Raw genomic sequence first — 57,671 nt, 5'->3', positions numbered from 1 at the left:
CCAGACGCGGGTTATTCACCAGCGCACGAGCGATGGCCACACGCTGGCGTTCGCCGCCAGACAGTTCAGACGGGCGATGACTGGCACGATGATCCAGTCCTACGGCTTTCAGCATATCCCGTGCGCGCTCGGTTATTTCAGCCGGTTTTTTCTTGCCGATCAGCAGCGGCATCGCTACGTTTTCCAGCGCGGTAAAGTCCGGCAGTAAATGGTGGAACTGGTAAATAAAGCCCAGCTTCTGATTACGCAGTTCCGCTTTCGCCGCCGACGAGAGCTTGCTCATTGGCTGACCGCTAAAAATGACGTCGCCGGAAGTCGGGGTATCCAACCCGCCTAACAGATGCAGCAGCGTACTCTTGCCGGAGCCAGAGCTGCCGACAATCGCCATCATCTCACCTTCGCCGACGCTAAAACTGACATCGTGCAGGACATCGGTCTGCACAGTGCCTTCCTGATAGCGTTTGCACAGGTTGTCGCATTGCAACAGGATCTTATTCATAACGTAAAGCCTCAGCGGGTTGAGTGGCGGCAGCGCGCCAGGAAGGATAAAGCGTAGACAGCAACGCGATGGCCATCGCCACCAGCGCAATGACGATAACCTGCAGCGGCTCGATAGCGACCGGCAGCGCCGCGCCATCCAGCAGCACACCAATAATTGGCATCAAATTGTTCAGTTGGCTGGCGAGCAATGCGCCCAGCACCGCGCCAAGCAGCGCGCCGATAATCCCGGCACTGGCCCCCTGAACCATAAACACCATCATTATCTGCCGCGGCGTTAGCCCCTGCGTTTGTAGAATCGCCACTTCTCCTTGCTTCTCCATTACCATCAGACCCAGCGAGGTAATAATATTAAAAGCCGCCACAGCCACGATCAGGCTAAGCAGTAGCCCCATCATGTTCTTCTCCATGCGCACGGCCTGGAACAGTTCCCCTTTGCGCTCGCGCCAGTCCTGCCATTTGGTGCCCTGCGGCAGCGTTTGCTGGCTCAGCGTATCAACTTTTAACGGTTCGTTCAGCCACAGACGCCAGCCGGTAATATTGCCCACCGGATAGCGCATCAGGCGGGAAGCATCCTGAATGTTGGTCAGCATCTGGTAGCCGTCTACTTCGCTGTTGGCGGCGAAGGTGCCAATCACCGTAAACAGACGCTGGCTCGGCAAACGCCCCATTGGCGTAAACTGGCTGGCCGAAGGCACCATCACGCGAATTTGATCGCCACGGTTCACGCCCAACTGCCCGGCAAGCTGCTCGCCGAGGATGACATTATACTTACCCGGTTGCAGATCTGTTTGCTTCACATTGACCAGATACGGCGTTAACGGATCTTTTTGCGCCGGATCGATACCGAGCATCACGCCGACCGCCACGCTACGCGCGCTTTGCAGCACCACATCTCCCGTAGTTATGGGTGCAACTCGGTTGACGCCGTTCAACACCACCGCTTTTTCCGGCAGTTGTTGCGGGTTGAGGGAACCCTGTTCAGACGAGAGAACGGCCTGAGGCATCAGGCCAAGAATATTGTTTTGCAGCTCGCGCTCAAAACCGTTCATCACCGACAACACCGTGACCAGCGCCATCACCCCGAGGGTAATGCCAATGGTGGAGAGCCAGGAAACGAAGCGACCGAAGCGATCTGCTGCACGCCCACGCATATAACGCAGGCCGATGAATAGAGCGACAGGTTGGTACATGAAATCCGTCTGGTTGCTGTTAGCAAAGTCACGAGTATATAAGCGAAAGCGGAATGGGTAAATGACTGAACCGTAAGTGTTCGTCAGCACTATTCCTAAAAGTATAAATAAATCAATTCGCTAAAGTTGTCCGTCTTCCCTTCCATCCTGGTCCCTGATCTTTATCTTAAAAAATCAAAATGCAGACAGTTACGCATTACAGCGCACAGCGGGTTGCGCAGGATGGCAGGCTATAACCAACAATATGGATACGCCGTCTCGATGAATAAAAAAGAACTATGGATTAATCAAATCAAAGGGTTATGTATTTGTCTGGTGGTGATTTACCACTCGGTAATCACATTTTACCCGCACCTCACTACTTTTCAGCATCCGCTTTCAGAGCTGCTGAGCAAATGCTGGATTTACCTCAATTTGTACCTGGCGCCGTTTCGCATGCCGGTCTTTTTCTTTATTTCGGGATATCTGATCCGTCGCTACATTGATAGCGTCCCGTGGACCACCTGCGTGGATAAACGGATCTGGAGTATTGCCTGGGTGCTGATTCTCTGGGGTGTGGTGCAATGGCTGGCGTTAGTGGCGCTCAATAACTGGCTGGCCCCACAGCGCGATCTGAGCCATGCTGCCAACGCCGCTTATGCTGGTTCGATCGCAGGTTTTACCCACGGGATGCTGACCGCCAGTACCAGCTTGTGGTATCTGTACGCGCTGATTGTCTATTTTGTTCTGTGTAAAATTTTCAGCCGTTGGGCAGTGCCGCTGTTGGCGTTATTTGTGGCGCTGAGCGTGACGATCAACTTTGTCCCGACGCCGTGGTGGGGAATGAACAGCGTGATTCGCAATCTGCCCTGGTACAGCCTCGGTGCATGGTTTGGCGCAACGCTGATGGTATGGATTAAGGAGGTGCCCCTGCGCCGCCATGCGCTCATTGTTCTGGTTAGCGCAATCGCCGCCATCGTCGCGTGGCTGGCAAATGTCTCACTATTACTTTCTCTTCTTTCCATTGTGCTGATCATGAAGCTGTTTTATCAATTTGAGCTGCGCTTTGGTATGCGTGAGTCCGGCCCGTTAAGCGTAATTGGTGCCAATACCATCGCCATCTACACCACCCACCGTATTCTGGTTGAGCTGTTCAGCTTAACGCTAATCCCAAACATTAATCATGCCGCCTGGCCTGCATATGCGGAGCTGGCCCTGCTGCTGGTGTATCCATTCGCCTGCCTGCTGCTGTGCACCTTGTTTGGCCTGTTGGTGCGTAAAATTTCACAAAAAACAGTGGCCGACCTGCTCTTTTCCCCGCCTTCATTATCGGTCGTTTCGCGCTAACCCCAACGCGCTTTTTGCCCCCATCAGGGGGCGAATCAATTTGCTTATGAGAAACGATCACGGATAATAAAGAACATTGCTTATCAGATGTATACCTAAACGAGAACCTGACAACCGAATGCCTGAACAACATCGTTACACGCTCCCAGCGAAAGCTGGCGATCAGCGCCAGTTGGGTGAGCTTACCGGTGCCGCCTGCGCAACGCTGGTCGCCGAAATCGCCGAACATCACGCCGGTCCAGTGGTGCTGATCGCGCCGGACATGCAAAATGCTTTGCGCCTGCATGATGAAATTCGTCAGTTTACCGACCAGATGGTGATGAACCTGGCCGACTGGGAAACGCTGCCCTATGACAGTTTTTCTCCCCATCAGGAGATTATCTCTTCGCGTCTCTCTACGCTGTATCAACTGCCTGCCATGCAGCGAGGCGTGCTGATCGTTCCGGTAAATACTCTGATGCAGCGTGTCTGTCCGCACAGCTATCTGCACGGGCATGCGCTGGTCATGAAAAAAGGTCAGCGGCTTTCGCGCGACGCCCTGCGCGAACAGCTGGATAGCGCTGGCTATCGCCATGTTGATCAGGTCATGGAACACGGCGAATACGCCACGCGCGGCGCGTTGTTGGATCTGTTCCCGATGGGCAGCGAGTTGCCTTATCGTCTGGATTTCTTTGATGACGAAATCGACAGCCTGCGTCTGTTTGATACCGACACCCAGCGCACGCTGGAAGAAGTCGATGCCATTAATTTGCTTCCCGCGCACGAATTCCCGACTGACAAAACGGCCATCGAGCTATTCCGTAGTCAGTGGCGCGATACCTTTGAGGTTAAACGCGACGCCGAACATATTTATCAGCAGGTCAGCAAAGGCACGTTACCTGCGGGTATTGAATACTGGCAACCGCTGTTTTTCAGCGAGCCGCTGCCGCCGCTGTTCAGCTACTTCCCTGCCAATACGTTATTGGTCAATACCGGTGATATCGAGACCAGCGCAGAACGCTTCCAGGCCGATACCCTGTCACGCTTTGAAAATCGCGGTGTTGATCCAATGCGCCCGCTTCTGCCGCCGGAATCGCTGTGGCTGCGGGTTGATGAGCTGTTTTCTGAACTTAAACGCTGGCCGCGCGTTCAACTGAAAACCGAGAGTCTGGCGAACAAAGCTGCGAATACCAACCTCGGGTTCCAGAAGCTGCCGGACATCGCCGTGCAGGCACAGCAAAAATCACCGTTAGATGCGTTACGTAAATTCCTTGAGGGCTTTACCGGCCCGGTGATTTTCTCGGTCGAAAGTGAAGGCCGACGTGAAGCGCTTGGCGAGTTGCTCGCTCGTATCAAAGTGGCACCGAAGCGGATATTGCGACTCGATGAAGCCGTAGATAACGGTCGTTATCTGATGATTGGCGCAGCTGAGCACGGCTTCATCGATAGCAAACGCAATCTGGCACTGATTTGTGAAAGCGATCTGCTTGGGGAACGCGTGGCGCGTCGCCGCCAGGATTCGCGTCGCACCATCAACCCGGATACATTAATTCGTAACCTTGCAGAGCTGCATCCCGGTCAGCCGGTAGTGCATCTGGAACACGGCGTGGGTCGCTATGCCGGGATGACCACGCTGGAAGCGGGCGGTATCACCGGTGAATATCTGATGCTCACCTATGCCAACGATGCCAAACTGTACGTGCCGGTGTCGTCACTGCATCTGATCAGCCGCTATGCAGGCGGTGCAGAAGAGAATGCACCGCTGCATAAACTGGGCGGCGATGCCTGGTCACGCGCCCGACAGAAAGCCGCTGAGAAGGTGCGCGATGTCGCGGCAGAGCTGCTGGATATTTATGCCCAGCGCGCGGCGAAAGAAGGCTTTGCCTTTAAGCATGACCGTGAACAGTATCAGCTGTTTTGCGACAGCTTCCCGTTTGAAACCACGCCTGACCAGGCGCAGGCGATCAACGCTGTACTCAGCGATATGTGTCAACCGCTGGCCATGGACCGCCTGGTGTGCGGCGACGTCGGTTTTGGTAAAACCGAAGTCGCGATGCGCGCCGCTTTCCTTGCCGTAGAGAACCACAAACAGGTTGCCGTGCTGGTTCCGACTACCCTGCTCGCACAACAGCACTTCGACAACTTCCGCGATCGTTTTGCCAACTGGCCGGTACGCATTGAGATGTTGTCCCGTTTCCGTAGCGCCAAAGAGCAAGCGCAGATTCTGGAGCAGGTTGCCGAGGGGAAAATTGATATTCTCATCGGCACGCACAAACTGCTGCAAGCGGATGTGAAGCTAAAAGATCTGGGTCTGCTGATTGTCGATGAAGAGCACCGTTTCGGCGTTCGCCACAAAGAACGCATCAAGGCGATGCGCGCGGATGTCGATATTCTGACCCTGACGGCAACGCCTATTCCGCGTACGCTCAATATGGCGATGAGCGGCATGCGCGATCTGTCGATCATCGCCACGCCGCCCGCTCGTCGTCTGGCGGTCAAAACCTTCGTGCGCGAATACGACAGCCTGGTGGTACGCGAGGCGATCCTGCGTGAAGTTCTGCGCGGGGGACAAGTTTATTATCTGTTTAACGACGTCGAAAATATCCAGAAAACCGCTGACAGATTAGCGGAACTGGTGCCGGAAGCGCGTATTGGCATCGGCCACGGGCAAATGCGCGAGCGCGAGCTGGAACGCGTGATGAACGATTTCCACCATCAGCGTTTTAACGTGCTGGTGTGTACCACCATTATCGAAACCGGGATCGACATTCCGACCGCCAACACCATTATCATCGAACGTGCCGATCACTTTGGTTTAGCGCAATTGCACCAGCTACGCGGTCGTGTGGGACGCTCACACCATCAGGCGTACGCCTGGCTGCTGACGCCGCATCCAAAAGCAATGACCACCGACGCGCAAAAGCGTCTGGAAGCCATCGCCTCGCTGGAAGATTTAGGTGCAGGATTTGCGCTGGCGACCCACGACCTTGAAATTCGCGGCGCCGGGGAACTGCTGGGTGAAGATCAAAGTGGCTCCATGGAAAGCATCGGCTTCTCGCTGTATATGGAGTTGCTGGAAAATGCGGTCGATGCGCTCAAAGAAGGGCGTGAGCCGTCACTGGAAGATCTCACCAGCCAGCAAACCGAAGTTGAATTGCGTATGCCTTCTCTGCTGCCGGATGACTATATACCGGATGTTAACACCCGACTATCGTTCTACAAGCGCATTGCCAGCGCGAAAGGCGAAAACGAACTGGAAGAGATTAAGGTCGAGCTGATAGATCGTTTTGGCCTGCTGCCCGACCCGGCCCGTACGTTGCTGGATATCGCTCGTTTACGCCAGCAGGCGCAGAAACTGGGGATCAGAAAGCTCGAAGGTCATGACAAAGGCGGTACCATTGAATTTGCCGAGAAAAACCACGTCAACCCGGTCTGGCTGATTGGTTTACTGCAAAAACAACCGCAACACTTCCGTCTGGACGGCCCAACCCGACTGAAATTTATGCAAGATCTAGGCGAGCGTAAAACGCGGATCGACTGGGTCCGCCAGTTTATGCGCCAGCTTGAAGAAAACGCCGTAGCATAGTGAACAGGCCGGGTGAGCACACCACTCACCCGGCCTGATGAATTTACAAACTCTTTGCACTTCCCTGCACTTCCAGACACAGCAAACCGCCATAATTCTCGTTTACTTTTACATAATAAAAACCACGTAAAAACAATGGATTTATGGTGATGTTAAACAATAAACGACTCTCTCGCTGGCTCGCGTTTTTTACGCTGGCAGCGACCTTCGCGTTAGCACTTCCGGCTCAGGCAAACACCTGGCCGCTGCCACCGCCGGGAAGCCGTCTGGTGGGCCAGAATACCGTTCACGTTGTTGAAGACAATGGCGGTTCTCTGGAGGCGATTGCGAAAAAATATAATGTCGGCTTTTTAGCGCTGCTGCAGGCCAACCCCGGCGTTGACCCTTACGTACCACGTCCAGGCAGCGTGCTGACTATTCCATTACAAACTCTGCTACCTGACGCCCCGCGCGAAGGTATTGTTATCAACCTCGCCGAACTGCGTCTTTATTATTACCAGCCGGGGACCAATTCGGTGACCGTTTATCCTATTGGTATTGGCCAGTTAGGTGGTGACACGCTGACGCCTACGATGGTAACCACCATTTCTGATAAACGCGCCAACCCCACCTGGACGCCGACGGCAAATATCCGCGCGCGATACAAAGCAAACGGAATTGACCTGCCTGCCGTTGTACCTGCCGGTCCGGATAACCCGATGGGCCATCATGCAATTCGCTTAGCGGCATACGGCGGCGTCTATCTGCTGCACGGCACCAATGCTGACTTTGGCATCGGCATGCGCGTCAGTTCCGGCTGTATTCGTCTGCGCGACGGTGATATCGAAACCCTATTCCGTCAGGTAACGCCCGGAACTAAGGTCAATATTATCAATACGCCGATCAAAGCATCCGTTGAGCCTAACGGCGTACGGCTGGTAGAAGTGCATCAGCCGCTGTCCGAAAAAATCAATGACGACCCGCAACTGTTGCCAATCGTGCTGAACGCGTCCATGCAGACATTTAAAAATGCGGCGCAAACAGATGCCGCCGTCATGGATCATGCGATGGAGATTCGCTCAGGCATGCCGGTCGATGTGACCCGTCATCACGACGTTGCTCAACAGCCGATGTAAACTCCGCACATAAAAAAACCCCCGCTGGATTTTATTCCGCGGGGGTTTTTTATTTAACTCGCAGTGGCATTGCGATGGGTTAAATCTTATTTGTAGATAACAGCAGTCCCATGAAGGGTGTTAGGGCCGGTAACGGAAGTAATACGGAAAGACTTCGCACCCATCTCATCGGCTTTCTGCGCCAGTTGATCTTCCAGTGAACCTAAGTTAGTCCCCGCATTCGCAGAAATAGTACCGACTTTCTCTTGACCCGCAGGTGTGGACTGAACTTCAACAGCGGCGAAGCTTGCAAATGACAGTGAGCTAAGAACAGCAGCAACAAACAGGGTTTTTACGTTTTTCATGATAGTGACCTTTAGCAGATGAATGGGTGTCGGAAAGATTAACTTAACGATCGATAGGTAAATCATAGATGTGATCCAGGTCACACGTCAATACTTTTTTATAATGATCGTTACATAAAATATAAAGGTCTTATTTTTCATGACAATAGATATAATTTATTTTTATCGTGAATCCGCTGGAGTGTGCAGTCGAATATTTTTATAATGGTTATTCAATAAACCCAACAAAGGTACATCGGCGCCATGACAACTGAAACGACAGGTTGTGCAAAAAAAAGCCGTGGCCGACCAAAAGTGTTCGACAGGGAAGCCGCGCTTGATAAGGCCATGACACTCTTCTGGCAGCACGGATATGAAGCGACCTCGCTCGCCGATCTCGTAGAAGCTACCGGCGCAAAAGCGCCCACGCTGTATGCGGAGTTCACCAATAAAGAAGGGTTGTTCCGTGCCGTGCTGGACCGCTACATCACCCGCTTTGCGGCGAAACACGAAGCTCAGCTGTTTTGTGAAGAAAAAAGCCTTGAGTCCGCACTGGAAGACTATTTCACCGCCGTAGCGACCTGCTTTACCAGCAAGGACACCCCGGCGGGATGTTTCATGATTAACACTTCTGCGACGCTGGCAGCCTCTTCCCGCGATATTGCGCACACGGTGAAATCCCGCCATGCAATGCAGGAACAGACGCTTACTCAGTTTCTTCATCAGCGTCAGCAACGAGGTGAAATCCCCGCCTACTGTGACGTGCAAAAACTGGCTGAATACCTGAACTGTATTTTACAAGGTATGTCGATCAGCGCCCGTGAAGGTGCAACGTTTGAAAAACTGATGCAGATCGCACGTACCACCCTGCGACTGTGGCCCGAACTCGTCAAAGCTTAACCCTTTCCCGCAATTCCCCCGCTGTACTAACACCCCCGGGAGCTGATAAAGCCCCCGGTTAGATTCCCGTTCCATTGTCCCTACATTTCTCATTGTTTTCATCGTGTTATCCGATCATTTTTTGTAAAAGGTATTGATAACGACAATTGTTATCAGCAATATTCGCATTTGTTTTAATGCCTGTTTCACAATGTAACCATCGGTTTCTCTACCGCCATAACAAAAACAGATCGACTCTTTTTAAAAGGAATACAAATGAATAAGCGTCTCTGGGTGCTCAATCCTCTCCTGTTGTCTTTAACCCTCCCGGCCATTGCGGCTGAGGAAGAGAACCTCATCGTCAGCGCCAACCGTAGCCAACGCACCGTGGCAGAAATGGCGCAAACGACCTGGGTTATTGAAGGAAGCGAGATTGAACAACAGGTTCAGGGGGGGAAAGAGTTCAAGGATGTTCTTGCTCAGTTAATCCCAGGAATCGATGTCAGTAGCCAGGGGCGTACAAACTACGGCATGAACATGCGTGGTCGCGCCATTGTCGTGCTCATTGACGGTGTCCGTCTGAACTCCTCGCGAACCGACAGCCGTCAGCTTGACTCCATTGACCCGTTTAACATTGCGCACATTGAAGTCATTTCAGGCGCAACCTCACTTTATGGCGGTGGCAGTACCGGCGGATTAATCAACATCGTCACCAAAAAAGGCCAGCCGGAGCGTGAAGTAGAACTCGAACTGGGGAGCAAAAGCGGCTTCAACAACAGTAACGATCATGATGAACGCGTTGCCGCGGCGGTGAGTGGAGGAACAGATCGCGCTTCCGGGCGTATGTCCGTCGCGTATCAACGATTTGGCGGCTGGTATGACGGTAATCACGATGCCCTGCTGCTGGATAACACCCAAACCGGGCTACAGCACTCCGATCGTCTGGACGTGATGGGCACCGGGACGATTGAACTTGACGACAACCGTCAGTTGCAACTGGTTACACAGTATTACAAGAGCCAGGGGGATGATGATTACGGGCTGGATCTCGGCGAGAACATGTCCGCCGTAACCGGAAACGGTAAAGCTTATACCAGCAGCGGACTGAATTCCGATCGTATTCCCGGAACCGAACGTCATCTGATCAGCCTGCAATATTCAGATGCGGATTTTTTCGGCCAGAACCTGGTCAGCGAAATCTATTACCGCGACGAATCGCTGAAATTCTATCCTTTCCCGACGCTCAGCAAAGGTAAGGTCACCAGTTTCTCCGCATCTCAGCAGGACACAGACCAGTTTGGCGCCAAAATTACCCTCAACAGCCAGTTGATGGATAACTGGGAGCTGACGTGGGGTATCGATGCCGATCACGAGACCTTCGATTCCAATCAGAAATTCTTCGATCTGGCCTGGTCCCTGCCCTCCGGCGGCATGGATAACCGCACCGCTTATACCACCGGGCGTTACCCCGGTTACAGCATCACCAACTTTGCGCCTTTCCTGCAAAACAGCTATGACATTAACGACATCTTTACCCTCAGCGGTGGCGTGCGCTATCAATGGACCGAAAACAGGGTTGATGATTTCGTTGGCTATGCTCAACAGCAGGGAATCGCGACCGGGCTTGCGAACTCTGCCGATACCATTCCGGGCGGCAAAACCGATTACGATAATTTCCTGTTCAACGCCGGTATCCTCGCCCATCTGACTGACCGTCAGCAAACGTGGTTTAATTTCTCTCAGGGCGTGGAGCTTCCGGATCCAGGGAAATATTACGGTAACGGCACCTATTCGCTGGTTGGCGATCATTACCAGCTCCAGCGCAGCGTCAACGTGGCGGATTCACGTCTGGAAGGGATTAAAGTTAACTCGTACGAACTGGGATGGCGCTACACCGGCGATAGTCTGCGCACGCAACTGGCCGCTTACTACTCGACTTCGGATAAATCGATCGTTATCAACCGCAGCGATATGACCATTAACGTTCAACCCGACGATCGCCGCATTTATGGCATTGAAGGCGCGGTGGATTATTTCATTGCAGATACGGACTGGAGCCTGGGCGGCAACTTCAATGTCATTAAATCGGAAGTGAAACAGAACGGTAAATGGCAAAAATGGGATGTGACTCTGGCCTCACCGTCGAAAGCAACCGCATGGGTCGGCTGGGCACCAGAACCGTGGACCTTGCGCGTACAGAGCCAGCAAACATTTGATCTGACCGACGCCAGCGGCAATAAGCTGGATGGCTATAACACCATGGACTTTATCGGCAGCTATCAGCTCCCGTTGGGTAAGCTGACCTTTAGCGTGGAAAACCTGCTGAATGAAGAGTACACCACGCTGTGGGGACAACGTGCGCCACTGCTGTACAGCCCAACCTACGGCAGTCCGTCACTGTATGAATACAAGGGCCGGGGCCGCACCTTTGGTCTGAACTATGCCTTAACCTTCTGATAAAAAAAGCCCCCCAGCCTGAGCGAATGGGGGGCTAATGTTCAGGATAATGCTATTTTACGCTTTGTTATTCAGTACCAACTGTCCGTTGTTATCCAACGGAATTTGCGCGCCGGGGTCCTTATCCATACGGATTTTCCCCTGCTGATCGCCAATTTTGTACGTCACGTCGTAGCCCAGCATCTTTTCAGATTTGTCATACACCGTTTTACAACGCTGCTGCGTGGTGGTGTAAGTATCGTTTTCCTGCATCGACCCCTGAATCTGATTACCTGCATAGCCGCCGCCTAAAGCCCCGGCCACGGTGGCAATATCTTTACCACGTCCGCCGCCAAACTGGTGGCCAATAACGCCACCCGCAACCGCACCCAATACGGAACCCGCAATACGGTTTTCATCTTGTACCGGCTTACGATGCGTGACAGTTACGTTCCGGCACTCCTGACGCGGTGTTTTTACCGACTCTTTAATCGGTGTTGCAGAGACAACTTGCGCATACTGTGGGCCACGCTCGAAAACGTTCAGACTGGCCACTGCTGCAACACCCAGCGCAGCAGCTACGCCAATCCCTATACCCGCCAACATTGATTTATTCACGGGACTTCCTCCTTTTTTGCTATTAGCAACAACTTTGCAACAGAAGGTAAGGAATGCCAATCAGATTACGGATGAAAATAGCAGGATGAGGCATGAACGCAGGATGATTCGGAGAACTCTGAAGGAAGGCGCCGGATGCGTAAAATCATCCGGCGCCACAAGTCGATATTAATGCAGTTTCAGACGCGGGCGAATCACCCGGTTGATACTGCCGACCAGCATCATCAGGCCGGTTTTGAAGTAGCCGTGTAAAGCAATCTGGTGCATGCGGTACAGTGAGATGTATACAAAGCGCGCAATACGCCCTTCCACCATCATCGAACCACGAGTCAGGTTGCCCATCAGGCTACCCACGGTAGAAAAGTTAGAGAGCGAGACCAGAGAGCCGTGATCTTTGTACTGATACGCTTTCAGTGGCTTGCCGTTCATCTGTGCCAGAATATTGTTCATCGCACAGGTCGCCATCTGGTGTGCTGCCTGAGCGCGTGGAGGCACAAAACCCCCTTCCGGGCGAGCGCAGGAAGCGCAGTCGCCAATCGCGTACACGTCAGGATCGCGCGTGGTCTGCAAAGTTGGCTCAACCACCAGTTGGTTAATACGGTTCGTTTCCAGACCGCCAATGTCTTTCATAAAGTCTGGCGCTTTGATACCCGCCGCCCACACCATCAGGTCGGCTTTAATGTATTCGCCATCTTTGGTGTGCAGTCCGCCTTCGTCAGCGCTGGTGACCATAGTCTGGGTCAGTACGCGTACGCCCAGTTTGGTTAACTCATTATGCGCAGCACCGGAAATACGCGGCGGCAACGCAGGCAGAATGCGCTCGCCAGCTTCCACCAGCGTAACGTTCAGCGCGTCGTTGGTCAGCCCTTTGTAACCATAGCTGTGCAGCTGTTTTACCGCATTGTGCAGCTCAGCGGAGAGCTCAACCCCCGTCGCACCACCGCCCACAATGGCGATATTCACTTTTCCGTTAGCGCCCAGATTCGCGGAATACTTCAGGAACAGATTCAGCATCTCCTGGTGGAAACGACGCGCCTGATGCGGGTTATCGAGGAAAATGCAGTTTTCTTTCACGCCAGGAGTGTTGAAATCGTTGGAGGTACTGCCCAACGCCATCACCAGCGTGTCATACGGCACTTTACGCTCAGGAACCAGCAGATCCCCCTTCTCATCGCGCAGCTCAGCGAGAGTAATGGTCTTCGCTTCACGATCGATATCTATCACCGAACCTAACTGAAACTGGAAGCCATGGTTACGGGCATGTGCCAGATAGCTCAGCGCATCCACGCCTTCATCCAGTGAACCCGTCGCCACTTCATGCAGTAACGGTTTCCACAAATGACTGTGGTTTCTGTCTACCAGTGTGATTTTGGCCTTTTTCTTACGCCCGAGTTTTTTACCCAACTGCGTCGCCATTTCCAGTCCGCCAGCACCGCCGCCGACAATCACGATCCTTTTCAATGGTGTAGTCAACGTGACCCCCTCAAATTTATTAACCAATTGTTAATTAAAAGTTATTAATATAGCTCTTAATTAACAACAAGTTACAGTAATGAAAATGTTCTTCGAGAGTGAGAATAACACGAACGGTGCATTGGTCATACCAAAATTGATGTGTATCAAGTTTTGATGCTGAAAAGATAGACAACCGGAACTTTAAGAACAAAAAAACCAGCCCGATGGCTGGTTTTTTACGCATTCAATAAGGATTAACCTAACGTCTTGAACGCTTTGATGCGCTGCAAATGCGGAGAGATATTCTTAAACTTATGCGTCTGCTCTTCGTCCCAGACTATCTCGTAAAAGTGATGCAGCTCTTCCGACGAACGCTGGCTATTGAGCGCTTCATCATGACGCGACAGGATAACCAGACAGCGATCGCGATTCTTTTCGCGGAAATTGGTCACGCATTTTGTTGCGATGTCTGCATACTCCTCAGGTCTGTCAATTTTGCCTTCCATGTTCTCATACGGAAACAGGTTAGGATTAAACACTACCTGACGAATATCACACAGAAAACCAATCCGTTCAGCCCAATATCCCCCGAGCCCCACACCACAAATCAGCGGACGGTCATCCACATTTAGCTGTAGCATTTTGTCCACTTCTTTTAGCAGATGCTGCATATCATGTTTGGGATGCCGCGTACTGTAGCTAATCAGCCTGACATCCGGGTCGATGAATTGCAGCTGCAACACCTTCTCATGGTTGCCCGGGCTGTTAGAGTCAAAACCGTGTAAATAGATAATCATCGCATCCTCGCCAAACTTGCGTTAATGACCTGCTTTCTCTTCCTGCCAGCGCTCATGAAGCTGGTTTAGCTGAGCGCTTACCGTCTTCCAGCGTGCCGAATCCATCAGTTCCTGACGTGAAAATGAACCTTTATGATACAAACGTGTAACACGTTCTGCATTGATCGGCGACAGATTATCTAACACACTGACCGCTCCCTTACGATTATTGCAGACCAGGATCATATCGCAACCTGCATCCAGCGATGCCTGTCCACGCTGGGCATAGCTTCCCATAATCGCCGCCCCTTCCATCGACAAATCGTCGGAGAAAATGACACCATCGAAGCCAAGCTCCTGGCGCAGCACCGTTTTCAGCCAGTGAGATGAGCCACTCGCCGGACGCGGATCTACATCACTGTAGATGACGTGCGCAGGCATAATGGCATCCAGTTTGTTCTCAGTAATCAACGTCTGGAACACGGACATATCTTTCGCACGAATCTCGGCTTCTGAGCGAGGATCGGTTGGGGTTTCTTTGTGTGAATCCGCCGTCACGGCCCCATGACCAGGGAAATGTTTACCGGTCGTTTTCATACCTGCAGCATGCATACCATCAATGAAGCGGGTCGCCATCGCCAATGCTTTTAGCGGATCGGCGTGGTAAGAACGCTCGCCGATTGCGGCGCTGATATGGCCCACATCCAGTACCGGTGCAAAGCTGATATCAATGTCCATCGCGATCATTTCGCTGGCCATCAACCATCCGGCGTCCTGAGCCAGTTTGCCGCCCTCTTCCAGACCGTGCAGCGCAGCAAACGATTGAGCCGCAGGCAGGCGAGTAAAGCCTTCTCTAAAGCGCTGTACGCGTCCGCCTTCCTGATCTACCGCCACCACCAAATGGTTACGTGACGCAGTCCGGATCTGTCGCACTAATTCACGCAGCTGTTCCGGGTCATGATAATTTCGGGTAAAGAGGATCAACCCACCTACCAGCGGATGCGCCAGAATCTCACGCTCTTCTGCGTCCAGCTCATACCCTTCGACATCCAACATTACTGGGCCCACACTGCTCTCCTTATCCTTTCATTGTTAGCTGCCGCCAGGTTTCATCGGCCAGCCTGATAAATTGTCTATCGCCGGTTTGCCGCCAGCGATACTCAAACCACCCCGCCTTCAGCATCATTATCCAGGGTTGCCATTGTCTGACTTGTCGCCACAAAACGTCTGGCTCAATGTGCGCTCGTTGAGCGTAGGTGCTAACCAGCTGTTGGTGCTGGGATTCATCGCTGACCCATACCGCCGCCAGCTCCAGGGCAATATCACCGTCTCCGGCGTATTCCCAGTCAATCAGCCGCAGCCCTGAGGCTGTGCGTACGATGTTGTCACCGTGAACATCCATATGCAGCGGCCCCAGACGCAAAGGTCGAGGCTCACCTCGTTTCCTTAGCCGCTTCAGCGCGCGCAGCCAGCATGGTGTACGACGCGCCGGATCGCCACACTGCCAGTACTGTTCAAGTAGCGGCAGCAAGCTGATTCGCCAGCCCAATCTGGGTTGCTGGTGCAGATGATACAGTAAGCCTGCGAGTTCGTCGGCGTCCGGTAATCTGGATTCTACCTTACCGTGAAAAAACTCGACGGCCATCCACCCACGCGTATAAAAATGAGGACGTGGCGCAAGGTTTTCTGGCAGGTGTTTTAACGCATGATATTGGCGTAAGAAATGCGATTCCGGCGCATCAGGGTCGTGATGACAACGCAGTACCAGCCGGTGAGAATGATGCTCAATGATGCAGCTCCCGCCGCTCAGGCCAGTTTGGCTGGCTGCGACGGGATGATACTGCGGGAAATAGCGCGACAACACTTCGCCGCGCGTGAGTCTGTTATTGTTGCTGAACGGCACCTTTACCTGACCAGATTATCTCGCCAGTTTGTACCAGCATTAATTGCATTTGCAGCGCAGGCGAATTGACGTTGCCGGATGCACTGGAATAAAGCACATACTGCGCGCCAACGTTACGGGCGATACCAATCGCTTTACTGCGCGTTCCCAGGCTATCGTTCGGCGACAGACCTAACTGCTGCTTGGCGACTGCCAGTTGCTGAGCGGAAACCAGAGTAAACTTACCGTTATTCGCCAGAGCATTACGTAAGGTTTCGGTGGCTTCACCCGCGTTCAGCGAGCCGTTGGTGCGGTTATTCACGCTATCAACCAGCAGAACACCGCCCGCTTTTACGCCGTCAGCCTGCAGCATTTTTCCGACCATCGGCTGCATAGCCCCGTTCCAGTCATAATGACGTTGACGTGGCGTCGGCTGCGCCGTTTGGTCCTCGTGCTCAATCGGACCCGGCTGCTGCGGTATGGTTGGCACCGTTGGCACTACCGGCACCGGCTGTTGCGGCTGCACAGGCTGTTCCGGCACCGGCTTGACTTCCTCTACCGGTGCGGGCTCTCGTTGCACCACACAGCCAGAGAGAAACATCGCCAGCGCGGCAATCAGTGCGTAGCGATTCATTTTGATCATCAAGATTCACCCCTTACAAATAAAGATAAAGTCTAACCTTGTGCGCCCCCAGAAAATTGGCGCTGCCGTACAGCGTCACCGACGAATGAGCCGGGATAGTCACGCTGCGCGGCGCTTCCAGAGGATGCATTTCCAATCCTCTGGCGTCATACCAGTAAAACCGATAATGAACGGTGACGGGTTCTTGTCTTTCGTTATAGAGTCGCGAGGATGCCGAGGCCTGAATATCAGACGTGGTTAACGTGGGCTGTTCTGCTGTTATACCTGCCGCCAGAATCGTTGACTCCATCACCAGCGACTGTTCATCACTTACCGGAATTTCTGGGTGTGTTCGACAACCCGCCAGTAGCAGCAAGCCCAGTGAAAGTGCAATGCATCCTCTGATCATGCCTACAGACCTTTATGCGCGAGCATTGGGCCAAGCGCACGGCCACCCAGCAGATGCATATGAATGTGATACACCTCCTGACCCCCGTGGCGGTTGGTGTTCATGATTAAGCGGTACCCATCTGCAGCAATGCCTTCCTGCTCAGCAATTTTCGCTGCAACGGTGATCATGCGGCCCAATGCCTGTTCATGTTCAGCCGTCACATCGTTGACGGTTGGGATCAGGATGTTAGGAATGATCAGAATATGCGTAGGTGCCTGAGGGGAAATATCACGAAACGCAGTGACCAGTTCATCCTGGTATACGATATCCGACGGAATTTCACGACGGATAATTTTGCTGAATATAGTTTCTTCTGCCACGACGTTTTCCTTTTTCATTAACAGCCCAAGCGTTTTGCCATGCTACGCCGGGTAACTCTGCGAGTATAGAGTATGAGCGAGTTACTCACGCTCTTTCAACTTTAACCCTCGATTTTTTAAGCGAAAACCCCAGTCAGTGCTGCTCTTATAACCATTTCCCTGCGCTATTGCTTAAGCATAGTACTGAAATCCTATTTCATTTATGCCCAAAGCGGTTTACACGTCAGGCATCAATGCGTGGCCGTTACCTTCTCGTCAGGGCGTATAACGGCTACATGACGATATCGGCCTCCCCGGCCATCACCAGGCGCAAGAAATCGTCCCGCCGATGGTTTTTAATTTTGGGGTTCCATGCCACACCAATGTTCCAGCGAATTTGTTTTTCAGCGAGCATCAATAGTCTCGCTTCGGCAGGCAAAAAATGCCGGACACTTGTGGGTAAAAAGGCGACTCCGTTCCCCCCGGCAACCAATGCCAATAGCGTAGTCATGTCATTTGTTACAGAGACCGGTTCAGCGCTAAGTTGGATGCTTTGTAGAAAGAGTGAGGTTTGTTCCGCAAGACATGGGCTGGTTGATGGATCCAACTGGAGTAAGGGATATGCCGATAGCGCACTCTGAATAGTCATGCTTTCCATATAACCCTCCATCGGAACAGCAAGAGCCAGCGTTTCCTCATAAAAAATATATGAAGCCAGGCCTTTACTGACCGGCATCCGGACAAAACCGATATGCAAGCGTCCTTCCAACAACATTTTCATCTGAGCGCTGGAGGGAAGATGATTAATAACCACTTCACACTCGGAAAATTGCTGATGGAATTGATTTATCCACTTAGGTACTTGCTGAAAAGAGGAAAGACCAAATCCCATAAATAACTTTTCACGATTTCTGGTATTTATTTCTTTCGCATAGTTTAGAAATTCAATATGGGATTGTAAAAGTTCATTGGCTTTTGAAAAAATCTGTTGACCAAATACTGTCAAACTCGCGCCATGGCGTCCGCGCAAAAAAAGCTCACCACCGGTCAAATGCTCCAGCGTTTGTATCTGCTTTGACAGTGCTGGCTGAGTCAGGAAAAGTTCCTTTGCAGCATTGCTATAACTTCCTTTTATCGCCAACGTAACAAAGGCACGCAGCAATTTCATATCTATTCCTTTCATTTATCGAACCTTGAAAAAAATGGAATTATACAAATACCTATAATAAGCACATGATAGCAAAGCATGGCAATAAATAAACATAACTCTCCATAGAGAAATCGCAAAAAAAATTACGCCCATTATTTTAATGATAAAAGAATATAAATATGCCAAATGTAGCTGTGTTAACAAATGATCTGCAATATGAATTTACATATAAAATAACCCATTCGACTCAGGAATTAGAACAAAAATTGACTGCATTTAATCAGTTTCTTGACGGCATCAGAAATCAAAACCAGGCAGTCATCCATTTGCAGTTAATAAATGATCCTGCCGATCCCGCAGTACAACGGCGCTATAAAAATCGCGATGCAGGTATTCCCGCCCTCGCAGGACGACCTGAAAACCGAATAATCGACAGTATTTGCGCCCCCTCCGATCTCATCGTAGTAAAAGGCAGAGATAGCGGTTTCTTTAATAATAATCTTGATGAAACACTGCAAAAACTGGGTGTAAAAACGGTCATCGTGACCGGCTTACAAACGCATGTTTGCGTACAAACCACGGCCGCAGATGCATTTTTCCGCGGATACAATGTTTGGGTGCCGGAAGATTGCGTATTTGCCCCTTCTGCCGATGATACCACTCGCGCCTTAGAGTGGCTTGCCAGCTATTGCGCAACCGTTGCCCCCTCGGCTGAGATTTTATCGCTGCTAGCAAAACATGACGATCTTCCTGAGCGCAACGAAAGGAAAACCGCATGAAAAGTCCATTAACACAAGCAATGAAACCAACAGATACCGTCGTTCTGGACCATGGCACGGGCGCTCGCCTGAGCAGGGAACTGGTCGAATTAATTGCGGAAATTTTGGGCGATACTTATCTGGGAACCATGGAAGACAGCGCGTTACTGGAGTTACCGTCCCGACAAATTGCATTTACTACAGATTCTTTTGTTGTCACTCCGCTGATCTTTGGCAATGGGGATATCGGTAAAATTGCCGTATGCGGTACCGTTAACGATCTTGCGGTAAGTGGCGCACGTCCGCTGTATCTGACGCTGAGTCTCATTATTGAAGACGGTATGCCCATATCTGAACTGAGCGCCATTATTGAGTCAGTTCGCGATACAGCCATTGCTGCAGACGTCAAAATTGTTGCCGGAGACACGAAAGTTGTCGGCAAGGGTGAGGCAGATCGCTTGTTCATCAATACAGCAGGCGTCGGCGTTATTGAGCGCGCCCCCGTCTCAATCAAAAACGTGCGCCCAGGACAAAAAATCATCCTCAGTGGTTTTATTGGGAATCACTCCATTCATTTGTTATCTCTGCGTGAAGGTCTGGGGTTTGAACGAAATATTCTCAGCGACTGCGCCCCTCTCAACGCGATGATTCACCAGCTTATCGATGCCGTTCCTGCCGGGAAAATTGCCTCGATGAGAGATGTCACTCGCGGTGGACTTTCCGCGGTACTCCATGAACATGCCCGTGCAGCAAAGCATGAAATGCGCTGCGAACGGCAATCTTTACCCATCCAGCCTGAAACGGCGATGGCGGCAAATATGCTGGGCGTCGATGTCATCAATCTTGCAAACGAGGGATGCCTTTGCCTGTTTGTCGAACCAGACAGCGCAGAAGACGTGCTCAGACTATTAAAGACGCACCCACTTGGCCAAAAAGCCGCCATTATTGGCGAGGTATTAGCAACGCCAGAAGTGAGAGTCAGCATGCTTGAGCAGGATGGAACCGTATCGACAATAGAGGAGCTCTATGGTGCAGAATTGCCACGACTCTGCTGAGCAAGGCGGCGCTCTGGAAACCCGACGTTACCGCATTTGCGGAATTGTCCAGGGAGTCGGGTTTCGTCCTTTTGTCCATCGACTGGCTCGCACCTTTGCCGCGACCGGCTGGGTTCTCAATGATTCCGAAGGCGTGTTACTGGAACTACAGGCTACATCAGACAATATCGCGCAGCTTATTGATGAGCTGGCATCTAACCCGCCGCCAATGGCCCGCATAAATGGTATTGTGGAGGTACCGCGAGAAAATTCGGATCAACGTTACGCAGAGTTTAGTATCCGTAAAAGCCGTCAGCTTGCGAAGATGGATACCATTATCCCGCCAGACTCAAACGTCTGTCAGGATTGTCTGAACGAAATGTTTGATCCGCAGAACCCGCGCTATCGGTACGCTTTTATTAATTGCACAAACTGCGGGCCGCGATATTCAATTATCCAGGTAATGCCCTATGACCGTTCACAAACAACAATGCAAGCCTTTGCAATGTGCCCGGCCTGTCAGCATGAGTATGACGATCTCGATAATCGTCGTTATCACGCGCAACCCAATGCCTGCCCCGCATGCGGACCAAAACTGGATCTGAGGTCGCGTAATGGCGAGACCGTAATAACAGATGATATCGTCAAATTTGCCATAGCAAGGCTACACGAAGGGGCGATTATTGCGATTAAAAGCCTTGGCGGTTTTCATCTGGTTGTTGATGCGAGTAATGAAGATGCGGTTTCGCAACTGAGGCAACGCAAACGTAGAGATGCAAAACCTTTTGCCATTATGGTAAGGGACGCGGACAACGCGGCACAAATAGTCCACGTCAACGCTCAGGAAAGAAAACACCTGGAAAGTGTAGAGCGCCCCATCGTACTGCTGCGTAAACGCCGCAGTACGATGCCGGAAATCATCGCACCGCATAATCCGAATATTGGCGTCATGCTGCCATCAACGCCGCTTCAGTATTTAATGCTAGAAGATGCCACAATGCCAGCGCTGGTGATGACCAGCGGCAATCTTTCAGGCCACCCTATCGTATTTGATAATGTGAGTGCAATTGCGCAGTTGGGCGAAATCGCGGACTATTTTATTCTTAACGATCGTGATATTCACACGCGTATCGATGATTCAGTGGTCCGCGTTATGGCTCATCGTAACCACCTTTCATTCCTGCGACGTTCACGAGGTTATGCCCCCTATCCTGTCCACCTTCCTTTCAACGTTGATCCGATCATCGCTCTCGGGGCGGAACTGAAAACCACCGTTAGCATTGCTAAAGGTAATAAGGTGTTTATGAGTCAACACATTGGCGATCTCAAAAATGACCTTACGTTTAAATCACACCTTGCGTGCGTCAATCACCTGCAAAAGCTCCTCGATATTGAGCCAACGATTGTGGCCTGTGACCTTCATCCGGCATTTCGCTCAACGCGCAATGCGCTGGAGCAATCGCAGCTGCGGGTTATTCAGGTACAGCATCATCATGCGCATATGGCTGCGTGTATGGCCGAGAACGGACTCAGAGGAAAAACAATTGGCGTAGTATTCGACGGTACGGGTTACGGCACTGATGGCACAATCTGGGGTGGCGAATTTCTTGTGGGGGATACCAGAAGCGTTGAACGTGCAGCACATCTGCGCCACATCGCTTTACCAGGCGGTGACAGCGCGGTTAAAGAACCCATCCGGATCGCTATTTCGCTATTAACAGAAATTTTCGGCGAGCATATTCCTGAATCCTCAATTCCAGGTCTAAGCACGTTGCCAGCTCAACAGCGTGACGTCTTCGCCAAAATGGCTATGCGCAGGATCAACACGCCTGTAACCAGCAGCATCGGTCGACTTTTCGATGGCATCTCCGCATTAATGGGTATTTGTACGCATATTGAATACGAAGCGCAGGCCGCCATTGAATTAGAAGCGTTGTTGCAATGCGATCTTCATATGGCGCAACCTTTTGCCTTCTCGATTGTGGAATCAGAAGGCCATCTCGAAGTGGATTATCGCCCGTTGGTCCACGAACTGATTTCAGCACTGACAACACGGCCTCTCGATTTACCTGAGTTAAGCCGACGCTTTCATTCGACCATCGTAGAGATTATTACCGCGGTCTGCATCCGTTTGTCTGTGCACGCAAAAACACGGCAAGTGGTATTAAGCGGCGGGGTTTTTTGTAATGAGTTTCTTCTCATCAATGCTCTTGACCGATTACACGCGGCAGGATTTGAAGCTTACTGCCATCAACTTGTACCCACTAATGATGGAGGGATCTCTTTAGGACAAATTGCCGTCGCGTCCAGACTAAGTCAAACGAGTCAAACTAATAATAAGGAAACCGAGTATGCATAATATCACCAACAGAGCTGCCGCCGTGTTATTTGACATGGACGGTGTGCTTATTGATTCAAATGAGGTTATAGAAAGAGCCTGGCGCGAAGCAGCAGATATGTATGGTAAGACAATATCTGAAGACGAGATTATCAAACATATCCACGGGCAACCTGGTCCACATACTATTAGGGCACTGTTCAGTGACCTACCGCTCGTGGATCAGCAAAAAGTTCAGGCTCATATTATTCATGTCGAAAACACGGCTTCCTACAACCCTATTCCCGGTGTCTCTGAGCTTATCACTGCGCTGGATGCAGCAGGCGTCCGGGTTGGTATTGTAACCAGTGGCTGGCGTGAGAAAATCGACCGTGTGACGGCGATGCTTCAGGTTCAGTCTTGCATTTCCGTTATTGTTGAACGCGATGACGTCTCCCGGGGAAAACCCTTCCCTGACCCGTATCTTCTCGCAGCCGAACGTCTTGATCTTCCTGCGGAGAAAACAATCGTCTTTGAAGATTCTAAAAGTGGCGTAACGTCCGCAGTTGCCGCTGGCGCGTTTTGCGTTGGCATCGGTGGCGTTGAATTGATTCCGTGTGGTGCCAGACTTGCTATTCCAGACTTTACCGGTGTTGAGGTCATATCACGACTGGACGGAAACACCGCGATTTCATTTTGTCCGGACCACATTTTGATCATCGATAAAAAAGATATGTCTCAGGCATCAGAGTAGAATTAAAAGGATCACTAATGGAAGTCGCGCAAAAAGGGCGCTGGGCTGTTACAACATTATTTTCAGTGAATGGGTTTGTAACCGGTGCCTGGGCAGTACAAATTGCCCAACTGGTTTCACGCTTTCACATTACTGATAAAGTAATTGGCCACCTGATATTGATTTTCGGGCTTGGCGCATTATTTATGATGCCGATGTCCGGCATGGCCATGGAAAAATACGGCTCACAGCGTGTCGTGCGCATTTTTTCCATTGCGGCATCCGTCGCCCTTATTCCTGTTGGATTCGCACCTGATATCTACTGGTTAGCACCAGTGCTATTTTTGCTGGGTGCTATGATTGGAGCAATGAACGTCGCAATGAACTCGAATGCCGTGGCAGTCGAAAAAGCACTGTCACGCACGGTGTTATCTTCATGCCACTGTTTCTGGAGCATTGGGCTTTTCATTTCAGGTCTTATTGGGGGGTATCTGGTTAAGCAATTCGGCTTTCTCATGCACCTGTTTTTAATTAGTGCTATTTCCTTAGCGATCACGCTGTCGGTATATCCACATATCATCAAAGATAAATCGATAAAAATAAAACGGTTAATCAAAGGAAAGCAGCCACATCGCTCATGCACGATCTACTTTATAGGCGTTATTGCCCTGCTCGCCATGATCCCGGAATGTGCTGTTGTGGACTGGTCGTCACGTTATTTATTGAAAAATCTCAATGCGACTACAGAAACGGCAAGCCTTTCCTTTGCCTGCTTTGCGGGAACAATGGCAATCTTTCGCTTCATGGGAGACTTCATTCGTAACCGCTTTAATGCCATTCTCGTGATGCGCTCATCCAGTCTGTTAGCTGGGATTGGGCTGCTGGCAGCCGCAATGGCTAGTCATCCCTGGCAAGCCACCGTTGCCTTCGCTATTGCCGGTATTGGCATAGCCAATCTGGTACCGATTGCTTTTTCCGCTGCGGGAAACCAGCCTGATATCTCGACCAACACGGGAATGAGCATCGTCACCACGATCGGTTATCTGGGTACGCTACTGGCCCCTGCACCTATAGGCCTGGTGGCTGAAATCACAGGTTTTCCTGCTGTATATACCGGGATGGCCGCCATGTTGGGCATGATTATGCTGCTTGCTCCCCTGATTAGGGTAAAGGCCAGCGTCAAATTTGATGCCAATTTGATGCGTTGAAAACAAAAAGCCTGCTTAGTTTCCTAAGCAGGCTTTTTAAATATGGCTCCTCTGACTGGACTCGAACCAGTGACATACGGATTAACAGTCCGCCGTTCTACCGACTGAACTACAGAGGAATCGTTGTGGAGGCTTATCTTAGCGGCGAAAAAATTTTTGTCAAACCTCATTTCTTCGAATGCGAATCAATTGATGCTTCTCTCGACAGTTTGTTGCATTTACAGACATTTTAAATAGAAAAAACTTTGCAGCTTTTTTGATTCTCCCTCATCATTTGAAATGAGGTTTCAACTTTCTTCGTTAAGGTCCACTTTGAACGTCTCCGCTGCCTTACGCCAGGTCGCTTCCCGCACGCCCTGGTATGCCAAACGCAAGAGTTATAAGGTTCTCTTTTGGCGCGAAATCACTCCGCTGGCTGTCCCCATTTTCCTGGAAAACACCTGTGTGCTATTGATGGGTGTTCTGAGTACCTTCCTGGTAAGTTGGTTGGGAAAAGAAGCAATGGCCGGTGTCGGACTCGCCGACAGTTTTAATATGGTCATCATGGCATTTTTCGCCGCCATCGATCTGGGTACCACCGTAGTTGTAGCATTTAGCCTCGGGAAACGAGATCGTCGACGGGCCAGAGCCGCAGCCAGACAATCGCTGGTGATCATGACAATTTTTGCTACCGTGCTGGCAGCGGTCATTCACTATTTTGGTCAACAGATTATTGACGTTGTTGCAGGTGAAGCAACGCCAGACGTTAAAGCTTTGGCACTTACCTATCTGGAGCTGACGGTGCTCAGCTACCCGGCGGCAGCCATTGCGCTGATCGGCAGTGGCGCACTACGTGGAGCCGGAAATACTAAAATACCGTTGTTGATAAACGGCGGTATGAACATCCTGAATATCATCATCAGTAGCATCCTGATTTACGGGATCTTTTCCTGGCAAGGTCTGGGATTTGTGGGAGCAGGCCTGGGACTGACCATTTCGCGCTACATCGGGGCGATTGCCATCATCTGGGTACTGATGATTGGTTTTAACCCCGCGCTGCGAATTCCCTTCAAAAGCTATTTTAAGCCACTCAATCTCGCCATTATATGGGAAGTGATGGGGATCGGCATTCCGGCAAGTATCGAGTCGGTGCTGTTCAACGGCGGTAAACTTTTGACGCAGATGTTTGTTTCAGGCATGGGAACCAGCGTTATCGCCGGGAACTTTATTGCATTTTCTATCGCCGCGCTTATCAATTTACCGGGGAATGCTTTAGGTTCCGCGTCGACAATCATTACCGGCAGGCGTCTGGGAAATGGCCAGATTGCCCAGGCTGAAATCCAGCTACGGCATGTGTTCTGGCTGTCGACGATTGGGCTAACGGCAATTGCCTGGCTAACCGCACCTTTCGCCGGGGTGATGGCCTCATTTTATACCCACGATCAGGATGTAAAAGAGGTCATAGTCATCCTGATTTGGCTCAACGCAGCATTTATGCCGATATGGGCAGCCTCCTGGGTGTTACCAGCGGGCTTTAAAGGTGCGCGAGATGCACGTTTTGCTATGTGGGTATCGATGCTGGGCATGTGGGGCTGCCGCGTAGTCGCGGGCTACACTCTGGGTATCGTATTAGGATGGGGAGTTGTCGGCGTTTGGTTAGGTATGTTCTTCGACTGGGCCGTGCGCGCCGCGTTATTTTACTGGCGTATGGTCACAGGCCGCTGGTTGTGGAAATACCCACGCCCCGAACGCGAAAAGTGCATAAAACAACCGGTTGCGTCTGAATAATCGGCGAAATGGGGAATATTTCAGCAAACGATCGCATTTATCCATTCAGGCTTTGACAACGCTGAGCGGCATCGCTAATATTCGCCTCGTTCAAACGATTCCTCTGTAGTTCAGTCGGTAGAACGGCGGACTGTTAATCCGTATGTCACTGGTTCGAGTCCAGTCAGAGGAGCCAAATTCCTGTTTTCAGGTGTGCTTAGAAGTCCCTATATGGTTAGGTTTCAATAAGTCAGCATGAAAATCTTTCCCGATGCGTATCTGGTTTTCCCTCCGCATCCGGCGAAATTGGTGGTCTGATTTGGGGTCATTTCAGTTCGATAATGGAGTGACCACCATATGTCCCTGTCCGACGCGAAAATCCGCAGTATCAAGCCTCTTGATAAACCCTTTAAATTGACTGATTCACACGGCCCGTATCTGCTTGTCAATCCGGGCGGTTCACGCCTCTGGTACCTCAAATATCGCTTCAACCGAAAAGAATCCCGTATCGCATTAGGTGCCTATCCGCAGGTCTCGCTTTCCGACGCCCGCCAGCAGCGCGACGGTATCCGTAAACTACTGGCGCAGAATATCAATCCTGCGCTACAGTGGGAAATGTGTTCCTGCCAGGTATGTTGCTCAAAAACCTGAAAAACTGCCCCTTCTTCCCGTACAAAAATACCTTAATAGTAATTATGTTGACCAGAAACTGGTTGCAGCAGACTCAGTGAGTTCGCAAGTCGTTTCTGAGCTTCAGTATATTCGCAACCTGTCAGATGAGTGTCAATAATATTGATATGTCGGAGATATTAATACGCCATCGGTTTTAACACGACGGAAGTCCTCATAGCGGATACAACAATCATTTAAATAACAGAGCCTGTAACTGATATTATTGCTAATCTTTTCCAGATAAATCTCATTCTGATTACTGCCATTCATACAAATTTTTTGCAGTTTTACAGGGGACTGGAAATAGACAGACAGTTTCAGATGGCCATAGAGGGCATAACGCCAGACCTCACTGACCATAATATTCGCTCCCGTTCGTCGGTTAATAACACCAACGGCTTCGTCAATGGTAAGCCAGACCGGCATGGAAGAATTATTGCTATAGCTGGGGAAAGCATTCATAACTTCTCCTTTCTTATTTTTCCAGAGATTGTATTTCATCTTAAAGTGCAACCGCCATTCAGCACAAAATTAAAAAGAGAGTCTCAAGGTTATTTTTTAGCGAGAAAATAGAAAACAAGCATGTTTAAGGTAACAAATATTGAAGAGATGAATGTTTATTTAAGTATATACAATACTGGTATAAGGATATAATAACCAGGTGTTTCTTTCTGTCAAAAACAAGTTATTACACGATAAAGGAATATAAAAATGAATATCAGGTTAGTGATATTTTCATGTGCATTAGCATTACTGTTAACGGGATGTTCCCGCTCTCCCATTGATGCAAAAAAAAGCGGAAAATCGGTGCCAGTAAACAGCGTCAATAAAGATACAACACCACTCACCGATAAAGACATTTTCGGCAATGAGACCACACTGTCCATTTCAGAAGAAGATATTCAGGCCGCACTTGATGGTGAGGATTTTCGTATTCCGTTAAATTCAGCCATAATTCTGGTCCAGTCAGGAAATCGTGCGCCCGAAATGTTAATGCAGCAGGAAATGGCGAAATATTACCGGATATCGACCTTCTCCGGCATTCCGGATAAAAAAAAGGCAACTTCCTGCAATAAGCCGGTTAAAAATGAAGAACAGGATGCCAACGTCAGTGAAAACAGGAATTATATGCAGGCATTGCGTTATATTGCTGCAAAAGGCGATCAGAAAGCGGTCATTGTTTACTGGGACACGTTACAGACCGGGACATATGATACAGCCACAAAAAGCACCCGCTGGTCAGATTACCGTAATGAAAAACTGAACGACACCACGTCATTACGCTATCTGGTCCGCTTCGCACTTATCGATGTGGCAACAGGAGAATGGGCCACCTGGTCCCCGGTTAACTATGAATACAGCATTCTGCCTGCCATGACAGGAAAAACGACAGTAACAGATCAGCAAATTACCCAGCTCAGACAAAAAACCTATGCAGCGGTGGTTAAAGATCTGGTTAACCGCTATCAGTAAACCGCCTCATGACGTCTGCCGCCAATAATCTGTGGTGGCAGCCAGTGATATGAAAATTTTCGTACCTCTGGTTCGTCTCTTTTACCGGACCAGAAACCATGCCAGTGTCCGCGTCGTAAATGTACGCGAACCTGCCGCCCGGTTGCAGCACGACATCCGTTTCAGCGAATGCTGTCGCCAGCATTTCCCCCATATTTTCACCCACGCGCCAGTACCGGGGGCCATTTGCCGGAAACAGCCTGAACCCCTTTTTAGTTTTTACGGGTTTTGGCCTGGCCGGATAGCTTCCCGGCTGGCGCTCGCTGTCAATCTCCGGCTCATCCGAACAGATGTACAGCAAAATCGATAATAATCGACCGACATCGCGGGCGTGGTTTTTCAGATATACTGAAAGATATTCCGAATGCTTTAATGTCTCAACCGTTTCAGGCGTTGCACCACTGGCGTCCAGCCCCTCGTGAAACATATCTTCAAGTATGGCATTCACGGAACCCGTTTTAAGCCGAAAGGACTCCAGTTTTAACCCATTCTCCCGGTTCAACAGCAGATAAAGCGATTTATCATTGTTAACATCATTCTGGTTAACCATTGCCCAGAATCCGTACAATTCCTCTCCCTGCATACACATTCCCGGCGTACTGACGTAAATACACCATTCGGGAAAATGTAAAAAGACATCAACCAGCAGGCTATCGGAAAGTGGCGTTTCAGCCAGGGCATTAAGCAGTGACGGATGCGGCGTATAAATCCCTTTGCTGTAGCGCCAGACAGTTTCTGGATTTCCAGCCAGACAGCCGGAGTAAATTCACGTTTTTGTCCACCCATGAATAACATCAGCCATCTGGTAATCGGTAAAAAACACCAGTACGGCCAGTCCGGAAATGCTTTCCCCTTCATCAGGCGCACCTGCTCAATATTCGCCGTCATCTGCGGATGTTGTCTGCAAAAAGCATCGGCGATCCGGACAGGATCGATTATCTGGTTATTAATTTCTCGCATCCTAATAGATCCGCTCGCTCCACAGACTGTATGCACTGGTTCCGGCAATACAGTGCTCCCAGCTGATACTTTCGTAAGTAAACGACACTGATTCTTCCGGCTGCCCCTGGCCGTTCAGAATGGTATCCGGCACCGTCAGACTAATACTGGAAATTCTGGCGTTGATTAGCTTCAGTTTGTAATACAGTTCATTGATGCCGAAGCGGTTGGTACGATAAAAATCAAAATCACAGGTCAGGCATTCATTTTCGTTAATAGCCTTACTCAGTAAAGGAGATGATTTATCTACGGGTTTATGGATAGTCAATTCCTGGTGATTTACATTCTGCGCCCTGCTTAAACCATGATTCAGCTCTGTCACCATAATCTGATCCAGATGCGCAAGCTGCGCTTTGTTGCCAATGGAAGCCAGCGATGAGCATCCCGCTGAAATCAGCCCCTGAAACTGTCCGTTCAATGTAAGGTAAACCGGATTTGCCATGTTGTAATCTCCCTGAAAATATTATGAATTAATGTTTATCAGCCACATCCGGACTGGTTGAATTTTTCAGCAGCAGCCAGCGGCTTAACACACCATCCAGCCGTTCATTAATTTTTTTTTCCAGGATGCCGGTCGTCAGCCCCTTCGCCTGTGCATCCTGGTACTGCGTCAGCAGAGATTCCAGCGGCGTCTCCTGGTTCAGCGTCCGCTCAGCCTGGTAAACCACCGTTTTGATATAGGAGAGCGTGAAGCCCTCTTTTGCCTGCTCGCGCTGAACCAGCAGTTCGGCAAACGCACGCAAATCCTGGCGGGTCTGCTGCCAGCCTTTCATCTGCGGAATGTTCTGCGCGCGAGTTTTCAGCGTCTCATTCCACTGTGCTGTCGCCTGCTGCTGTTGCAGGTTCTCCGGCCAGCGGCTGTCCGCTATCCGCATCATCTGTATGCCGGTTTCCAGCGTCTGTAGCGGCGAGGCATCCGGTAGCTGTTGCAGACGTTGCCCGTAGCGGTTCAGGTCGGGGGACGCCAGCCAGACCGTGGCGGCCCCCAGGGCGGTATCGTTTACCCTCGCCAGTTGCTGCTGCATCGGGTACACCTGCCACCACCAGAGCACGGCAGCGATAATGGCAGTACAGGCAGCGCCGGCCACAAAGCCTGTCACGCTGAGACGCGACATGGCTCCCGCCGCACTGCCTGCTGTCACATGAGGGTGAACTTCCACCTTTGTTTCCGGCAGGTCAGGCAGCGGCGGGACAATCTTCGCAGTTGTTGACGTGGCAGCAACCGCGCTCTCCGGAGCATAGACCAGCGTCCTGACGGTAGTTTTCGCCTGCGAATCCATGCTGTTCCGGGGCTGTGGCTCCAGCCGTTTGCGCGAGTTCTGCACAAAGTACAGCAGGTTCTCCACGCGCGGCTGGCGTTTCAGCGCCACCTGCTGGAGCTTGTCGCAGATAAGCTGCAACGCCCGTTCGGTGCGGTACAGTAACGGCAGGTCGGCCTCCGTGAAGGACAACTGCTGGCGCAGGATGTTGCCGGTACGGGTATTGAACCAGTCGAGCATTTCCGTGCGCGCGGTTCCGTTCTGCGGCCAGAACTTATCCCACTCATGGCTTATCATCGCCGCCAGCAGTTCCGCGCCTTCGCAGAATCCCGCCAGCCCCTGCGTGCGGGTGCGCGCCAGGGTGTAATAGCTCGCGGTATGCAAATCCACGCCGCTGGTTTTAAAAATCGCCAGCGCCAGCGATTCCACGAGCTTCCAGTTCAGCTCCGGCTGAGACGGGTGGCTGGCTTTGTTGATTTCCTCGCGAATGGCGCTAAACTCCGGCAGACCACGCGGATCGCTGCCAGTCACAATGGTCTGTGTCAGTTCGTCGTTATTCATCCCCGCCTCCTCAGTACAGCGTATCCGGCAGGCGGAACTGGCTGAACAGCCCGCCGCTGAACGGGTTGTCTTCGGTATCGGTATGCACCCGGTACACCATCGCGCCGCCGTCCACGTTAAACCGCACAGTAAAGTTGCCATTCTGCACACCGGTTAACTGCCCTGCGCCAAACAGCCGGAACTGCGCCCACGGCCCGCCGAAGCTGATGCTGCGCGGTGCGCTGCCGCTGAGGCCAATCAGCGTCAGCTTGCTTTCATTGCCTTCGCGCATGTTGTTCGGCCACACCAGATGGGCGGTGTAGTTACGCCCCTGGCTGTAGTCCACTAACTGGCCGTCCAGGTTCAGCACGCTGCGCCGCTTGTTGCCGGAGAGCGACACGGTTTCCACCGCAAACTGCGTGCCCAGACCGTTCTGCCTGCTGAAAAAGATGTCGCGGATGTTCTGCGCCCGCTCCAGCTGTTGCAGCACGTCCTCGCGAATAACGACGGCATCGTCGCCGTTCACCTCCGCGCCGCCCTCAACAAACAGCTTCAGATTCTGCGCGTAGAACGTATCCAGCACGCCGCCGGGTTTAAAGAAGCGTTCAAATGCATCCAGCGACGCATCCTGCGGCGAACGCGGGTTAAACGGATACTTATCCGCCAGCTGCTCACTGAACGGTTTCACCACGCTGTCACGCCAGTCCACTTCCATGTAGTGGACGGCTTCCACCATCACCACATGCCAGGCCTGATCCGCCAGCTTACCCACCCAGCGGTTGAGCGGTGCGGGCAGCGTTTTCGCCATCTGCCGGGTGGCGAAAATCGGGTCGCTGCTGTTCTGGTCAAGCCGTAACTGCACGGCTTTCAGGGCCGATTTTCCCGGCGCGGGCGCATTCTGTATCGCCAGCAGGTAACGGTGCAACTCCGTCAGTTGCCGGTAAACGGCCTGCATCGTACTTTCCTTGTCTTTCTGCGCGTCCAGCGTACCGTTTTCCGGGGCAAATTCATGACCGAGGCGTGCCAGCAGCAAATAATCTGGCGCGCTTCGCGCTTCCTCACGCGCCTTATCATCCAGCTTGTCCGGCAGGACGATGGCATGCGTGTTATCGCGCAGCGCGGTTAATGCCCGCTGGAGCGGCTGGTCGCCGCTGATGATTTGCTCCAGCGCGCCGGTAAGTTCCGCAACGGATTCATAATCACGAACGTTGAGGTTATCCATCCCGGCGCGCCAGGTGGCGGTGTAGTCGCCGAAATACTGCTCGGTCAGCTGGCGCTGGATTTCCGCGCGGTCGGCGTCGCTGTATTTCACGCTGCGGGTCAGGTTCAGCACCCACGAATCCATCGCCGTCAGCGCCACCAGTTCGTCACGTTGCTTCACAAAATAGCTCTGTAGCCCGTGGCGGGTGAGAAGCTGTGGAACAACCAGTTTGTCGTCATCGCCGGAGATAAATACCTGATCAAAAGTCGGGCCGACCTGATCGCGCAGATTCAGGTCGGCGGGCAGAACGCCCTGCGCCCGCGTTTTCAGGCTCTGGTACACACGCTGGTAAACCGGCAGTTTGCTGAGTTCTTTCTGCGCATCAGTGACCGGTTTATCATACGGCGTCCAGCGGCTGATGGCCTCCCCTTCGCCAGCCTGGCGCTGCGCGTGCCAGTCGGTGTGTTGCAGCGCGTAGTCCAGATGCGCCATCAGTTGCGCCTGAATATCGCGCTTGCCGTGGAATCGCTCGCTCCAGCGTTTCGCCATATACTGCTTCACCACCTCATCGTTGCGCCCGCTTTTATCCTCCAGCATTCTGAGCACGCGCAGCACAGCCAGTTTCTGCTCACTGTTCTGCGGGGCAGTTGCCAGATCTTTTATCAGGCCGTTAGTGAGCGCCGGAAGATAACGCTGCTCCAGCAGTTGCAGATAGGTCTGCTCCACATACGGGCCGATGCGCCTGCCCTGGTATAAACCGAGGTCAGCCAGACGGCTACGGTCTCCCCAGTCGCCGTAGGCCAGGGTGGCGTCGCGTACCGGGTTCAGCAACGGGAGTTGCAGATTGCCGTCATAATCAATGCCCTGTGGCAGCGGAACGTCCATAAAGGTCCGGGCCTGCTCCAGCACCCTGACGCCTGCGTTCCAGTTGCTGTTGTAATAGTGGTGCCAGCCACCGGCCGCCAGCACGATCAATACCGCGCTTCCGGCGGTAAATACCATCATCCGGCGGCGGGCGTTGCCCAGCCAGACGCTGTTCTCCCCGGACAGGTTCGGTTCCGCCAGCAGTGTCTGTGGAAACAGGTTGCGCGTGAAATACGGCATGGTGTCCACCAGGGGCCAGGCGGTGAGCGGGCTGTTGCCCAGCCGGTACTGGCTGGCGGCGGACTGCATAAAAATATCGTCCACCTGCCCGCGCTGGAGGGAGGAAGTGAGATACACACCGCGCAGCATCACGTCCATATTCTCACCGTCCAGCAGGCTGTCGAGCAGCGCAGTCAGCATATCGTTGACCCCCAGCATCTGGCGGACAAAGCTGAACAGGGCGCTGCGATGGTGGCTCTGCGCCAGCATCAGATCCGGCAAAGCCTGGTTAAGCTGCTCTCCCCACGTCTGCCAGAAGGCGTTCAGTTCTGTACGCCAGCCATCGTTCTCATGGGCATGGCGGGTAAAGGTAACGCCGAGAATGGCGTCGCGGCCCGTTTTATCCAGTGAGGTAAACAGCGGAGAAAACCCGGCCAGCAGATCCAGTTTGGTCAGTACCACATAAACTGGCAGCTGGCAGTGAAGATGCTGACGCACGTCCTGTAAACGGCTGCGCAGGGTCTGCAACAACGCTTCGCGCTGGCGTTTACCGGCGGTCAGCAGATCGGGCAGATCCAGCGTCAGGATCAGACCATTCAGCGGCTGGCGGGCGCGTTTTTGTACCAGCCACTCCAGCCAGTGTCCCCACAGGCGGCGGTGCAGCGTATCCGCGTCCGGCTCTCCGCACAGCGCGCCGCTGGCGTCAAAAATCACCGCCTGTTTGCCGACGTGCGGCGTGATATACAGCCGCTGTTCGGTTCCGCGTACCGCCTCCGGCGTGTAAATAATGTCGGACGGAAACCCTTCGCGCAGCAGCGCGGTTTTACCGCTTCCGGCAGGGCCGATAACCATGTACCACGGCAGTTGCCACAGATAACGGCGACTGTCGAGATGACGCTGGAGACGCAGTAGCCAGCGGTCAAGGTAGCGTTGCTGGGCGTTCAGTTCGAGGCTTAACGGATCTTTCTCTTCCTCCCGCTGCTGTTTCTGCTGCCGTTCAAGCTGTTGCAGGCGCTTTATCACCCGGACGGTCAGCCATGCCAGGGTGAGTAGCACCCAGACGGCGGTCGCCAGCCAGCGGTGCGACAGCGGTTTCAGCCACGGCTCGTCATAAAATTGCCAGGCCGGGCCTTTCCACCAGATCCAGACCAGCAGCGCGACCCAGACCAGTGCCAGCAGCCATGCCGCAGAAATCTTAAACCGGGGCATGACCGGTCTGAACATGGAAGCCAGTCCGCTGAACAGACGGGGAACACGGGGGGTGGGTATTCTGAACACAAAACGCTCCTGTTTTTATCTCACTGTTCCGGCGTGAGTTTTTCTTCCAGTTGTTCCAGCAGGGACGGCTCCCAGTCGGACAGCATGGTATGCAGCCCCGTCTTAAACAGCATCCGGTAGTGCTGCTGCGCCAGCTGCGCCATACCGGACGCCTCCAGCAGTTGTGCCGTCAGATACTGACTGTAGAAGCGCGCGCGCTGATTGTGCTGCGGCTGCTGTTCCGCCAGCGCCAGCGCAGCTTCCAGCCCCTGCTCCCGGTAGCTTTGCCAGACCTGTTGCGTTAATTCATCTTCGTCCATCACAGAGCCTGCGGTCTTTGCGGGTTCATCCGCCAGCCACTGTCGGGTGGTATCGCCGATAAACGGCGAGCGGTCGTTAAAACGCAGCGCGGCAAGCGACGGCAGACGAGTCAGGAAGCGACGCACTTCATCACGGACAGCCTGCGCCACATCGCTGTAGCCCAGTTGCTGCGCAATCTGCGCGGAGAAGTAATGACCGTCCAGCCAGTACGGGGCCAGCAGCAGACTGTTTTCCACCTGCTGCCAGAGCGCCATATCGGCGCTGGCAAGCCGCGCCTGGTAGTCCGCCGCCATATCGGCGGAAACCGCCGCCAGCGGCGTGCGTCCGTCGCTTTCCGACTGTGGCGTGCTGGTGATGGTCTGCCACAGCGCATGGCGGCGCAGCCGGTAGCCCTGCGGCAAGTCCGGCTGCCGCTCGCAGAGAATGGCGGCAACTTTCAGCAGCGTGTCGCGCCAGGCTTTATCATCGTGGCTGTCGATATTCACCATCGGCGCGGGCGCTACGGTGGCTGTGGCTGGCATCACAGGAACCGCTGCCGGGGCACCTGTCGTTACCACTGGTTGTGATGCGGGAGTCGCTGGAGAACTGTCGCGAAACGCCCGCTGATACAGCGCGAATAAATCATCCGTCGCCGACGCCAGTTCCGGCATCGTGTTTTCCTGCCAGCACTGCGCCAGCTTTGCCTGCTCGCCCAACAGGGCATCCCGTTGCGCGGGCGTTGACGCCGAAGCAAATCCGGCAATCCCCGGTTCAAAGCGCTTCAGGATCTGGCTGGCGAAACGTCCCTTATTCGCCGCATTCTGCGGCCAGCCGGTGGTCCAGTAGTGCGTGACGTACTGCGTCAGCATTCTCAGCGCCAGCAGCGGATCGCCCGCATGTTGCAGTGTGCGCAGCAGGTGCGCGACCAGGCGAAAATCCTTGCTTTCTGAGGCCAGAAGTGTGAGCCCCTGACGCTGGATTTCCGGGATATCGAGCTGGCTGTGAGCCAGCGAGCCGAGCTTGACGATTTCGCCGTCAATATATTCCCACAGCGGGTTCTCATCGCTGAGTTTCGCGACCAGCTTCTCCTCCGGCAGCGTTTCCAGCAGATGAGACAGCCAGATATCCGGGTTCTGTATATCCATATTCGTTACTCCCCTGCCCAGTGGCAGGCGTCACGTAGCGGCGCGATGGTCTGCGCCAGTCCGTCAATGTTAAAGGTCAGTTTTCCGGCGGCGCTGCCTGTGCCGGTATCAATCGTCAGCGTTTTTGCGCCAAAAAGCGGTTTAATTTCGTCAATGCCGGACAATCCCCGGCTGGCTTCCAGCAGCATGCCGTTTTCCCGCACGAACCAGTGCGAACGAAACACGCCGCCTTCGGTCACCAGGCTGACCGGGATATCGTTTTCCGTCCGGGCATGGGTCAGCGCCACCTGCATCCGGGTGATATTGTCCACGCAGGAAAACATCAGCACCGGGCGCGGCGGCAGGCTGCCGATGGCGGGGGTGGTGATAATCACCGTCGGACGTTCGCCAGGGCGCTGAGTCAGCAGCAGCGCGGTGGAATTATCCGTGCGATGATTTTCCTGCTCCACAGCACGCGTCCAGGACTCTCCCTGATAACGCGCCTTCACCAGCGCGCTTTCAAAACCCTGCCCCTGTTCTGGCGTCAGCACATGGTCATAGCAGGCCAGCCGCTCCAGCGGAGCAGGCTCTTTCCGGCAGGCGGTCATGGCGTTTACCGTGGTCTGTGCATCCGCACCGGTGATGGCCCGAATGTCTGCCGCCGTCGCCGCCGCGGCCTCCAGAGCGATACCGGGAACAGCCTGTTCCGGCTGAACCGTGGCCTGTGCGGCGCCGGCAATCATCCCTGCCAGCAGCGCGATATACCGGAAAACGTACGCATGGCTCACAGGGCGGCATCCTCCGTTTCCTGCGCCGGTTCGTTATCGCTGACGGCCATCTCTTCTTCAATGTCGGCGGTAAACGCGCCGTCCGCCACGCCGAGGTTTATCTGTGTGATCACCGCGTTTGCTGCCATCTTCTGCAACAGCAGCAGGGACAGCGGCGGCAGCATCTCGCCGTCAATCACCGATTCCAGCATGCGCGCGCCGTTCTCGGCGCGGGTGACGCGCTGCATAATTTCGTCCGTCACCTCCGGCGCAATCACCACTTCCGCGTTAAAACGGGAGCGCAGCACATTGTCGAGGCGCGCCAGTTTCCCGGCAATAATAGTGGCGAGCGTGTCGCGTGACAGCGGCAGGTACGGCACCACTTCCATCCGCGCCAGCAGCGCCGGTTTGAAAAAGTCGGCCAGCACCGGGTACAGTTCTTCCTGCATGGTTTCCGGGTTGTCCACGTGTTCGACAATCACCTGATAACCCAAATTGGAGGTGAGGAAGAAGACGACATTTTTGCAGTCAATCACGCGGCCTTCGCCGTCGGCCATTTCCCCCTTATCAAACGCCTGGTAGAACAGGTTGAGCACGTCCGGATGGGCTTTTTCGACTTCATCCAGCAGTACCACGGAGTACGGTTTCTGGCGAATAGCCTCGGTCAGCACGCCGCCTTCGCCATAACCGACGTAACCCGGAGGCGAGCCAATCAGCCTTGAGACGGTATGTTTCTCCTGGAATTCCGACATATTGATGGTGGTGAGGTACTGACGCCCGCCATAAAGGAGTTCAGCCAGTTGCAGCACGGTTTCGGTTTTGCCCACACCGCTTGGACCCGCCAGCAGGAACGCGCCCAGCGGACGGCCCGGACGGCGCAGGTCGGCGCGTGCGGTCAGCAGGTGTTTATGCAGATGCTTAATTGCCAGTTCCTGACCCTTGATGGTATCGCCCAGCCACTGCGGCAGGTCGGTAATCACCGACATTTCATTCTGCGACAGACGGTTAAGCGGTACGCCGGTCCATTCAGCAATCACCGCAGCGATCTGTTTTTTATCGACATGCGGGGAAACCAGTAACTGCATGTTGTGCAGGGCATCAAGTTCGGCGGACAGCTGTGCCAGCCGTTCAGCAGGGGAAACCTCTGATTCTGCTTCGGGCATATCTGTTTCAGTTTCTTCCAGCAGCCCTTTACGCAGAGCAATAATCTCCTGCACCAGTGCCTGCTGCTGATGCCAGGCTTCGTCCAGCGCCTGAAGCTCCGCCTGCGTCGTTTCATACTGCGCGTGGATCTCATCCCGACAGGTGCTGTCCGTGCGCAGGCCGATACGGATTTCCCGTTCAAGCTGGCCGATCTCCGCCTCATACTGGCGGCACAAAGTCGTCAGTGCTGAAATCTGTTTCGGCGGCGACGAAAGATTGATTGCCACGCGCGCGCAGGCGGTGTCCAGTACGTCAATAGCTTTATCCGGCAACTGCCGCCCGGAAAGGTAGCGCTCGCTCAGCGCCGCTGCCGCCTGTAGCGCATCGTCGTCAATCAGCACGCCGTGCGCCTGTTCATACACCGCTGACAGACCGCGCAGAATAATGGTCGCTTCAGCGGCTGTCGGTTCACTCACCTTCACTAACTGGAAGCGGCGCGACAGCGCGGCGTCTTTCTCGAAGTATTTTTTGTACTCACTCCAGGTGGTGGCGGCAATAGTTTTCAGCTCGCCGCGCGCCAGTGCCGGTTTAAGCAGGTTAGAGATATCCAGCCCACCCTGCTGGTTGCCTGCGCCAATCAACGTGTGGGCTTCGTCGATAAACAAAATAACCGGCTTCGGTGACTGGATCACTTCCGCCATCAGCCCCTTAAAGCGCTTCTCAAATTCACCTTTGACCGACGCCCCCGCCTGCAATGCGCCTAAATCCAGCGTCATAATATCAGTATCGCGCAGCTTGTCCGGCACCTGGCCTGCGACGATGCGCAGCGCCAGTCCTTCGATCAGCGCGCTCTTGCCGACACCGGCTTCACCCACCACCACCGGATTGTTTTTACGGCGGCGACAGAGAATGTCGATCATCAGATCGATTTCGTTATCGCGGCACAGTACCGGATCGAGTTTGCCGTTGCGGGCGTCTTCGGTCATGTTTTTTGCGTAACGGCCCAGCAGACTGTCCTCTGAATACACCACCGCTGCGGATTTATCCTCGTCCTGCATCACCGACTCCGCCGACTCCCGCGTCCAGTCGGCAAAATCCTGGCGCAGCCGGTCGCGGTTAATGCCGGTCAGCAGGCGGGCGGCTGCGGGCTGGACATAACGATGTGCCGATTGCAACAGGACCAACAGCAGCGTGCCGCCGCGCAGTTCGCTCTGCTGCATCTCGGCGGATGCCAGCAGCCAGCCGTCGCGCAGCCACTCAACCAGCAGCGGTGAGAACACCGGGTAGCTGTCGGCGTGGCGCGTAGTGGCATAATGCTCCACGGTCAGCGCCTGCCCCAGTTCTTCTTTATCAATCTCCGCTTTCTCTGTAATCACGCGCAGATCGCTGCGCGGGATCGCCAGCATCTGCATCAGGACATGGCTGACGGTAATTTCGGTGGCCTGTAAACTCATACAGGCCGTGGCGGCCATTTCCAGCGCCTGGCGGGAAAACGGGTTCAGCCGTTTTACCAGCGTGGAAACATCAATCTGGATCATTCGGTGTCCTTACCTGGCAAGCAGCCGGTTTAACTGGTGAAGAATATCCTGGGTCTGGCCGTCCAGACGCAGCAGGTAAAACAGATAGAACGCCGCCAGCACGGCAACGCCGCCGAGCAGGATGTGCTTAACGGTAAGCCGTTTAATCAACTGGTAGCGTCCGCCCTGGGTTTTCTTGTTCTGATGTAATAAAGGAAAAGGCGCGTCGCCGCGCAGCTTATGCAGAACGTGATACAGACGGCGGTATATCTGCTCAAACTCGCCCTGATCCTGCGCTGCCACCTTGTAGCGCCCGCGAAAACCGAGTGAAAAACAGAGATACAGAAATTCCAGTAAATCCTGATAACGCGCGGGTTCGCGCATCAGGCGCTCCAGCAGAATAAAGACCTTCTCGCCGCCCCAGGCTTCGTTGTGGAAATGGACCAGCAGCGACTGTTTGATCCACTCGTTTTTGTTCGACCAGCCGTTACCCAGCGCCGCCTCGTCAATAAAGGTACAGAGGATGTAGCGAAACGAAACGATTACGCCGGGTTCATAACCCTGCTCCTGGAGCAACTGTTCCACCGCCTGCACGTCCGTCACTACCTGCGTGAACAGGTGCTCCGGCATAGCATTACCGCTCATCCCGGTCACGCGCATCACCATCCCCAGCAGCGGCGTGGCGGCGTCGATCATCGGGTTAAGGCTGTTGCCGCGAAGGCGCAGTTTATACTGGCGGCGGGTGGTTCCCTCATCGTGGTCATCCGGCGAAAGGATCGTCTGTCCACTCATAAAATCAGCCTCTTATCGCCCACAACTGCATATCCAGATCCGGGAAAGTACCGGAGATATGCATCGCCAGTGCGCCCGCTGTTACCACGTCCTGCCAGGCGGAGCCGCTTTTTTCCAGCTCGAAATAGACATAGCCATCGTGGTACGGCAACTGGCGAGGCGCGGCAGGCAACGCGCGCAGCGGGATACCCGGCACCTGAACACTGACCATATTGCGGATTTTGTCGGTGGCGGCGATTTTCGACTGCTGGGTGAACTGGAGGATCAGCTGCGCATGCGGCATCCTGGCGCGGACCGCCAGCACGAACACCCCGGACTGCAACAGTCCCGGATCGTTGACCGTCGCCAGATATACCCCTTCGGCAAAGATCAGCGGCAGGTTCTGCGCACGCGGTTGTAGAACGATATTGAGCGCCCGGCGCAGTTCGGGGATCACCGTTTTAAAGGACTGCGTTAGATCCCGGTGATCGTAGGGTTCGACCGAACACGGCAGGCGGCTGTTTTCGGTAAAGGTCATCAGCTCGCCCAGCAGGCGCACCAGATCCAGGTAGAATGTCTCCGGGTGCAGGGTATGTAGATGGGCGCGGTGAGTGAAGTGCATCTGGCTGCGGTTAAGCATCTGCAACATCATAAACTCAGCCACGTCGGCAATGCCGCTCTGCTCCGGCGAACCGATGCGTTTCGCCAGATCGGCAGCGCGTGTGGTGATCATGCCCTGCACGTCACCGACAAAACGGTTCAGTACCGGACTGACGCGCACCGTCTGGCAGGTGGGGATAAATTCCTCATCCAGTACCAGACCGCCGCCTGCCCGGAGACTGCGAATGCGGCACAGAGGCAGCACCACCATTGCACTGAGATCTTCCGCGCCGCTGACAATACGGAACACCAGCTGGCCGAGCGACAGCGGCTGGATGTCACCGTTTTCCGTATGCACATCGCAGACATCCATATAGCTCAGACGGTAACGTTCTGAACTCTGCCCGGCACGGCGCACGCCCTGAATTTCGCTGACATTATGACCACTCACCGGCAGCGCCAGATAAATGTCGTGGCTCTCCGGCGTCGTCAGTTCTCCCGGCTGAAACGGCAGCGGCAGCAAATCCTGGTCGGGAATGCGGAATACCGTGCCGTCCGGCAGACAGCCAGCAGCCTTGTCAATCATCACCCTGCCCTGCGCCAGCAGTTCGGTATTGAGCGACAGCTCGGTAAACCCCCAGGCAAAGTCCGCCTGCGCGTCCAGCCGTTCGTGCAGCAGATAATCGGTGTGGCGCTGCTGCTGCTGAAAATGTTGCGGCAGCGCAAACAGCCCCTCCTGCCAGAGCACGCGGTTATTGGTGGTTGCCATCGTCAGTTATCCTCGGTTTTCATTTCAATACTGTTCTGCCGGATATGCGCCAGCAGGCGATAGTGGTGACCGGCGCTCTCCACCGGTACGATTTGCTTCCAGACACCCGCCTGGTCGTCGGAGAAGTAGGCGACAATGCCGATAAACTGCGTTTTGCTGTCCAGCTTCATGTCAGGCAGCGTTTTGAGCGTATCGGGCAGCAGGGTAAAATCCTGATGGTCGATATAGTTTTTCCCCAGCGCCTCCGGCAACGGCGTGGACGCCACCAGGTCATAGTCCGCGCCCTCAAACTTTGAATCGTCGCTCAGATATACCAGTTGCACATCCACCGGTGCCGCCTCCCCCTCCGCGTTCATATTGGCGTCCGGTTCAGCCAGCAGCGTGAGCGTCACCGTGGAGGGCTGCTGCTTCAGGTCGCCCACCGGGATACCGGGATTGGCGATAACCTGGCCGATTTTCTTGCTCATCTCGCAGCCGCTCAACGCCCCGGCCATCGTCATAAGCAGCAGAACGAATGCAAACCTGCCTTTCATCATGCTTCCGGTTCCCGCTGCTTTTCACGCAGCACGCGGTCATAGACCTGGGCATACACCTCGTTAAACAGCATGGCGAAACCCTGCTGGCGGTCAGACGCCAGTTCGTCGTAATAATGGCGGTACATCTGCCAAGCTCCGGCATCGTCCAGCGCCCGGCGCAGTTCATGGCTGCGGCGGTACTGGACAAAGCGACGGAGCAGGCTTTGTGGCGAGAAGGCATCAAGCATCACCCGCAGCGCTTCGGCAATGGCGGCCCGGTTGGCTTCTTCATGATGGCGAACGTTGCGCAGGCTTTCGCGGATCGCCGCCGGAGCCGCCAGATGTACCGGACTTTTACCTTCGGCGAACATCACCTCCAGCGCTGTGGCATAGTCCAGATTCAGGCGCAGCGGGTTATCCTCCAGCGGACGCAGGTGCTTATCCGACAGGCTGTTCTGGCTGTGCTGTAAATCAAGCAGCCCCTGAATGGCCGCCTGTAACGCCCGTCCGGTCTCTTCCAGAAAGGCGTCCGCATACTGCGAGTTGCTGACGCTGAGCGAACTGCCCAGCCCGCGCAGCAGCGGCGTCACCGCCAGATGCCGTTGCGTCACCTCAGCCGGAGAAAGCGCCTCATCGCGCGGTTCGGCATACACCGGCGGCAGATCCATAAACGGCGAGTCGATCCCGCCACCGGCTTTCAGATCGGCCAGCGGCACGGTCGGCTGGCCGTAAGCGCCTGCCGCCGTGGTAAGGGTTTCACTTTGCAAAACCTGCAACGGATCGGTGGAGAAGGCGTTCGCCACGGTCGCCGTCAGCTGATGGCGGTGCGGCAGCCCCGGATAACCCGGCTGACCTTCGGTGGACATCAGCGCGTCCGTCAGGCTGTCGCGGTGGCTGACAATGCTTTCCGGCGCGGCCATCTGCTCGTCATAGCTGACGCGACGCCCTTCATGTAAAAAGGCTTTCAGCGCCAGCGCGCCAATACTGATTTCATCCCCCTGCCGCAGGCGCACCAGACCGGTATCCGTGCCTACCGGCGCGAGATTAATCATCACGCCGGGCATCAGGCTGCGCAGGCAGAATGCGCCGTCATGCAGCACTATCTGGCAGGCGCGACCGGCAACCGCGCCAGCCCTGTCCTGCACCGGCCAGTGGCACGCGGAAGCATGACCAATATCTCCCCCCTCAGCGGAAAAGAGGCATTTCGCGGCGCGTCCGCTTTCCAGTTCATTGCCGTTCATCACCTGCAACGTCAGCGATAACCCGGAAGACGGCGTTTTTTCCTCAGCCATTTGCGGCTCCATAAAATTAATCCCTGATGTGGAGAGTGATGGACGGCGGCGTTTTTGGCTCACCAATAAAGGCAGTGCGCCCGATGCAGGCGCGGCGACTGTCGCCCAGTTTCATGCCCTGCGCCTGCGCCGGGGCCAGATCGAGGCGTAAATCCCAGGCGAACTGGTCGCGCAGTAAAAAGGCGATAAACATCGTCAGCGCCGCATGGTGTTCTCCGCCAGGTAAAAATGACAGATAGCGGGACATGGACAGGCTGCCGATCCGCAGCAGGAATTTGCCGCTGCGGTCCGGTACGTGGGTACCAAGAGTAAAATTGACGCCGACGACCGAGCGTCCGGGAACATATCCGGCGGTTTTATTTTTCGGGTTACGCTCGCCCAGCCGGTTTTGCTCGCCAGGCTCAATCGCCACCCGGCGCAGTTGCCAGCTTTCAAGGGTGACGTCCGGTAAATCAAAGCAGTGGGAAACCAGGTCGCAGATCACCTCCGGCGCGCGTCCCGGCGCGGCCAATACGCCCGCATAGGCCAGCATCTTGCTGTGGTTGATGGCGAGCTTGTCGCGCAGACTCTGACTGCCCAGCCCAACCAGCGCATACATGCGCTGTGAAAAGCTGTCCGTGCCGCCGTTACGAAAGCAGATGTGATAGCGGTATTTTCGCCAGGCGTGGTACACAAACTGCGTCCAGCGATGGCTGAACAAATCGAGAAATTCTTTCAGCCCTTCTTCATTCTGTGCCGACTCCCGCGCCATCCGGTCCAGGTAGTAACCGGGCAGCGGCGACTGGCTGCCGGAAAAGCCGAGAAACCGGGTGGTCAGCGCAAACTGCCCGCGCTCGTCACGCATGAGCGAGGTCAGATCGCTGCCGGGGAATGCAATACTGGCATCGGATTTAAACAGCACCACCTCCTGTTCCGGCTCCGTGCGCAGCGAAGGTTCACTGCCCGGCTCACCGTAACGGCGGTACAGCGACTCCAGCAGGACATAAAAGCTGGTATCGCGAACATCCGCCGGAAAATCTACATCAGGGCGTGCTGGCCGTTGTTCTGCCATTCCCAGACCTCCTGACTTTCCGTGTTGATAATTTTCAGACGGTGAAACGAATTGATGCTGGCATAGAGCGCAAAGAAATGGGTCAGCACGCTGCCGAGCTGGTAGATTTCGCCTTCGCAGACAAACGGCGCGGGATTGATCCACAGCGTGGTGGACAGCCCTCTCACCGGTACGCCCTTAAACAGCCGGTCCACCGGCTTAGTTTCCAGCCTCTCGATGGCGTCCAGCTTCTGCTGCGACAGCCGGGCCTGCTGCGGATGCTGGATCCCAGGCAAATCGAAGGTGCGCAGGATTTGCACCAGCGCCTCCCGGTCCAGCAGCGAGAGGTAGTTCAGGTTCATACAGGAGATCAGCGACCACTGCATATCGCCGTCGGTGACCGGATAAAGTGGACGCGTCGGGCGGGTCACGTTGCTGAAACTGGCGACCGCCGGGTTTTTCCCTACCGCCACACAGATATCGCCGGTGTGCAGTTGCACGGGCAGCATCCGGTTGGTGCAGACCAGCGACACGCTCAGCGCCTCACCGCTCAGATGCGCAGGATCGGGCAGACGGCCGTCAGCATGCACAAACGCAATGCTGTGCTCCAGTCCGCGATGAAACAGCGAGGTTTTTGTCCGGTGATGCCAGTAGACCACTTCACGCTGCTGACTGTACTCCATCTGGTGGTTAAAGCTTTCAAACTCCGGCCAGAGACGTGACGAGCGGGTCACTCCGGCAACCTCACCAGAAGCGGAGACCTTGCTGGACACCGACTTCACGCGGAAAATATCGTAGGCATCCGGGTGCTGATGGCTGGCCCGCAGCGGATACTGCGGCGCGCTGCCGTCCGGCGCGATGGGTTCGGCCTGATGGACAAACAGATTCACCACCGGCGTACAGAACAGATGCAGCGATGATGCACGGAGCCTGATATCCACCGGCAACGGCTGATTAAAGTGCAGGCGTAGCGTAAATGCGCCGCCGTGGAAATCCTCCGGCAGCGGCGCGGCATCGCGCAGATGAAAAAAGAAAAAGCTCTCGGGATAACAGAAATATTCCTGAAGTACGCGATAGCCGTTGTGAACGTTTTTCGGCCACGGCAGTAACGCATCCTCGCGCTCAAATCCTGCGGCCTCAAGCCACAACTCCGGCAGGGGAATATGCTGTTCCCCGATAATCAGTTCAGCGTCCATCAGGCGCTCACTGAACCACAGGTAAAGCTGGTAGCGGGTATAGTCATCTTCATTACCCAGCCAGAAATTGATTTTATTCAGATCCAGCGCACGAGAAGACACACCATTTTCGGCAAAAAAAACAATATCAACGATGCCTTCTTCGAGGCTGCTGGCATTACGCACATCCCGTATCTGTAAAGGCTGTAACCAGATATCGCGCGCCAGCGTAAAATGACAGGGAGGCGGTGGTGTCCGGTCATCATCGCCCAGCACCTTCCGGCCTGATGAGGCGACACGAATAACACCTGAACTGACCAGTTCATCACGCAAAACCTGCACCGGCGCTTTGATATTACCTTCAGGCTGATACTTAATCACCGACATGGAAGGCACCGGGCGCAGATAGTTAGGCCATAACATGCGGATAATCCCGTGAGTGAACTCGGGAAACGCGTCCTCCAGCTTCTGCCGCACGCCGCCAGCCAGAAAGGCCGTCGCTTCCATCAGGCGCTCCACGTCAGGGTCGCCCTCTTTCTCGGCCAGAAAACGGGACAGATAGGGTTTATCCCGCGCCAGAAGCTTGCCCAGTTGTCGCAGGTAGTCCAGCTCTTCGCGGTAATAGCGTTCTTCAAAAGCCATCAGAGGTACTCCACCCGGTAGCGCTGGCGATTATCCAGCAGAATGTCAAACTCCAGAACGTCCCTGGCGTCGTGAAAACTCACCTGCGCCACAATATGAAAACGCAGTTCCAGCGGCGCATAGTTGTCGGGTGACGCCGCCGTCACCGTCACCCCGGTAATGCGGGGTTCATAGCGCCAGATGCAGTCGTGGATGCCCCTGGCAATCTCTTCCCTGAAATTACCGGAGGCTAATGCGTCGTCATTTAAATCAGCAATGCCCAGCTCCGGAGAGCCAGCACAACTGCCGGAGCGGGTATTGAGGATGTTATGCAGGTTTTCGCTGATGGAGTGCAGCAGACTGACGCCCGACTGGCGATAAAACCGGGGCATCGCCGCCTCGCCAATGCGGCCAAACAGGCTGCCCTCTTTCTCAATATCCCGCTTCATCATGACGTTTAATCCCGGTCCAGACGCCCGACCAGCGAGAGATCAAAGCTGGCCCCCATATATTTGAAGTGCGGACGGACTGACAATGACACCTGGTACCAGCCCGGTTCGCCTTCCACATCCAGCACTTCAATTTTTGCCTGGCGCAGCGGCTTACGGCTGCGGACATCGGCAGGCGGGTTTTCCTGGTCAGCCACATACTGGCGGATCCACGTATTCAGTTCTCGCTCCAGATCGCCGCGCTCTTTCCAGGAGCCTATCTGCTCGCGTTGCAGTACCTTGATATAGTGCGCCAGGCGGCTGATGATGAAGAGATAAGGGAGCTGACAGCCAAGTTTGTAATTGGTCTCTGCCTCTTTGCCTTCCGGCGTATTCGGGAAGGTTTTTGGCTTCTGTACCGAGTTTGCCGAAAAGAATGCGGCGTTATCCGAACCTTTGCGCATGGTCAGGGTAATAAACCCTTCCTCCGCCAGCTCGAACTCACGCCTGTCAGTGATCAGCACCTCAGTCGGAATTTTGGCCTGCAACTGCCCCATAGATTCATACAGATGAACCGGCAGATCTTTTACCGAGCCGCCGTTCTGCGGACCGATGATATTCGGGCACCAGCGATACTTCGCAAAGCTGTCCGCCATGTTGGCCGCCAGCAGAAAAGCGGTGTTGCCCCACAGATAGTCATCATGATGGAGGCTGACATTCTCGCGATAGCTGAAGCTTTTCACCGGATTATCTCCCGGTGCATACGGCTGACGCAGCAGGAAACGCGGCGAAGTCAGCCCCAGATAGCGGGAATCCTCCGACTCGCGCAGGGCGCGCCATTTGGTGTAGGCCGGACCTTCGAAGATAGAACCGATGTCTTTAATGCCCGGCAGCTCGGTCCAGGACTCCAGCCCCAGGAATTCCGGTGCCACGGAGGAAATAAACGGTGAATGGGCCATCGCGGAAACCGCGCTGACGTATTTCAGCAGCTTGAGGTCTGCCGCATTATTTTTAAACGCGTAGTTGCCAATCACCGCCGCAACCGGTTCGCCGCCAAACTGCCCGTACCCACTGGAGTAGACGTGTTTATAGAAACCGCTTTGGGTGATTTCCGGGGCGAACTCGAAATTATCCAGCAGTTCTTCTTTGGTGGCGTGCAGCAGATAAATTTTGATGTTTTCACGCGGATCGGTGCGTTCAACCAACAGTTTCAGTGAGCGTAGCAGCGCTTCCAGCTCCTGAATGGCCGGATTGTGGAGGATCAGATCCATCTGGCGGCCTGTGCGATCGTCAATATCGGCGATCATGGCATTCACCGCCAGAATATCGACGGACTCCGCTTCATTCTGCAACAGAGCGGAGATAAACGCCGTCACGCCCTGGCGGGCAATGTCATAGCTTTCGGATTCTGGCTGAAAGCGGCTCTGCGCCATGATGTTATCCAGCAGGGATGACGAGCCTGCGGGAGAGGCTGAACCGGGGGCTTCCTGCAATGCAATATCTGACATAGTGAAATCCTTGTACACGTTATTTGCCGCTGGCGAGACCCAGCTCCTGAATCAGCTGCTCGCGGGTTTCCTCGTTATCCAGCAACGCCTGTAGCTGGGCGCGGAACGCGGGAATATTGCCCATCGGACCTTTCAGAGCGACCAGCGCCTCGCGCAGTTCCAGCATTTTTTTCAGCTCCGGCACCTGGGCGGCGATGTTATCCGGCGAGAGATCCGCCATGGATTTCACCTTCAGGCTGACATCCATACGGGCACCCGTCGCACCGTTAAGCACCGATGGCACGGAAACGTTACGTTCAATGCCGGACTGCGCCAGCACGGCGTTAAAGGTATTTTTATCGATAGCCACTGGCTGGCGTTCATCCAGCGGGGTGTCGTCTGGTCTACCTTTTAAATCGCCAGTGACCAGCAGACTGAGCGGTAATTCCACTTCAGCAGCCTGGCCGTTTACCTTCGATATATAACGAACATTAATACGTTCTTTTGGAGCAATGCTCCCGTCGTTATGATTACTCATGAATAATATTCCATAAAACTATGACTAACGTTCAATTCGGCCAACAGAGGCAGAATCATCCATAAAAACAACAGCCAGAAACTAAAATGAAAATTCGCCATGACAAAAATATCAACTAAGCTATACAATACTCTCAGAACATAATTTTAAAACCAATTTTAGCTCACTCGTCAAGTAATATCCCATGATGTGACGAATAACGCAAAATTACATGTTTTATCTGTGCTACTGGTAAGGCAAGTGAAATGAACAACAAAAATATAAACATAACACATTGTTTTTAAGACAATTATACATAAACCTATAAATATTAAAATCACAATGAATACAAACAAGAAAAATCATATGAAAAATAAATAATACAGTTACCACAATTAAAATCAGAACAACAAAACTGGATAAAACAATATTTATTCATGATTAGGTAGTGGAGTAAAAATATGAGTGACAATGTTAAAACTTTAGCCACAAAAACAAAATACGCTTTGACTCATCTGATAAATACATAATTCCGTTTTGAGATAAGCACAAAAACATTCTTTTTGTGAATGCTTTTGTGCCTACCAGAAAACATTAATCTCGCTAATGTAAATTGGCGTAAAATGATACAAAGGAGTTAAAAGATGCCAACACCGTGTTACATCTCAATTAAGGGGCAAACTCAGGGACTGATCACCGATCGCGCCTTCACCGCCGAATCTGTCGGTAATATCTACGTTCAGGGCCATGAAGACGAAATGCTGGTGCAGGAATTCAGCCACAACGTCACCGTCCCGACCGATCCGCAGTCCGGTCAGCCGTCAGGCCAGCGTTCGCACAAACCGTTTATCTTCACCGTGGCGCTGAACAAAGCGGTTCCGCTGCTGTACAACGCGCTGGCCTCCGGTGAAATGCTGCCGACCACCGAACTGCACTGGTATCGCACCTCTGTGGAAGGCAAACAGGAGCACTTCTTCACCACCCGCCTGACCGATTCCACCATCGTGGATATCGACTGCCATATGCCGCACTGCCAGGACGAGGGTAAACGTGAGTTTACTCAACTGGTAAAAGTCTCTCTGGCTTATCGCAAAATCGAGTGGGAGCACGTCTCCGCAGGTACCTCCGGCGCGGACGACTGGCGAGCACCGCTGGAAGCATAAACAAAAACTGACAGCATTCTGCCGTAATGGCAGGGTGCTGTTTTCAAAGAGACGGGTCATAAAAAGCAGTACCAGTACAGGATTACGTTTTACATACGGGAGATGGCGGATGCCGGAAACTTCGGCGGTAGCGTGCCTGAAAACGCACGCAGCACCGTGCCATTGCGGCGAGAATGTCTGACTGTGATTCTGTTTTTCTGCCAACAATTCCGGGAATAAGGTTATGTCACAACAGGGTCTGCGTTTTACGCTCGACGTGGACGGGTTAATGGCGATGAGCACCGCCGTGGTGAGCTTCATCCTTTATCAAAACCTCTCCACCCCCTTTACACTCACTGTCGATATCGCCAGCGGTCTCCCCGACCTCACGGCAAAAAATTTTCTCGAGAAAAACGCCACCCTCACCGTCTGGCAGGGGAACGTTGTACAGCGCCACCTCAGCGGTATCATCACCGGCATCGAACTCGGCGAGAACAACGACTGGCAGATGAATTACCACCTCACCATTTCTCCCCCGCTCTGGCGGGCCGGGCTGCGCCAGAATTTCCGCATCTTTCAGCAGCAGGACATCCAGGCTATCTCCGCCACCTTGCTTGATGAAAACGGCATCACCGACTGGACCTCTTCCTTTTATGAATCTCATCCGGCGCGTGAATTCTGCGTACAGTATGGTGAAAGCGACCTCACCTTTCTTTCCCGCTTGTGGGCTGAAGAAGGCATTTTCTATTTTGACTGGTGCTCCCCCACCGGAACAGAGCAGAAGCTGGTGCTCTGTGATGATGTGGCAGGCGTCTCCACGCTGCGCTCCCTGCCCTTTAACCCGAACACAAGCAGCGAAGTCTCCACGGAATGCATCAGTGAGTTCCGCTACCGGGCGCAGGTTCGTCCCTCTTCCGTGGAAAACCAGGATTACACTTTTAAAACCCCCGGCTGGCCCGGCTACTTCAGCCACCAGGCCACAAACCTGAACGGTCAGCGCACTCAGTACGAAATCTTCGATTATCCGGGACGCTTCAAGGACGAGCAGCACGGACAGGATTTTGCCCGCTACCTGGCTGACGGCTTCCGCCACGATGCCGAAACCGCCGCCGGGGTCAGCAACTCGGCGAAGCTGTACCCCGGCAAACGCTTCACCCTGACCGGTCACCCTTCCCTCACCCTGAACCGCGAGTGGCAGGTCACCAGTTGCGTACTGAAAGGGGAACAGCCCCAGGCACAGCACGGCAGACAGGGACAGGGCACCACGCTGAGTAACAATTTTGACGTTATTCCGGCTGACCGGACATGGCGCTCTTCCCCGCTGCCAAAACCCTCCGTGGACGGCCCGCAGAGCGCCATCGTCACCGGGCCTGCTGGCGAGGAAATCTTCTGCGATGAACACGGCCGGGTGCGGGTACGGTTCCACTGGGACCGCTACTGTCCGGGCAACGAAGACAGCTCATGCTGGATACGGGTGTCACAGGCGTGGGCCGGTGCCGGATTTGGTAACCTCGCCATTCCCCGCGTCGGCCAGGAAGTGATTGTGGACTTCCTCAACGGCGACCCTGACCAGCCCATTATTATGGGACGCACCTATCACCAGGATAACCGCTCCCCGGGCAGCCTGCCGGGCACGAAGACGCAGATGACCATCCGGTCGAAAACGTACAAAGGCGGCGGGTTTAACGAACTGCGGTTTGAGGATGCGACGGACCAGGAGCAGGTTTATATCCACGCGCAGAAGAATATGGATACCGAAGTACTGAATAACCGGACGACGGATGTGAAAGTGGACCATACGGAGACCATCGGTAATAACCAGAAGATAACGGTGGGACTCGGCCAGACGGTAACAGTCGGTAAGGAAAATGCGGGCGGTCATGACCAGACAATCACTGTTACTCATGACCAGAGTACAAGCGTAGGGAACGACCAGACACTCAGCGTTACGCATGACCAGAGTACGAGCGTAGGAAACGATCAGACGCTAAGCGTTACCCATGATCGCAAGAAAGATGTGGGTAATGATCAGAACAGTAAAGTAACCGGCGACGATACCGAGGCGGTGGAAAAATCACAGAATATTACCGTAGGGAAGGATTATACCCTGACGGTAACGGACAGTCTGACCATCAAAGTGGGGGAATGCGTCCTGAAAATGAACAAGGATGGCACGATCCTGCTGAATGGCGTGAAGATCCAGTTTAAAGCCGACGACAGTATAAAAGGTGTCGCCAGTACGGTTCATTTTAACTGACCGGGGGTCGCTTCATGCTTAGTCAGACAGTACGTCCTCTACTTGCAGAACAATACGCTGATATGCTGGCGCAGAACCACAGAATGCGCGGAGTGTTGTTGTCCTCGCATTCACACACACCCGGCGATCTGACCCGGTTTGATCAGCGAATGCTGAAATGTCTGAAAGGGATGACGTTACTGAAAGGACTGTCATCCGCTTATCTCCGGGGGCAGCTTCAGGAGCCGTTGTCTGCGGGAGAATTGTTTGCCACTGCGCTGTTCGCCGCCAGTACGGATGACGAATTTCTGCTGTCAGGGTGTATCGGACTGTCACAGGCGCTGCCCCGCCTGTTACCCGTATTGCTTTCTGTTGCGGGCTGGATGCCGGCACAATCCGCTTTATGGCCGCTGATGCTGTCGCTTCCTGCCTGCCGGGCTTATGTGGCGGTAGTCAGAAGCGATCTGGCTGCCTCTGTTGCGTTCAGCCAGCAGGAGATCCAGACACTCATTGAACAGGGAAGATATGTTGATTTTCTGCTTAATTTTTTGTGCCGCAGCACTTCTCCACTATTTGTCCCGGCGCTGGAGACGGTTTTTTCCTCTGGTCGGGATGAACTCATCCTGCAAGGGTGTCGCGCTGTTTTATGTTCACATCCGCTGACCGATGAGCATACCGGAACCGCCATCAGGCATCTTGTTCAACTGGCCCACAGTGAACGCGATGATATCCGGCTTCATGCCGTCAGGTCGCTGCTGACCTGCCAGGCCGGTCTTCCCCACAGCGAGTTAAGTGTGCTGACCGAAGAAGGCCCGGATACCCGCTTACGGATACAGGCGATGGGCTGGTCCGGATTGCCCGGATACATCCCTTCCCTGCTGACTTACTTTGATTCGCCTGAATACGCCCGTCTGAGCGTGCTATCCGTCATTGCGATCACGGGTTCGTTGCCTGAGCAGGACGGCTGGTTGCGTAAAAGAGATGACGATGTTTACTCCCCTGCTTCCCCCGATTCCGCTGACATTCCGGCGCGCGATCCTGAGCAGGGCGTGGGCTGGCCTGAACGCGCGGCATTTGCAGACTGGTGGCGAACTCAGGGAGAAAATTTTGCCCACAATACCCCGTATCTGTGCGGGCAACTGACCTCACCGGAGGGGCTGAACCGGGTACTCCGGCAGGGGTATCTGAATCTGCGGTCCCTGGCGCTGCTGCGTCTGGGGATATTCCCTGAACGGGCGGCCCTGCCCGCGGAACGCCAGAAAGGGTAAGTGAAAATGAATGAGGAAACGGCAATGCAACATATTTCAGAAGAGACCATCCTGCGTGATGAGAGCACCCAACTGACGGATAAAAAACCGGACATACCGGAAGAACTGGTTTTTACGGCACAACAAAAAATCACCCTGAGCTGCGGCAAATCACGCATCACGCTTTACCCGAACGGCAAGGTGGTCATCAAAGGTGAGTACATTCTCAGCGATGCGGAAGGTGTTAACCGGCTGTCCGGGGGGCGCATTGAAGTGAACTGAGTCGTCTTACGACAATCTTGCCGGATGGAAAAACAACAGTAACGGGAGCAGCAGAATGTGGCAGGTAAAAAACCAGACGCCCTATGCGGTAAAAGGAAGCTGGATCCGAAATGGTTCGGGCGAAGAAATCTGGACCATTGTTTTAAAAGCAACGTGGGATATTCTGCCTGACGGTGTGACAAAACGGTCTGCGGTTCAGCCTCCGGTTCATAGCGGCGCGGTATTTCAGGATGACGGTATTACATTACGCTATGAACCGGACACCGGCCCGACAAAAGCTGCCACCGACATTGTGCTGAACGGATGCGCCCATTCTCCGGATGGAAAAGCCGTTACTATGCTGCCTGTCGGCCTGAAGGTCGGCAACATGATCCGGCTTGCCCGTGTTTATGGCGAGCGGCGCTGGAACGGCAGAGAGTATGATCAACCCGCCACGTTTACCCGAATGCCGCTCAGCTATCACAATATGAGCCGGGGCGCTTTTTTCTCATTCTGCGGCAGTCATTACAATCCTGATGGCATCTCCGTTGACGAACGACCAGAAACCGGCATATCGGCATTACCGCATATTGAATTCTGCGGGGAAGATAATTTCCCCGGATTTGGCCCACAGCCGCGACACTGGCCCGGTCGTTTACAGTTTGCCGGAACGTATGACGCAGACTGGCAACGTAACCGTGCTCCCCTCCTGCCTGATGATATGGATGAACGTTACTGGCAGTATGCGCCACAACCGTTGTATGCCGGAGGAAGATTAAAAGGTGGTGAAATCGTCTGCCTGGGCAATATGACGCCCCCCGGCTATGGTCATGGTGGATTACTGACTTTTTCACTCCCCTGTATCGTGCCCGCATTTCGGACGCGGTTTTATGATGAAAGCATATGCGATCACCGGGCGGTACTGCACAGTGTGATTATTGAGCCTGATTTTCCCCGCGTCAGCCTGGTCTGGCATAGCACGCTTCCCTGCCATCACCAGATTAATCAGCTCGAATCCACCACGGTTTCAGACAAGCGTGACCTGTTTGTCAGGGCAAAAATGCTTCCCGCGACATTCCCTGAATGGGAGGCTTTATTATGACCGCAGTTATTGCCGCCGCCTGTACATTTCCTTCCGGCCCCACGCTGGCGCTGGCCGATATTGCTCATTACCTCCAGTTTTCTCTGACGCGTAAACACCTTCAGTGGACTGACCGGTGCCGGATACCGGTAAAAGCCTGCTATTTTCCGGAAATCGCCTCTGCGCCCCTGGACGAGCGCTTCCGGTTATTGCTTCGTCAGGTACTGATGGATCTGATGAATTCTCTGCCCGGTCTGAGGCAAACGCCGCCAGCGCAGGTGGGCCTGTTACTTCCCCCGCTGAACAGACCGGGAATTGACCCCACGTTAACGCGGGCAGCTCAGGAAGCCGTGGTGGAAAGCACGGGCTGGAACAACTGCCCGGTAACGGCACTGCATGGCGGACGTGCGGAAACCGTTGCCCTGATGAAGAAGCTGACAGAAACGCCATTGCCGGAAGGCGCCGTCAGCGTTCTGCTGGCTGTTGATTCATGGTTATCTCCGCCGACCCTGAAATGGCTGGAAGAGGAGAATTTACTGCACGGTGCGCACCGCTTATATAACCGCATTGCGCGGGAGAACCCTTACGGACGGGTCCCGTCTGAGGGAGCGGCGGCGCTGGTAATAGCATCATCCTCCGGCAAATATTCACCATGGTGCCATATTCGTGGCACAGGGCAGGCTACGGAGAATATCCGGTATTCAGATGAAGGCGTCTGCCTGGGCTCGGGGCTGCGTGCAGCGGCGTTCCGGGCGCTGGAAACAGCAAAAATCACGTCACTGCATCATATTGTGAGTGATGCCAATGGCGAACCTTATCGCGCGGATGAACTGGGGTTCACCCTGTCGGCGCTGGGGGAGTATATCGATGACGATATGATACGGGAAACGCCCGTTCTGGCGTCAGGCGATTTGGGATGCGCCAGCCTGCTGATGCATATAGCGCTAACCGCATGGCGGCTTCATACGTCAGAACAGCCCGGCGATACGCTGCTGCTTTCCTCGTCGGATGACGGGCAACGCGGCGCAATAGTCATGTCAGGGAGAGCGGAAGAATGATAACAATTAACATTAATGGACTCACGCTGTGCCATAAAGGCAGCGACGGTGTCAGCCACAATACGATGCCGGATGTGTGCAAAACCCCGCCCTTTGGCGTGCCGGTGGCATACGAAAACGAAGCATATTCATCGGACCTAGTAAAGGGAACGACGAGCGTGTTTGCTGATGGCGGCAATATGATAGCCAATATGGGCTCGCAGTTTGTTCGTAGTGTGCTTGATGAACTGGGGAGCATGGGCGGCGTGATATCGGGGACAAATAGAGCCGAAACAGACTGGATCTCGCACTCGTTTGATGTATTTTTTGAGGGAAAACCGGCGTGTCGCTTAACCGACAAACTGTTTATGAATCACCGGAATACGATGAACATGGCGGGACTGATGCAGGCACCACTTCCACCGGTTCCGGACCTGGAAGATGATGCATTTGTGCAGTCTGCCCAGGAGCCATTGTCCGAACCGAAAGATTACAAACCAATTATTAAGTTACAGGATGCGCCGGGTGTTAACGGCCTGCCGTTTATGACAAAACCCTGGCATATTGTGGTGGCGACATCGTATCTACAGGCCATTACCACCGATCAGTCGGTAATGACGGGAAACAGTGATAATTCTGGCTATCTGCTAAGTACAGAGGAGCAACAGCGTGAGCTGATGAGCTTATATCAACAAAATCCCGCTCAGTTATGGCTGGTTGAGGGAAACCGTGCGCATAAAATTTCATTTTATCAGGCCGGTATAGATCAACCAGAGGTAGTACAGGATTTTTACGCGCAGGATACGATGGGGTATCACCGGGAGTTTAATCAGGTCATTAAATCGTGTTCGGGAAGCGAACTGTGGGAATGTGTCAGGCGAGAAACAGGCGTGGCGGATGGTGAATCATTACTGGATTTACTGGCAGGGGACAATTAATCATGGCATCAATGAATCTTGATGACGCAATGAATACGTGCAGCGTCTATTTTACTGAAGAAAAAGAAAAAAGCTACGAAGCGACAGCAACCCACAGCCATTGGGTAAATTATACCAGCCAGAATGGTGGACCATCTGAAAATTTTGCCCAACATACAGAAGGGAATAAAGTAGATGCATTCCTGGGGGGGAAAGCGTACTTCAAGGCATTACTTGATGAGTTTGTAAAGGCCCAAAAAACGATTTATATCACCGGCTGGCAGGTAAACTGGGATGCGCAACTGGCAAAGGATATTCGCCTGGTTGACGCATTATTCAATGAGGTGCGTACAAAAAAAGACCTGAAAGTTTATATCATGCCCTGGAATTGTCGCGCTCCGGTACAGACGTATGCAAAAACCACAGAACGGGTATTTGCCGCACTTAATACCTTCCTGGGGCGGGAAGCGTTTTATGTCCGACTGGCCGGGGATCAGTCCGGTATCTTTTTTTCTCATCATCAGAAGTGTGTGGTTGTGGATGAGAACGTCGCGTTCGTGGGGGGGATAGACCTGGCCTACGGGCGTTATGATGAGAATACCGGGCAGGAAGGATATAGCCTGGTCGCTGATGCAGAAGGCCGGAAAGGAATGAACCGATACAATTCCTGCGTGTACCACACTGAATCGGTGCTGGAGCCAGGAACGCTCGTGACGACAGACACTATTGGCTACGATCCGATGGATGAGTTAGTCCATTCACCGTACCCACCAAAAAGAGAAGATCG

Annotated in this window: 50 protein-coding genes, 2 tRNA genes and 1 pseudogene (2 of these 53 only partly in view); 23 read left to right on the top strand and 30 right to left on the bottom strand. The window is 53.6% G+C overall.

Features of this window, described 5'->3' with window-relative positions; all coding sequences use genetic code 11:
- Positions 1-499, bottom strand: partial view of a lipoprotein-releasing ABC transporter ATP-binding protein LolD gene (lolD, locus tag WC1_RS14990; protein WP_003030805.1) — the 5' portion only. 203 nt of this gene lie to the left of the window's left edge; only the first 499 of its 702 coding nucleotides appear in the window; it begins with the start codon at positions 497-499; its stop codon lies beyond the left edge, outside the window.
- Positions 492-1,691, bottom strand: a complete 1,200-nt coding sequence (gene lolC / locus WC1_RS14995) for a lipoprotein-releasing ABC transporter permease subunit LolC (RefSeq protein ID WP_003030806.1) — start codon at positions 1,689-1,691, stop codon at positions 492-494. Before lolC ends, lolD begins: the two co-directional genes overlap by 8 nt.
- Positions 1,692-1,952: 261 nt before the next feature.
- On the opposite strand from lolC, the gene WC1_RS15000 reads away from it, so the two are divergent.
- The 3 genes from WC1_RS15000 (at position 1,953) to WC1_RS15010 (ending at position 7,697) form a co-directional block, all read left to right on the top strand.
- Positions 1,953-3,017, top strand: a complete 1,065-nt coding sequence (locus WC1_RS15000) for an acyltransferase family protein (protein ID WP_016149996.1) — start codon at positions 1,953-1,955, stop codon at positions 3,015-3,017.
- Between the two features lie 118 nt (positions 3,018-3,135).
- Positions 3,136-6,582, top strand: a complete 3,447-nt coding sequence (mfd, locus tag WC1_RS15005) for a transcription-repair coupling factor (protein ID WP_003846721.1) — start codon at positions 3,136-3,138, stop codon at positions 6,580-6,582.
- A 149-nt stretch (positions 6,583-6,731) separates the two neighbouring features.
- Positions 6,732-7,697: a L,D-transpeptidase LdtC gene (locus tag WC1_RS15010; protein WP_016149995.1), complete on the top strand. Its 966-nt coding sequence runs from the start codon at positions 6,732-6,734 to the stop codon at positions 7,695-7,697.
- Between the two features lie 86 nt (positions 7,698-7,783).
- Here the strand turns inward: WC1_RS15010 and bhsA are convergent, their stop codons facing one another.
- Positions 7,784-8,041 carry a multiple stress resistance protein BhsA gene (bhsA, locus tag WC1_RS0122695; protein ID WP_003030810.1) on the bottom strand — a complete coding sequence of 86 codons (258 nt, stop codon included), beginning with the start codon at positions 8,039-8,041 and terminating at the stop codon, positions 7,784-7,786.
- Between the two features lie 243 nt (positions 8,042-8,284).
- Between bhsA and comR the strand changes: the two genes are divergently transcribed.
- Positions 8,285-8,920, top strand: a complete 636-nt coding sequence (gene comR, locus WC1_RS15015) for a TetR family copper-responsive transcriptional repressor ComR (protein WP_016149993.1) — start codon at positions 8,285-8,287, stop codon at positions 8,918-8,920.
- 255 nt (positions 8,921-9,175) lie between these two features.
- Positions 9,176-11,356 carry a TonB-dependent siderophore receptor gene (locus WC1_RS15020; protein ID WP_016149991.1) on the top strand — a complete coding sequence of 727 codons (2,181 nt, stop codon included), beginning with the start codon at positions 9,176-9,178 and terminating at the stop codon, positions 11,354-11,356.
- A gap of 57 nt (positions 11,357-11,413) precedes the next feature.
- On the opposite strand, the gene WC1_RS15025 is transcribed toward WC1_RS15020, so the two are convergent.
- The 9 genes from WC1_RS15025 to WC1_RS15065 all read right to left on the bottom strand — a co-directional run bounded on the left by WC1_RS15025 (position 11,414) and on the right by WC1_RS15065 (position 18,621).
- Positions 11,414-11,953, bottom strand: coding sequence for a glycine zipper 2TM domain-containing protein (locus tag WC1_RS15025; RefSeq protein WP_003030814.1), 540 nt, complete (start codon positions 11,951-11,953; stop codon positions 11,414-11,416).
- A gap of 168 nt (positions 11,954-12,121) precedes the next feature.
- On the bottom strand, positions 12,122-13,426 hold the full coding sequence (gene ndh, locus WC1_RS15030; protein WP_003846726.1) for an NADH-quinone dehydrogenase: 1,305 nt from the start codon (positions 13,424-13,426) through the stop codon (positions 12,122-12,124).
- Between the two features lie 236 nt (positions 13,427-13,662).
- On the bottom strand, positions 13,663-14,205 hold the full coding sequence (gene ycfP, locus WC1_RS15035; protein ID WP_003030817.1) for an alpha/beta hydrolase YcfP: 543 nt from the start codon (positions 14,203-14,205) through the stop codon (positions 13,663-13,665).
- A gap of 21 nt (positions 14,206-14,226) precedes the next feature.
- On the bottom strand, positions 14,227-15,252 hold the full coding sequence (nagZ, locus tag WC1_RS15040; RefSeq protein ID WP_003846728.1) for a beta-N-acetylhexosaminidase: 1,026 nt from the start codon (positions 15,250-15,252) through the stop codon (positions 14,227-14,229).
- A 10-nt stretch (positions 15,253-15,262) separates the two neighbouring features.
- Positions 15,263-16,087 (bottom strand): thiamine kinase, encoded by an 825-nt coding sequence (gene thiK, locus WC1_RS15045; RefSeq protein ID WP_003841846.1) that lies wholly within the window; start codon positions 16,085-16,087, stop codon positions 15,263-15,265.
- Positions 16,068-16,709, bottom strand: a complete 642-nt coding sequence (gene lpoB, locus WC1_RS15050) for a penicillin-binding protein activator LpoB (protein WP_003846732.1) — start codon at positions 16,707-16,709, stop codon at positions 16,068-16,070. Before lpoB ends, thiK begins: the two co-directional genes overlap by 20 nt.
- 13 nt (positions 16,710-16,722) lie before the next feature.
- On the bottom strand, positions 16,723-17,097 hold the full coding sequence (locus WC1_RS15055; RefSeq protein ID WP_003030823.1) for a YcfL family putative periplasmic lipoprotein: 375 nt from the start codon (positions 17,095-17,097) through the stop codon (positions 16,723-16,725).
- Between the two features lie 2 nt (positions 17,098-17,099).
- Entirely contained in the window at positions 17,100-17,459 is a 360-nt protein-coding gene (hinT, locus tag WC1_RS15060) for a purine nucleoside phosphoramidase (protein WP_003030826.1), read from the bottom strand.
- A 271-nt stretch (positions 17,460-17,730) separates the two neighbouring features.
- On the bottom strand, positions 17,731-18,621 hold the full coding sequence (locus tag WC1_RS15065; protein ID WP_003846736.1) for a LysR family transcriptional regulator: 891 nt from the start codon (positions 18,619-18,621) through the stop codon (positions 17,731-17,733).
- A gap of 146 nt (positions 18,622-18,767) precedes the next feature.
- Between WC1_RS15065 and WC1_RS15070 the strand changes: the two genes are divergently transcribed.
- From WC1_RS15070 to WC1_RS15090, 5 genes are read left to right on the top strand one after another with little or no spacing between them, the layout of a single operon-like run.
- Positions 18,768-19,367, top strand: coding sequence for a cysteine hydrolase family protein (locus WC1_RS15070; protein ID WP_016149989.1), 600 nt, complete (start codon positions 18,768-18,770; stop codon positions 19,365-19,367).
- Positions 19,364-20,401 (top strand): hydrogenase expression/formation protein HypE, encoded by a 1,038-nt coding sequence (gene hypE / locus WC1_RS15075; protein ID WP_003846740.1) that lies wholly within the window; start codon positions 19,364-19,366, stop codon positions 20,399-20,401. Before WC1_RS15070 ends, hypE begins: the two co-directional genes overlap by 4 nt.
- On the top strand, positions 20,373-22,739 hold the full coding sequence (gene hypF, locus WC1_RS15080) for a carbamoyltransferase HypF (RefSeq protein ID WP_016149988.1): 2,367 nt from the start codon (positions 20,373-20,375) through the stop codon (positions 22,737-22,739). The genes hypE and hypF overlap by 29 nt, the downstream gene beginning before the upstream one ends.
- Positions 22,732-23,451 (top strand): HAD family hydrolase, encoded by a 720-nt coding sequence (locus WC1_RS15085; protein ID WP_016149987.1) that lies wholly within the window; start codon positions 22,732-22,734, stop codon positions 23,449-23,451. Before hypF ends, WC1_RS15085 begins: the two co-directional genes overlap by 8 nt.
- Positions 23,452-23,468: 17 nt before the next feature.
- Positions 23,469-24,638 carry an MFS transporter gene (locus WC1_RS15090; protein ID WP_016149986.1) on the top strand — a complete coding sequence of 390 codons (1,170 nt, stop codon included), beginning with the start codon at positions 23,469-23,471 and terminating at the stop codon, positions 24,636-24,638.
- Between the two features lie 43 nt (positions 24,639-24,681).
- Here WC1_RS15090 and WC1_RS15095 read toward each other — a convergent pair.
- Positions 24,682-24,757, bottom strand: a tRNA-Asn gene (locus tag WC1_RS15095).
- A 6-nt stretch (positions 24,758-24,763) separates the two neighbouring features.
- Here WC1_RS15095 and WC1_RS25110 point away from each other — a divergent pair.
- The 4 genes and pseudogenes from WC1_RS25110 to WC1_RS23075 all read left to right on the top strand — a co-directional run.
- A complete protein-coding gene (locus tag WC1_RS25110; RefSeq protein ID WP_219339467.1) occupies positions 24,764-24,871 on the top strand; it encodes a DUF5951 family protein in 108 nt (35 codons plus the stop codon).
- Positions 24,872-24,917: 46 nt separating this feature from the next.
- Entirely contained in the window at positions 24,918-26,405 is a 1,488-nt protein-coding gene (locus tag WC1_RS15100; protein WP_003846749.1) for an EmmdR/YeeO family multidrug/toxin efflux MATE transporter, read from the top strand.
- A 99-nt stretch (positions 26,406-26,504) separates the two neighbouring features.
- Positions 26,505-26,580, top strand: a tRNA-Asn gene (locus tag WC1_RS15105).
- A 161-nt stretch (positions 26,581-26,741) separates the two neighbouring features.
- Positions 26,742-26,993, top strand: a pseudogene (locus tag WC1_RS23075) (Arm DNA-binding domain-containing protein); the annotation flags it as partial.
- Positions 26,994-27,167: 174 nt separating this feature from the next.
- On the opposite strand, the gene WC1_RS23070 reads toward WC1_RS23075, so the two are convergent.
- Positions 27,168-27,518 carry a hypothetical protein gene (locus WC1_RS23070; protein WP_016149983.1) on the bottom strand — a complete coding sequence of 117 codons (351 nt, stop codon included), beginning with the start codon at positions 27,516-27,518 and terminating at the stop codon, positions 27,168-27,170.
- A 249-nt stretch (positions 27,519-27,767) separates the two neighbouring features.
- On the opposite strand from WC1_RS23070, the gene WC1_RS15110 reads away from it, so the two are divergent.
- Positions 27,768-28,529 carry a lipoprotein YafT gene (locus WC1_RS15110; protein ID WP_016149982.1) on the top strand — a complete coding sequence of 254 codons (762 nt, stop codon included), beginning with the start codon at positions 27,768-27,770 and terminating at the stop codon, positions 28,527-28,529.
- Here WC1_RS15110 and WC1_RS15115 read toward each other — a convergent pair.
- From WC1_RS15115 to tssB, 16 genes are all read right to left on the bottom strand, one after another.
- Positions 28,513-29,151: an AcrVA2 family anti-CRISPR protein gene (locus tag WC1_RS15115; RefSeq protein ID WP_016149981.1), complete on the bottom strand. Its 639-nt coding sequence runs from the start codon at positions 29,149-29,151 to the stop codon at positions 28,513-28,515. The genes WC1_RS15110 and WC1_RS15115 overlap by 17 nt on opposite strands.
- 378 nt (positions 29,152-29,529) lie before the next feature.
- The gene (locus WC1_RS15120) at positions 29,530-30,009 is read right to left on the bottom strand and encodes an Hcp family type VI secretion system effector (protein WP_016149980.1); all 480 of its coding nucleotides are present in this window, start codon (positions 30,007-30,009) and stop codon (positions 29,530-29,532) included.
- A 28-nt stretch (positions 30,010-30,037) separates the two neighbouring features.
- Positions 30,038-31,387, bottom strand: coding sequence for a VasL domain-containing protein (locus tag WC1_RS15125; RefSeq protein ID WP_016149979.1), 1,350 nt, complete (start codon positions 31,385-31,387; stop codon positions 30,038-30,040).
- A 10-nt stretch (positions 31,388-31,397) separates the two neighbouring features.
- Entirely contained in the window at positions 31,398-34,928 is a 3,531-nt protein-coding gene (gene tssM, locus WC1_RS15130; protein WP_016149978.1) for a type VI secretion system membrane subunit TssM, read from the bottom strand.
- 20 nt (positions 34,929-34,948) lie between these two features.
- Complete coding sequence (tssA, locus tag WC1_RS15135) at positions 34,949-36,352, bottom strand: type VI secretion system protein TssA (RefSeq protein ID WP_016149977.1); 1,404 nt, start codon at positions 36,350-36,352, stop codon at positions 34,949-34,951.
- Positions 36,353-36,357: 5 nt separating this feature from the next.
- Entirely contained in the window at positions 36,358-37,119 is a 762-nt protein-coding gene (gene vasI, locus WC1_RS15140; protein ID WP_016149976.1) for a type VI secretion system-associated protein VasI, read from the bottom strand.
- On the bottom strand, positions 37,116-39,779 hold the full coding sequence (tssH, locus tag WC1_RS15145) for a type VI secretion system ATPase TssH (RefSeq protein WP_016149975.1): 2,664 nt from the start codon (positions 39,777-39,779) through the stop codon (positions 37,116-37,118). Before tssH ends, vasI begins: the two co-directional genes overlap by 4 nt.
- Positions 39,780-39,788: 9 nt before the next feature.
- On the bottom strand, positions 39,789-40,550 hold the full coding sequence (icmH, locus tag WC1_RS15150) for a type IVB secretion system protein IcmH/DotU (protein WP_016149974.1): 762 nt from the start codon (positions 40,548-40,550) through the stop codon (positions 39,789-39,791).
- 4 nt (positions 40,551-40,554) lie between these two features.
- Positions 40,555-41,898 (bottom strand): type VI secretion system baseplate subunit TssK, encoded by a 1,344-nt coding sequence (gene tssK / locus WC1_RS15155; protein WP_016149973.1) that lies wholly within the window; start codon positions 41,896-41,898, stop codon positions 40,555-40,557.
- Between the two features lie 2 nt (positions 41,899-41,900).
- Complete coding sequence (gene tssJ, locus WC1_RS15160; RefSeq protein ID WP_032947942.1) at positions 41,901-42,431, bottom strand: type VI secretion system lipoprotein TssJ; 531 nt, start codon at positions 42,429-42,431, stop codon at positions 41,901-41,903.
- A complete protein-coding gene (tagH, locus tag WC1_RS15165; protein ID WP_016149971.1) occupies positions 42,431-43,705 on the bottom strand; it encodes a type VI secretion system-associated FHA domain protein TagH in 1,275 nt (424 codons plus the stop codon). Before tagH ends, tssJ begins: the two co-directional genes overlap by 1 nt.
- Positions 43,706-43,721: 16 nt before the next feature.
- On the bottom strand, positions 43,722-44,756 hold the full coding sequence (gene tssG / locus WC1_RS15170) for a type VI secretion system baseplate subunit TssG (RefSeq protein WP_016149970.1): 1,035 nt from the start codon (positions 44,754-44,756) through the stop codon (positions 43,722-43,724).
- The gene (gene tssF / locus WC1_RS15175; protein ID WP_016149969.1) at positions 44,723-46,552 is read right to left on the bottom strand and encodes a type VI secretion system baseplate subunit TssF; all 1,830 of its coding nucleotides are present in this window, start codon (positions 46,550-46,552) and stop codon (positions 44,723-44,725) included. The genes tssG and tssF overlap by 34 nt, the downstream gene beginning before the upstream one ends.
- Positions 46,552-46,983, bottom strand: coding sequence for a type VI secretion system baseplate subunit TssE (tssE, locus tag WC1_RS15180; protein WP_016149968.1), 432 nt, complete (start codon positions 46,981-46,983; stop codon positions 46,552-46,554). The genes tssF and tssE overlap by 1 nt, the downstream gene beginning before the upstream one ends.
- 5 nt (positions 46,984-46,988) lie before the next feature.
- Positions 46,989-48,467, bottom strand: coding sequence for a type VI secretion system contractile sheath large subunit (gene tssC, locus WC1_RS15185; protein ID WP_016149967.1), 1,479 nt, complete (start codon positions 48,465-48,467; stop codon positions 46,989-46,991).
- A gap of 19 nt (positions 48,468-48,486) precedes the next feature.
- Positions 48,487-48,984 (bottom strand): type VI secretion system contractile sheath small subunit, encoded by a 498-nt coding sequence (gene tssB, locus WC1_RS15190; RefSeq protein ID WP_016149966.1) that lies wholly within the window; start codon positions 48,982-48,984, stop codon positions 48,487-48,489.
- Positions 48,985-49,607: 623 nt separating this feature from the next.
- Between tssB and WC1_RS15195 the strand changes: the two genes are divergently transcribed.
- The 8 genes from WC1_RS15195 to WC1_RS0122680 all read left to right on the top strand — a co-directional run.
- A complete protein-coding gene (locus WC1_RS15195) occupies positions 49,608-50,126 on the top strand; it encodes an Hcp family type VI secretion system effector (protein WP_016149965.1) in 519 nt (172 codons plus the stop codon).
- A 223-nt stretch (positions 50,127-50,349) separates the two neighbouring features.
- Complete coding sequence (locus tag WC1_RS15200; RefSeq protein WP_016149964.1) at positions 50,350-52,362, top strand: type VI secretion system Vgr family protein; 2,013 nt, start codon at positions 50,350-50,352, stop codon at positions 52,360-52,362.
- 14 nt (positions 52,363-52,376) lie between these two features.
- Positions 52,377-53,609 carry a hypothetical protein gene (locus tag WC1_RS15205; RefSeq protein ID WP_016149963.1) on the top strand — a complete coding sequence of 411 codons (1,233 nt, stop codon included), beginning with the start codon at positions 52,377-52,379 and terminating at the stop codon, positions 53,607-53,609.
- Between the two features lie 24 nt (positions 53,610-53,633).
- Complete coding sequence (locus WC1_RS15210) at positions 53,634-53,870, top strand: hypothetical protein (protein WP_016149962.1); 237 nt, start codon at positions 53,634-53,636, stop codon at positions 53,868-53,870.
- Between the two features lie 55 nt (positions 53,871-53,925).
- Complete coding sequence (locus WC1_RS15215; RefSeq protein ID WP_016149961.1) at positions 53,926-54,951, top strand: DUF2169 family type VI secretion system accessory protein; 1,026 nt, start codon at positions 53,926-53,928, stop codon at positions 54,949-54,951.
- Positions 54,948-55,988 (top strand): hypothetical protein, encoded by a 1,041-nt coding sequence (locus tag WC1_RS15220; protein ID WP_016149960.1) that lies wholly within the window; start codon positions 54,948-54,950, stop codon positions 55,986-55,988. Before WC1_RS15215 ends, WC1_RS15220 begins: the two co-directional genes overlap by 4 nt.
- Positions 55,985-56,905 carry a DUF4150 domain-containing protein gene (locus tag WC1_RS24930; protein ID WP_016149959.1) on the top strand — a complete coding sequence of 307 codons (921 nt, stop codon included), beginning with the start codon at positions 55,985-55,987 and terminating at the stop codon, positions 56,903-56,905. The genes WC1_RS15220 and WC1_RS24930 overlap by 4 nt, the downstream gene beginning before the upstream one ends.
- A gap of 2 nt (positions 56,906-56,907) precedes the next feature.
- A protein-coding gene (locus tag WC1_RS0122680) for a phospholipase D-like domain-containing protein (protein WP_016149958.1) crosses the window boundary here: on the top strand, positions 56,908-57,671 show its 5' end (the start). It continues 1,726 nt past the right edge of the window; the window shows 764 of its 2,490 coding nt (coding positions 1-764); the start codon lies at positions 56,908-56,910; the stop codon falls past the right edge of the window.

Source organism: Citrobacter sp. KTE30 (genome assembly GCF_000398825.1).
In the GTDB taxonomy this organism is placed as follows: domain Bacteria; phylum Pseudomonadota; class Gammaproteobacteria; order Enterobacterales; family Enterobacteriaceae; genus Citrobacter; species Citrobacter freundii.
The sequence above is the reverse complement of the archived record's forward strand: the minus strand, read 5'-3'. Positions and strand labels throughout refer to the sequence as shown.

What these genes read in the sequence shown, in the direction of transcription:
- tssE (WP_016149968.1), bottom strand. Translation starts at nt 46,983, where the DNA reads ATGATGAAGCGGGATATTGAGAAAGAGGGCAGCCTGTTTGGCCGCATT.
- tssC (WP_016149967.1), bottom strand. Translation starts at nt 48,467, where the DNA reads ATGTCAGATATTGCATTGCAGGAAGCCCCCGGTTCAGCCTCTCCCGCA.
- lolC (WP_003030806.1), bottom strand. Translation starts at nt 1,691, where the DNA reads ATGTACCAACCTGTCGCTCTATTCATCGGCCTGCGTTATATGCGTGGG.
- WC1_RS15210 (WP_016149962.1), top strand. Translation starts at nt 53,634, where the DNA reads ATGCAACATATTTCAGAAGAGACCATCCTGCGTGATGAGAGCACCCAA.
- WC1_RS15020 (WP_016149991.1), top strand. Translation starts at nt 9,176, where the DNA reads ATGAATAAGCGTCTCTGGGTGCTCAATCCTCTCCTGTTGTCTTTAACC.
- WC1_RS15110 (WP_016149982.1), top strand. Translation starts at nt 27,768, where the DNA reads ATGAATATCAGGTTAGTGATATTTTCATGTGCATTAGCATTACTGTTA.
- mfd (WP_003846721.1), top strand. Translation starts at nt 3,136, where the DNA reads ATGCCTGAACAACATCGTTACACGCTCCCAGCGAAAGCTGGCGATCAG.
- WC1_RS15055 (WP_003030823.1), bottom strand. Translation starts at nt 17,097, where the DNA reads ATGATCAGAGGATGCATTGCACTTTCACTGGGCTTGCTGCTACTGGCG.
- comR (WP_016149993.1), top strand. Translation starts at nt 8,285, where the DNA reads ATGACAACTGAAACGACAGGTTGTGCAAAAAAAAGCCGTGGCCGACCA.
- WC1_RS15220 (WP_016149960.1), top strand. Translation starts at nt 54,948, where the DNA reads ATGACCGCAGTTATTGCCGCCGCCTGTACATTTCCTTCCGGCCCCACG.
- tagH (WP_016149971.1), bottom strand. Translation starts at nt 43,705, where the DNA reads ATGGCTGAGGAAAAAACGCCGTCTTCCGGGTTATCGCTGACGTTGCAG.
- tssG (WP_016149970.1), bottom strand. Translation starts at nt 44,756, where the DNA reads ATGGCAGAACAACGGCCAGCACGCCCTGATGTAGATTTTCCGGCGGAT.
- icmH (WP_016149974.1), bottom strand. Translation starts at nt 40,550, where the DNA reads ATGAGTGGACAGACGATCCTTTCGCCGGATGACCACGATGAGGGAACC.
- WC1_RS15115 (WP_016149981.1), bottom strand. Translation starts at nt 29,151, where the DNA reads ATGCAGGGAGAGGAATTGTACGGATTCTGGGCAATGGTTAACCAGAAT.
- WC1_RS15100 (WP_003846749.1), top strand. Translation starts at nt 24,918, where the DNA reads ATGAGGTTTCAACTTTCTTCGTTAAGGTCCACTTTGAACGTCTCCGCT.
- WC1_RS23070 (WP_016149983.1), bottom strand. Translation starts at nt 27,518, where the DNA reads ATGAATGCTTTCCCCAGCTATAGCAATAATTCTTCCATGCCGGTCTGG.
- WC1_RS15200 (WP_016149964.1), top strand. Translation starts at nt 50,350, where the DNA reads ATGTCACAACAGGGTCTGCGTTTTACGCTCGACGTGGACGGGTTAATG.
- hypE (WP_003846740.1), top strand. Translation starts at nt 19,364, where the DNA reads ATGAAAAGTCCATTAACACAAGCAATGAAACCAACAGATACCGTCGTT.
- tssH (WP_016149975.1), bottom strand. Translation starts at nt 39,779, where the DNA reads ATGATCCAGATTGATGTTTCCACGCTGGTAAAACGGCTGAACCCGTTT.
- lpoB (WP_003846732.1), bottom strand. Translation starts at nt 16,709, where the DNA reads ATGATCAAAATGAATCGCTACGCACTGATTGCCGCGCTGGCGATGTTT.
- ycfP (WP_003030817.1), bottom strand. Translation starts at nt 14,205, where the DNA reads ATGATTATCTATTTACACGGTTTTGACTCTAACAGCCCGGGCAACCAT.
- tssK (WP_016149973.1), bottom strand. Translation starts at nt 41,898, where the DNA reads ATGGCAACCACCAATAACCGCGTGCTCTGGCAGGAGGGGCTGTTTGCG.
- WC1_RS15215 (WP_016149961.1), top strand. Translation starts at nt 53,926, where the DNA reads ATGTGGCAGGTAAAAAACCAGACGCCCTATGCGGTAAAAGGAAGCTGG.
- hypF (WP_016149988.1), top strand. Translation starts at nt 20,373, where the DNA reads ATGGTGCAGAATTGCCACGACTCTGCTGAGCAAGGCGGCGCTCTGGAA.
- WC1_RS15125 (WP_016149979.1), bottom strand. Translation starts at nt 31,387, where the DNA reads ATGAATAACGACGAACTGACACAGACCATTGTGACTGGCAGCGATCCG.
- WC1_RS15070 (WP_016149989.1), top strand. Translation starts at nt 18,768, where the DNA reads ATGCCAAATGTAGCTGTGTTAACAAATGATCTGCAATATGAATTTACA.
- tssA (WP_016149977.1), bottom strand. Translation starts at nt 36,352, where the DNA reads ATGGATATACAGAACCCGGATATCTGGCTGTCTCATCTGCTGGAAACG.
- tssB (WP_016149966.1), bottom strand. Translation starts at nt 48,984, where the DNA reads ATGAGTAATCATAACGACGGGAGCATTGCTCCAAAAGAACGTATTAAT.
- WC1_RS15195 (WP_016149965.1), top strand. Translation starts at nt 49,608, where the DNA reads ATGCCAACACCGTGTTACATCTCAATTAAGGGGCAAACTCAGGGACTG.
- WC1_RS15205 (WP_016149963.1), top strand. Translation starts at nt 52,377, where the DNA reads ATGCTTAGTCAGACAGTACGTCCTCTACTTGCAGAACAATACGCTGAT.
- WC1_RS24930 (WP_016149959.1), top strand. Translation starts at nt 55,985, where the DNA reads ATGATAACAATTAACATTAATGGACTCACGCTGTGCCATAAAGGCAGC.
- tssJ (WP_032947942.1), bottom strand. Translation starts at nt 42,431, where the DNA reads ATGAAAGGCAGGTTTGCATTCGTTCTGCTGCTTATGACGATGGCCGGG.
- WC1_RS15120 (WP_016149980.1), bottom strand. Translation starts at nt 30,009, where the DNA reads ATGGCAAATCCGGTTTACCTTACATTGAACGGACAGTTTCAGGGGCTG.
- tssF (WP_016149969.1), bottom strand. Translation starts at nt 46,552, where the DNA reads ATGGCTTTTGAAGAACGCTATTACCGCGAAGAGCTGGACTACCTGCGA.
- WC1_RS15010 (WP_016149995.1), top strand. Translation starts at nt 6,732, where the DNA reads ATGTTAAACAATAAACGACTCTCTCGCTGGCTCGCGTTTTTTACGCTG.
- WC1_RS15065 (WP_003846736.1), bottom strand. Translation starts at nt 18,621, where the DNA reads ATGAAAGGAATAGATATGAAATTGCTGCGTGCCTTTGTTACGTTGGCG.
- WC1_RS15090 (WP_016149986.1), top strand. Translation starts at nt 23,469, where the DNA reads ATGGAAGTCGCGCAAAAAGGGCGCTGGGCTGTTACAACATTATTTTCA.
- WC1_RS15085 (WP_016149987.1), top strand. Translation starts at nt 22,732, where the DNA reads ATGCATAATATCACCAACAGAGCTGCCGCCGTGTTATTTGACATGGAC.
- bhsA (WP_003030810.1), bottom strand. Translation starts at nt 8,041, where the DNA reads ATGAAAAACGTAAAAACCCTGTTTGTTGCTGCTGTTCTTAGCTCACTG.
- WC1_RS15000 (WP_016149996.1), top strand. Translation starts at nt 1,953, where the DNA reads ATGAATAAAAAAGAACTATGGATTAATCAAATCAAAGGGTTATGTATT.